We start from the raw sequence: 57,671 nt of genomic DNA, 5'->3' as shown, positions 1-57,671 counted from the left end.
TTATTCAAACTGATAACAGCTTGCGCAGCGGTAACAGCATCGGCCCAGGTACCTGCATTATATAAGGGGCTTGCAGCATATAATTTCAGCCTTGATTTTAAAGCCAACGCCGCGCCTTTAGTAGCACGGCCCAAAAGCCAGCTACCATCATTGTTTAGCGGCAATTTTGATGCGGCGTCGTCAAGCTGGGCACTCACGTAATCAATACACTCTTTGATAGAAGCACGTTTAGATAGTGACGGGTCCTGCAGGTTATCATTAAGGTTAGTTACTTTATCCCCCATCAACACAACTCCGCCATAATTGCGGATCAAGTCCTGATAACGGAAAGCCCTGATAAATTTAAGTTCGCCCTCTATGCGGGTTTTATGGGCGGCACTTAAAGCAACTGTCGGTAAAAGAGCAAGTGCTGAATTACATTCACGGATACTGCGATAGCTACGTGCCCAAAGCACACCTGCACCACCTAAATTTTCGGGAGCAAGCTGGCCCCTTTGAATCAGCCAGGTAGCATCATCATTATTATAAATAGACTCGTCAGTGAGTGAGCTCCACATGCTATATTCAAAACCACGGCCAAAACCAGGGTTTGAGCCATCACCCTCTTTATCCTGTAACCTGGCACCTATGTAACGATTCGTTACAAACGCTTCAAATACAGCTGTGTCTGAAGCAATCGCCGATGAAGCAATCCTATCGGTTGGTGTTACATCCAGTAAATTCTTTTTACATGCTGTAATACTCAGCATACCGCCCATCATCAAAAATAGTGGGGCTTTATATTGTAGTTTCATTATCGTTTGATTTAAAATTTCACGTTAGCACCTAAGTTTATAATTCGTTGCTGCGGATAAAACTGTCCGCTGCCACTGGTTCCCTCTGGGTCGTAATCCTTAACTTTGGTAATGGTAAACAAGTTGAATGCACTTGCATACACTCTTAAGCCACCGATTTTAAGTTTCGACAGGAACGGTGCGTTGAAATTGTAGCCTAACTGTACGTTTTTTAACCTCAGGAATGATGCGTCATTAAGCCAGAAATTATTGGGATATAATCCACCGCTAATGGCATTTGATGAACGGTCTGAAACCCTTGGATAAGTTCCATTGGTATTTGACGGACTAAAGCGGTTATCGGCCCAGCTACTGTAAAAATTACCTACGCTACCTGCTTCAGGCAACACATATTGACTAACCTGGGCCTGGCCTGCAAACAGAACTGACAGGTCAAACCCTTTATATGCTGCGTTTAAACTAAATCCGTAAGTGATTTGAGGGATGTTACCGTATTTTGTACGGGTTTGGTCGTCGGCTGTAATTTTGCCATCGTTGTTATAATCAAGGTATTTCAAGTCGCCAACTTTAGCACCCGGAACATGTGGATAAGCGTCGAGCTCGGCTTGGGTACGGAATATACCTATGGCATCGTAAAGTAACGATGTGCCTAATGGGCGTCCTGTTTGTCGCTGATAGGGCAAAGTCGCCACTGTGCTTGCTTCATCAATAAAAACAATTTTGCTTTTTGCATAAGTGAAGTTTCCGCTTACTCCCCATGTAAAGGCATGCCCTGTGCTATTGTAACCTAATGTTGCTTCAAAACCATCGCTGTTAACTTTGCCAATGTTTTCTAAAGGCACTAACGGGGTATAATTTGCCGAACCATCATTAAATGGGTTTACGATACCTGATGAGGCTGGCACAGAAGCATTCCTTGCAGCAAGGATATTATTTCTCCTTTGCTGGAAATAAATAGCCTCTACTGTAAAGTTATGCAGGAAAGTGGCATTAATGCCAATGTCAAGTTTTTTAGCGGTTTCCCAGGTGATGTTAGGATTTGCAAGTTTTGTAAGGGTAACATTTGGCTGGATAATGTTTGAACCGCTGCCCGGCGTACTGGCCACAAAGCCATTATTTACTAAAGTGTAGTTATTAAAATATTGGAAGGGTGTTATGTTATCATTACCTAACGAGCCATAAGAAACCCTTAGTTTCAGATCATCAAAAAAGCTCACGCTGTTTTTAAACCAGTCTTCTTTCGTGATTCTCCAACCAACTGAAGCCGAAGGGAAATAACCCCAACGGGTAGCCCCCGGGAACACAGAAGTTCCATCGGCACGTAACTGCCCTTCAAACAGATACTTTTCATCGTAGGCGTAAGTTAAGCGACTGATGTAGCTGGCGCGGTTGTAATTTGAACTTAAACCAGAGTTAAGATAATCGGTGGCAGCGCTTCCGCCTTGCGACAGGTCTGGTAGTTGTGAAGATAAGTAATTGTAACGCGTTGCATCAAAATATTCTTTATGGTTTTTACTTTGCTCATAACCTACAAACGCGCTTATATCATGCAAACCAAATTTGTGCGCATAGTTCAATTTGATGTTGGAAGTTAGCAAACTCTGATTTTCCTGCGACTCGAATAAAGTAGCAGCGTTATTATTACCGCCGACAGTAACTTTGTTATAAACCTGTGTGCTCGCAACATAGCTGTATAAAACGTACGGTTTGCTGAAATTTTTATCAAAATTGTATGATTTATCAACCGAGAAAAAACCGTCAACCGATAAACCTTCAATGCCAGGGATAGCATAGCTACCTTTTAAAATACCATTGAAAACCTGTTTGGGGTTATTATTGATACCGCCAATATCGGTTGCCTGTACAGCTGGGTTATTATTCTCAATACCTGTAGTTGGCAAACCATTTGGGTAATAAGCTGCAACAATAGGTTTGGCTCTGTAAACAGAACGGAAAAGATCGCCGGCACCTGTTACAGGGAACTGCCTGTCTTCCTCACGGCCAGATAACGATAAACCTACTTTTAAGCGTTTGGTAACGTTAGCATCAATATTTGAGCGGAAATTATATTGGTGATACTTAGTTGCTCCGTTTTTATAAATACCATCCTGATAAAGCGTACCCAATGAAACGAAGTATTTTATATCCTCGCCGCCGCCAGAAACCGAAAGGCTATGTTGGTTTTGCAATGCTGAACCTTTAAGCGTTTGCTTTTCCCAATCAGTGTTTGGATAATTTAACGGATCCGATCCGTCTTTAAATTTCTGAATCTGATCGGCTGTGTAAGATTGATTTAAGCCGCCCGCCGGGTTCGAGTCATAGTTGATCTCGTTCATGATTTGGGCATAAGTTGCCGCATCAGCCATTTTTGGTAAACGGGTTGGCGAACTAAAGCCCTGATTAAAGCTGTAATTGATGGTTGGCTTGCCTGATTTGCCACGTTTTGTAGTAATGAGGATAACACCGTTTGCGGCCCTGTTACCGTAAATAGCAGCAGACGCATCCTTTAATACCGACATGTTTTCGATATCGTTAGGATCGAGACGCTCTAAACCACCTATCTGGGCCGGCACCCCGTCAACAACGACGAGCACATCGTTATTGCCTGTAGTGGCCAAACCACGCACGGTAATACCTGAACCGTCATATCCTGGCTCACCACTGCGATTGTTAACAATTACACCTGAAAAACGACCGGCAATACCATTTGAAAGGTTGGGCTGCGGACTTTTTACCAGCTCGGAACCTTTTACCTGCGAAATGGAGCCTGTTAAGGTTGCCTTTTTCTGAGTACCGTAACCTACAACTACCACCTCATTCAATGATTTTGAGTCGGCTGTTAATTGTACATTGATTGTAGTTTGTCCGTTAAGAACAACCTCCTGAGATGTGTAGCCAATGTAGCTAAACACCAGTGTGCCCGATGAAGCGTTTGGAACATTAAGGCTAAAGTTACCTTTAATATCGGTCACCACGCCGGTTGAAGTCCCTTTTAAGGATACACTTACACCTGGTAATGTTTCACCTTTTTCGTCGGTTACTTTACCGCTAATTCTGGCATCAGGTAAGCGCTGCTCATTAATGGTACCCGCAAAAGCCATTACCGGCATTTGGACTGTAGCGAAACAAGCAACGGCCATGCTGGCCGCAACTACGAAAAAGCGGGGTGATCTTTTCCGATGGGGAGAATCCTTTTCGAGTAAATTTGGTTTCATATGGTTTTAAAAAATTGGTTTTTTAATCGGCTTAAACCTTGCAAAGCGAGGCGCATAAAAACAAGGAAGTGGATTCGGCATAGATAAATTACCGCCCCATTTTGACCTTATTATTTATACACAGTACAAAAGTTTGGTTTAAACCTTGGTTATTGGTAGGGCTAAATTGCGTTTTAAAGCAAAAATGAGTGAGGGGTAAATTCTGAATAAGACAGGGGGTATTTCATAAAAAAGCGCTTAAAAACAGCGTTTGGGGCACTTTTTAAAGAGGGGGTAAATCAATACTGGCAGGGGGACAAAAATAAGTTGTAGTATTTAGCTCCCAAACATTGCTGCGCTTGTCGTCACCTCGTTACTTTGTAAAGAAGGGCCACAAAAACCACTCTTAGCTATTTGCTGTGAAAATGAAGGCGAAGGGAAGTTGGTCCGACGAAGCATGAACCAGGTGAATCAACCAACCGATAAACAAGATTAATTCTCTTTAATCACATCCCGGTTCACGTTGTAATTGTTGTGAAATGGCTTACGATATTTCTTGATATAATCAGAAGGGTTTATCCCGAACAACTTATTAAACTGTTCCCTGAAGTATTTCAAATCATTCAAGCCCACCTTATAAGCTGTTTCGTACACGGTGCTATCGGTTGTAAGCAATATTTCGGCAGCCTTACGCAAGCGGATAAAACGGATAAAACTGTTTGCCGATTGCCCGGAAATAGATTTGATCCGCTTGTACAAATTAGAGTGACTCATGCCTATTTCGGCAGCCAGTGTTTTAATGCTGAAATCCGGGTCGGTTAAGTGCTGTTCAACTATCTGGAGGCATTTTTCCAAAAACTCCTTGTACTCCTGCGAGATCTTCAGATCGTTTGATTTGTTAAGGGTTATTTCATTATAGAAATACTTCTGCAGGTTGTTTCTGCTTTTCAGGATCCCGTTAACACGGGCCACCAGGATCTCTTTTTCAAAAGGCTTGCTAATATAATCATCCGCCCCTCCTTCAATACCTTTGAGCTTTATTTCGGGCGAGGAACTGGCGGTAAGCAATATCACAGGGATATGGTTCAGCACAGGATCTTCCTTAATACGGCTACATACCTCAATACCGCTTAACCCCTGCATCATTACGTCGCTTATCACAATATCGGGTACCAGGTGATAAACGAGGTCAAGCCCATCTGTACCATTATCAGCCTCAAAAATCTCAAACTCACCGCTAAAAATTTGTTTAAGGTAAGTACGGATCTGCTGGTTATCATCAATCAGCAGCATGGTTTTGGTGTCGGAGCTTAAAGCCTCAGAACTTTTGGCAGCGACGGCGTTTTCAGCTTCAACGGCGACTAATTCACCTTTATTCTCCATCAGCTCATCCAGGAACACCGAAGTTTCGGCAATGTCTTCAAACACAAATTGCTGCCCAAAATGCTCCCGGCCTTTTAACAGCGATACATGAAACGCCGTACCCTGCCCCTGCTGGCTGCTATAACCGATGCTGCCTTTATGATTTTCAATAAATGCTTTAACCAAATATAGCCCGATACCAAAACCGCCTGCCATTGGCGCCGAATTTTGCAACTGGTAAAACTTGCCGAATAACTGATCGCCGGTCCCCTCGGCTATTCCACAGCCGCTATCCTTGATCTCAATGGTAATTTTATCGTTAAAATCGGCTATTGTACAAGTTACTATGCCATACTCCGGTGTAAACTTCAACGCATTCGAGATGAGGTTAAACAGAGCTATTTCCATTTTTTCCCTGTCGGCATAAATCTCCATCGCATCCCTTTGACTTACAAAATCAAACTGAATATGCTTGGTACGTGCCTGGTGACTAAAACATAAAAACACCTCATGACAAAGGGATACGATATTGAGCCTTACTATTTTAAGCTTATCGGTGTCGCTTTCGGCTTTCCTGAACAGTAAAAGCTGATCAACCAAACTCAAAAGACGCCGTGCGTTGCGATAAATGATATGCAAATTGCCAGCGTCATCAGTAACCTCGCCCTTCCCGAACAACATATCCTTTACCGGGTTGATGATGAGTGTTAACGGGGTACGGAATTCATGCGAGATATTGGTAAAAAAGAAAGTTTACGCTCGTTAAGCTCCTTATCTTTTTCGGCCGAAAGCTGGGCTACTTTAACCTCGTATTTAAGCCTGGTTTGGCGGTTTCTGTAAAGTATATAGTAATAAGTTACAACCCCTGCTGCTGCTATATAAATTAAATAAGCCCACCATGTTTTATACCAGGGCGGCAGGATCTTAACCTGTAAGGTGGCATAATTATCAAACCACAAGCCATCCTGGTTGGATGCTTTTACCCTGAACGTATATTCTCCGGGTTCAAGGTAGCGGTAAGTTGCAAGCCGCTGATCGCCAACATAGTTCCAGGTTTTATCAAGGCCATCCAGTTTATAAGCAAACCCGCCTTTATCCGGATAGGTATAATTTAATGAGGCATACTGGATAGAAAATACCGACTGATCGGGCTGTAATGTGATCTGCCTTGCCTGGTTAATGGCTTCGGGCAATACTGTACGGTCCTTGTCAAGCCCGCCAACTTCAACCTGCTTACCAAAAATTTGTAATCCGGTTATAATAACTTTTGGTTTATAGTCGCTTTGATTTACTTTTCCCGGGTCAAAAAAGTTAAGCCCTTCTGTTCCCCCAAAATACATCAATCCATTAGCAGAATCAAACAAAACAGACCCCGCGTTAAACTGCCCGGCCTGTAACCCGTCCGACTGATCATAATTTAAGATCTTGTTATTCCGTACATCAAGATTTGATAAGCCTTTATTGGTACTTAGCCATAATGAACCATCAGATGATTCCTTAATGGCCGATACTGTATTGTTAGCGAGACCATTAGTTTCATTAAACTTTTTAAAAACCCGGTTTTGAAGATCGTATGAAATTAGTCCATCGCCTTCAGTTCCTATCCATAACCTGTGTTGTTTGTCGGGATGGAGTGAAAATATCACCTGACCTGGTAAATTGCTTTTTTCATCGGCGGGTTTAAAATACCTGCTGAATTTCTTTTGCCCGGCGTTATAAAAATCAAGTCCCCCGCCATAAGTACCAACCCATAAATTACCTTTATCGTCTTCGGCAATTGATCTTACATCGTATGAAGTAAGGCCGCTATTGGCAGGTGTATAGTTGGTGAAAGTTTTTGTAACGGCATTAAACAGGCACAAGCCACCGCCATTGGTGCCAATCCATAAATTTTTATACTTGTCCTGGTAGATAACCCGTACGTCGTTACCCCCCAGGCTTTTGTTATTTGCCTGGCTGTGTACGTAGTTGACAAACGAATCCGTTTTCTTGTTATACTGCAAAAGCCCCTTTGCATAAGTACCAAACCATAAATTACCATCTTGATCGGTATAGCCGAATAAAATGGCATTATCGGTAATACTGCCGGGTTGCCCATCTGCTTTGTATTGTTTTATCAGGGTGCCGTTGTGGCTGGTTTTGTAAATCCCCTCGCCATCAGTGCCCAGCCATAAAAAGCCGTCGCTATCCTGGCATAGGCCATAAAACCTTACCAAGCTTTCGCCACTGGCCCCATAACGCTTTTTAGCAATCTTTGAAAATTTCTCCTTGATGCTGCTTACCATATAAATGCCATCGCCATAGGTACCTACCCAAACATTTTTATCCTTATCTATATAAAGCGTTTGAACAGAGCGCTGTGTAAGGTAATATCCGTCATCGCCGGTTACCGGCTGAAGAAAAAGTTATTAATGTTGTAGTTGGGACTTGTGCCAATGTTAACTTTAAACAAACCGCCATCCTGCAGGCCTACAAGCAATTGCTTATCACTATCCTCAATAACTGATATGTATCGTTTACTTTTAATACCCTGCTGACTGGTTTGCAGTAAGGTAAATTTATTTGATTGCCTGTTGTAGTAGCCGAGCCCGCCTCCGGTTGCTATCCACATGTTGTGAAAATGATCTTCAAAAATGTCATTGATCCGGGTACCCGGCAGGTTGGCTATTGGAGGGCCTATGCCCGCAAGGTTGGCTATTACACCATCCTTATGACTAAAAACATTGATGCTGCCTTCCTGTGTACCCACCCATACCAGGCCCCTTGAATCTTCGTACAAACAGAGCACCCTGTTACTTGACAACCGGGATAAATTGGCTTGGGTGTAATTAACAACCTTTGCCGATTTGGTATTGAAATAAGAAAAGCCCTGCCCATAAGATGTGATCCATAAATTACCATCATGGCTTTGAATGATATTACTGATATCGTTTTTGACGGCCCTGTTAGAGGTGAATTTATAATGGATAAACTTTTCTGTACGGCTATCAAATTTGCTGAGGCCGTTTCTTGACGATACCCAGATGCTGCCATGAACATCGCACAAAACCTTTTGTACATAGTTACTGGCCAGCGCAGTTGAATCGCCCAGGCGCGACTTAAAAATCTTAAAAGTTGTACCGTCAAAACGATTGAGGCCATCATTGGTGGCAAACCACATAAAACCCTTATCATCCTGTGTAATGCTATTTACAATACCAAAAGAAAGACCATTTTTTAAAGAATAATTGAGGATCTTATTTTTGATGGGCGACTGGGCATAGGCCGAGGAAATGATCAAACAAAGAACAATGCAGCAGAAGGATCTCTTTTTCATTAACACGTTGCAGGCTGTGAATTACACAAATAATTGGAAGATTAAAGCTACCTAATTAATTGTAAAGTAAACAATAATATTGCAAAATGTAAAATACCCGTTACAATAAGAAGTAATGGCTCACCCCTATCATATAGAAAAATTGTAAGGACAGCATTATTTACAGCAACGATTACTGCATATCGGCGATCTGTAATTGCTGATAATGATCCATTACCTCGTCGAAACATATGGCGAGCCACCTGGTATAATCGCCCGGGTTTTCTTTCAGGTCGATTGCCAGCCGGGCCATGGTTATGTATTTAAATGAGGAGACCTCGCCATGGTCAGGGATCGGCAAAGCATCGGTGATGCCAAAAAACACATGATCGTATTCATTTTCAACCAGATCGTCCTGGATAGCTGCACAGTAAACAAAAGAAAATACAAAGTTAAGTTCGGCGGCCATTCCCATCTCCTCCTGTAACCTGCGATGGGCTGCTGTAAATGTGGGTTCGCCGGGCCTTGGATGGCTGCAGCAGGTGTTTGTCCATTTACCACCCGAGTGATATTTGCCTTCGGCGCGTCGCTGTAACAGGAGCTCTCCTTTTTTATTAAAAATAAAAACTGAAAACGCACGGTGTAGCTTCCCCTGAAGATGCGCCTCCATTTTTTCCATAGTGCCAATTTCCTGATCATCGCGATCAACCAAAATCACGGTTTCTTCTATCTTCACTCGCTATAATTTGTTGTAATCTTCCTGATGAGACACGCAGATCTCCGGAATTTCTTGTTATTTTTTGTTAATCCTAAAAACAGGGCCAAAGCCATACCGCAAATTTCAGCTTTATTTTCAAAAAAAACGGATTTCCTTTTGGAGAAACCCGTTTTATTTTACGAAGTGACACTTGTTTAGTTTACATCAAACCAAAGCTTGGTAGTAAGCGCATCGGCTCCCTGTGCTGCTACTGCCGACTGGTAATTAGTTTTGTTCAGCGATTGCTCTGTTCCCGGATATATAAACCTTACCGGTATTTTACCATTAAGTGTACCTGCAACTGCCGGCTGTAATTGCGGATAATCAAGCCTGCGCCATTCGGTCCAGCCTTCTAATCCCTGGCCAAACAGCGCTAACCACTTTTGCTCGCCAATTGATTTTTTATAATTAGAGGCATCATATTGCACTGCCGGCTGCGCTATATAAGTAGCGATATCAGCCGAAGCAATACTGTACTGAGCCAACGCAGCAGCAACCGCCTGACTGTATAATGAAGCGGCATCTTCGGTAGCAAAACTGCGAGCGGCAGCCTCTGCCCTGTCAAACAAGCTCTCTGCATAGCTTAATATTACAGCAGGGGCATGTGGTGCACGAAAATAAGTGCCTGGTTTAGAAGTTTTGGTGAAGCCGTAATTGCTGGCATCGCCCACCAACAAACCGTTTGGCAAGCCAACATAGGTTTGAGGCGTTACATCTTGTGTTTTAGCGGCATATATTGATAAGCGGGGATCATTAAGTGCAAACAGCTTATCCACTATAGTTTTGCTGATACGGTAATCGTCACGGGTATCAAACAGGTTGCTTACCGGATTTTGGTTAGGCGAATCTAAATAAACCAACTGCGCGGTTTCGACATTCGAACTGATGTATGAACCGCCTTCGGTCTTAATATCATCTAATACTTGCTTAGCTTTTGCAGGTTCCCTATCTGCAATGCGCAAGGCGATGCGAAGCCTTAACGAGTTGGCAAACTTTTTCCATGAAGCAATATTGTTGCTATAGATCACATCTCCTGCTATAGCTTTGCCTGATGGATCAAGCGCCGTTTGAGCTGCTTTAAGGTCATCCAGCAAAGCAAAATAAACATCCTTTTGGGTGTCATAAGCCGGGGTAAGGTACTGATCAATATTGGTGGCCTGCCTGTAAGGAATACCCCCATAAGCCTCTGTTAATAAGCTAAATACCCATGAACGAAGTACCAGTGCAACGCCTTTATAATTGGTATTACCCTGGGCATCGGCAAGTTTGATGATCTGGTTAAGGTTTACAATGCTTTTTGAATAGCCCGTGCTCCACAGCTCCTCAAACGCACTACTGGCGTAAATATACCTGTCGGGGTCGGTGTATTGAATTTTAGACCAATACTGCGCAAAAAGCAGACTGGCATCCATGTTATTGGCTACACCCCAATAGGTATCTGCCGTTGCTTTGGTGGCTGCAGTTAATAAATAGTCGGGCTGTGCTGTTTGTGAGCCGTTAGGGTTTTGATTGATCTTTAACAGATCCTTTTTGCACGATGTTACCGATAATAAAACCGCGGCAGATAATATGCTGATATATTTAAGTTTCATGATGTTTTAAAATTTAAGGTTTACGTTGAAACCGATGTTACGCACGGTAGGCAGGGTAAGATCTTCGAGGCCCTGTCCGTTTCCTGCATTAAAGGCTGTTTCCGGATCAATATTCGGTGCGTTTTTATGGATGATCCACAAGTTACGGCCAACTACCGAAAATGTAGCTCCCTGGAAACCAATCTTATTCACCCATTTAGCAGGTAAAGAGTATCCCAGTTTTACTTCGCGAAGCTTGATGTATGAGGCATCGTAAACAAATGCTTCGTCAATATTGGTAAAGCCTTTGTAATATGATTGCGCAGGGATAATAGTGGTATTTGGCGAACCATCGGCCTTAACGCCTTTAAATATCATACCATCATTATAAACGGTTACACCCGCAGGGGCGGCACCGGTAACCTGCACAGCAGCAGCCGAAGTATTGTTGCCCGGGTAATAGTAACTTAAGCCTCCGTTAGCAGCGCCACGGCCCGGTAAGGTAGAAGCCAACACGCCGGTATAAGTACCTGTACGGTTGGTGTTTGAATAAATGGATCCGCCAAAACGTGCATCAACCAAAAAGCTCAGGTTAATCCCTTTGTAGGAGAAGCTGTTATTGATGCTTCCCAACCAATTTGGAGTGAATTTACCTAAATAACGTTTGGTGGTATTAAATACAGGTGTACCATTAGCGTCGATAATAATCTGACCTGAAGCATTACGTGTGTATGCGGTACCATACAAAGCACCATAAGGCTGACCAAGCGATGCTAAAACCTGCACTGTACGATCAGTGCCTAATACCACACTCTGTAAGCGGCCATCGGCATCAAGCGAAGCTACCTTACTACGGTTTAACGAGTAATTTGTAGTTATGTCCCAGGTAAATCCATTTGATTTAATTGGCGTAACACCTAACTGAACCTCGATACCTTTGTTATTAAGACGGCCACCGTTTATTACTTTTTGGCTGAAACCGGTTGATGAACTTACCTGTACGGTTAGGATCTGGTTAATACTGTTGGTGTTATAAGCACTTACATCTAAATGTACGCGATCATGGAAAAAGCCTAATTCAAAACCGGCCTCTGCCGATGTAGTGGTTTCAGGCTTAAGATGATCGTTCAGATCAATATTGGATATACTCTGTTGCGGATTTGAGCCAAAGAGATTTGAAGATGTATAAACGTTAATTAATTGAAATGGATCTGTCGCCTTACCTACTTTTGACCATCCACCTCTTAATTTAGCATAACTAAGTACATCGCTTTTAATGCCTAATGCTTCAGATAATATTAAACTGCCATTTACGGAGGGATAGAAATATGACAAGGCATCTGCCGGTAAACTTGACGACCAATCATTACGGGTTGTGAAGTTGATGAACGCGTAATTTCTGAAACCAAGCTGTGCCGAACCAAAATAGCTATAGGTTTTAAGTTTCCCATAGTAATTTGTAGAGACCAATGGATCGCGGGAGTTGCTCAGCGTGTACAAGCCGGCAACTGCAAGTTTCGGAGCCAACTGATCATTATTTTCGGTTGTCCTCACAGCTATGTTACCACCACCAAATACATCAAGCGAAAAATCGTTATTCAGCTTTTTAGTGTATTGCAACCTGGCTTCGGTGTTATTTTCGTTTACGCTGTAAGCATCCTCTTCGTATGAGCCAAACGGTGTTCCATTGGTGCCGTAGGCTACTTTAATCTTACGCCGGTCATTATAATAATCGGTACCGGTACGGAAGTTTGCTGATAGACCGTCAATGATTTTGTAATTCAGCTCGATACTACCTATCAGGTGATTTTTGTGTTGGCCTACTGTGTTTTCATAAGCCAGCCAGTATGGGTTGCTATAGTAACTATTATTCCAGTTAAAGGTATTACCATTGGCATCCTTGTAATTTTTAAGCCTGTTGATATCAACCTGGCGGCCAAACCAGGTAAACTGCAGCATGGTGCTGGTTGCACGTTTTCCATATGCACCAGGCAGGTTATCAGCATCATCTTTACTGTAATCAACAATTGTATTAACGGTTAATTTATTGTTGACACGATAGCTTGAGTTTAAAGCAAAAGAGTTACGGCCTTGTGAGGTATTGGGTACAATACCGGTTTGGTGCAGGTTATTATAGGATAACCTGAAATCGCTTTTATCGCTACTGCTCGCAATAGCAATGCCATTATTGAGTGTTACACCGGTTTTAAAAAATCTTTTATGTTGTCGGGGTGTGCCACGAAAGGTACGGCCTGCCCATTTGAATAAAACTGTGGAATCAGTGAACCATCCAAAGCAGGGCCCCAGCTTTCGTCAACACCATCGTTAACGCCGCCGCCTTTACCATCTACATAGCTGAATTTCCCATTTGAGCCTTGACCATATTGATTTTGATATTCGGGCAATACCTGTACGTTTGAAAAGCTGGTATTGGAGTTTATAGTAACACCTAATCCTTTTGCCCCTTTGCCTGTTTTAGTGCGGATGAGGATAACGCCCGCGGCTGCACGTGAACCATAAAGCGCAGCTGCATTCGGGCCTTTCAATACACTTACCGATTCAATGTCTTCAGAATTTAAATCCGAAATAGCATTAGCAAAATCCCTTGAGCCGTTATTCCCTAAAAACTGGCTGTTATCAACTATAACACCATCAACCACAAATAAAGGTTGGTTATTGCCCGAGATAGAAGTTTCGCCACGGATAACGATCCGCGATGAACCCATATCGCCCTGGCTGTTGGTAACCTGCACACCGGCAATTTTACCCGCCAGCGCGTTTACAAAGTTGGTTTCTTTAGCTTCAGAGATATCTTTCGATTTAAGCCCTTGTACCGCGTAACCCAGCGATTTTTTATCCTTTGAGATATTGAGGGCCGTTATCACTACCTCATTCAGCGAATTTGGTGCTTCAACCAAAACTACGTTTAAGGTAGTTGTACCTTGCGTAACGGCGATTTCCTGGGTTGTAAAGCCAATGTAGCTAACCCTGATCACATCATTAACATTGGCGTTGATGATAAACTTACCATCAACATTGGTTTGTGCGCCCGTGGTTTTACCTTTAACAGATACGCTAACGCCCGGCAACGGTAGGCCGTCCGACTTGGCGGTTACCACTCCGCTAATTTTAACGGATTGCCCCGCAACCGTCTGGACGAGAATAAAAGGCAATATAATTGCCAGTAATAGCTTGTAAATTTTTAACATGATAATTAATAATTGAGATTAATTTTTGATGCTTTTACCGGTACAAAAGACATGGCTATCGCCCTAGCGGGCATAATTTGCCCGGCTCATAAGCCTATCGTAACTGTAAAGATTTGATTAGGGGATGGTAATTATTAAGCTAAGACAAGCTGCAGCAAGTCCGCATTTAAATACCATGCGTACTGTAAAGAACTAACAGCAGCAACGCATATTTTGCATACCTGAATAGATAGATTTACAGGTTAGCTGACGTATCGAAACGAAAGCATTTTTGTGTAAGAGGGTAGTTTTTGTTTTCATAAAAACGGGTATTAAATAAGTGCGGATAGATTCTTTGTTTATTGATGACAGCAAACAGGGCTGCCTTCAGTATTTTATTAATTGATAGATGCTGTTTTATTGTTAACCAAAGCGTCGACAGCTTTTACCATGGATGCAAATTCCTGTTTATCATATAAACGGGTGAGGTAAACCATTTTCCCATCACGGTCGATAACTACATTACGCGTTACGCCGCTCTTTTTGTTGGCAAACCGCCCGAAGATATCAGCCCCCGGATCAAGTGCCAGCGGATAATTAATGTTCATAACCTGGTGAAAGCCTTGTACTTTTTCAAGCGGTTCGTCACGGTCAACACCTATCAAAACCAGGCCTTTATCTTTGTAAGCCTGCCAGATCTCCTTTTCCAGATGCGGCATTTCCTCGCGGCAAACGCTGCACCAGCTTGCAGTAAACTGCAGGACAACTACTTTACCACGTAATTGCTTTAATGACGTTTTAGTACCGTCGTTTAATACAAGTTCAAAATCTGCAGGGGCGATATCGCCTGTTTTTACGATATAACCACGATCAATATTAGGATTAGCAACATTTGTTGTTTGCGCAGCGGCAAACAATGTTGTTATAGAAAGCAGGCTGGTAATAAGTAAATATTTAATATTCATTGCTATACACATTAAAATTGTGATATCAACCAGTGAAATTTATTAGCAAGAAAACAGACGAGAGAAAAGAAAGTATGTACTGCCTGCACTATGCAAGGCAATAGCTTATTACATTATCTTTTCCACCCTATTTGGGCAGACAGGAATTAGCACCTTTATAACAATGGGCTTACAGGTTGCTAAGACATCACAGGGCCTTTCCCTCAGTCTTTCTTGATAATAAAATATTCAAAGAACCTATTTGATGCCGCAAATATATACATATTCTATTAAAACTATAGACTTTGTATAATTATTGCAATAAAATGAATTAAGTTATTCAAATTGTGCAGGCTTGCTTCCAGCAATTTGTTTACTGATTGGATTAGCTGAAACTTTTTGAAGATAAATTCCATAACAACAAAAGTCCCTAACGTTCGCTGCCGGGACTTTAACCTAAACTTATTTTGCAGATTATTAAACTACCTTATAATAAGGTAAAACAAGGCAATTAGGTTTTTAATTATTTAGCACTTTTATTCGCCTGTTAACTGGCAGTCCCGTTAAAAAGGGCTGCAAAGCTATTTTCGGTTGTTATTTTTTCAATCAAATTTTCCAGTGACCGGTAGATGCTCATATTCAAAAATGGGCCTGCGCTAATCCTTTTAATGCCCGCATTTTGCAACGCTTTAAAATCCGGAAGGCCGGGCATACACATTACGCTAACCGGGAGGCGCGATAAGGCCGTTATTTTTTCAATATCTGCTATTTGGGTAATGCACGGAAAAAACAAACCATGCACACCTGCACCCTGGTAAAGTTTAGTACGGGTCAAAGCGTCTTCCAGTGCGTTTGGTAAACCAAGCAGAAAGGAATCGGTCCTTACATTTATAAATACCTCTACCCCTGTGGCGCTTAACAATGAAGTTATCTGTTTAAGTTTTGTGGCAAAGCCTACGGCATCAACAATACCTCGCTGGCCATTCACCACTATCGAATCCTCTATATTGATACCCACAACACCGATATTATATAGTTTGGTGATGTTACTGCAGATAGCCTCCGGTGTTTCGCCATAACCACCTTCAAGGTCGACTGTTAGCATGGCTGATGTTGTTGCAGCCATGCGTTTAACAACAAAAAGATAATCCTCAAAACTCATCTCTTCGCCATCTGCAAAGCCTAATGAGCTGGCAACAGCCGCGCTTGATGTGCCGATTGCTTTAAAATTTAATTTATCATAAACCAGGGCGCTTTGTGCATTCCATACATTGCCAATTTGCAAAGGTTCGGTTTGATGATGCAAGGCTAAAAATTCATTGAATCTATTTTTCATGTTCTTGTTTTTATTTTATGCTCAAAATTAGCTTGAGCTTTTTTCTAAAAATTGTATAAAACGGAAGAGATTAGTGAAAGGTGAAAGGTGAAAGGTGAAAGGTGAAAGGTGAAAGGTGAAAGGTGAAAGGTGAAAGGTGAAAGGTGAAAGGTGAAAGGTGAAAGGTGAAACAAAAAATGGCCGGATAAATCCGGCCATTTTTTGTTTCAGATAGAGAAAATCAGGCTACGAGATTAGCCTCAGCTCCGAATGCATGATCGATGACAATTTTCCAGCTGCCGTCGGATTGTTGTTTCATTAACTCTATCCCTTTTGCGGCAATCTGTGTTTTGCCATTGTCGGTAATGCTCCACTCCGATCGGCCGACCGCTACATCGCCTGATTGCAGACAGTAAACTGTTTTGATTTCCATTACTCCGGGCACAGCGCAAATGCTTTTAACAGCCTCTTCAAACTGGGCCCTGCCTGATACTTCTTTTCCCGGTTCCGGAAAAATAATACCGTTGGCATCATACACATTCATAACTACATTTACATCTTTGGTGTTAAAAGCGGCCGCAAGTACTGCGTGCACTTCCTGTGGTGTTTTTGCTGATTTCATTTTGTTGTTTTTTTTATATCAGCAAAACTATGTGGCTCGAATAGCCCAAAATTGTATAAAACGGAAGAGTATTAACTGCCCGCTAACGCCTGATTTATAGGCGAAGCCTGAGCGGCAAAGGAATTGGGCGTAAAACCCGTAAAAAGCTTAAACTCTTTTATAAAATGAGCCTGATCAAAATAACCGGCGCTGTAGGCTACGTTGGTCAGCTTTTCTTCATTAGCGCTAACCAGGTTAAGGCTATGCTGAAAGCGGTTTATTTTATAAAATAATTTTGGCGGTAAACCCGTATACTGCGAAAAAAGGGTGTTCAAGTGCCGTGAGGAAATGTTATAACGACTGGAAATGGACAGGATATTATCGTCGCTGTAATTCTTTTTAAGACTGCTGACAATATCCCCGATAAATTTGATCTTCGAATGCTTTTTTCGGTTGCCGATAAACGGCTCCGCAAATAATCTTCAATCATGGCTACCTTAGCGTTCAGGTCGGCAGTTTCCAATAACCTCAAATAAAGCGTTCTTAATTTAGGGCCGAATACATGCGTGGCATCAACAATTTCATTATTAAATTCTGATACCTTTTCATCAAAGAAATAAGCAGCCGAATGCGGATAAAACCGGAAACCCAGCATAATATTTCGCCCTACAGATTGTATTGCCAAAGGTTTTGTGATCTGTCCCCAAAGTTCAACCGGAGGAGTGGTGAAAAATGTATCGTCTTTTTTTGATTTCCAGTTTCCGGCACCGAGGTTAAAAATCACCTCCATGGTACCGCTCGGAAACACGATATCATCATAGCTTCTGTCCGAATCTGATTCATACAGATAGAAGCACTTAATGTAAGGCTGTAGCCTTGGCTCCGGAAGCAGCTCTTTGAAAACCATGATTACAAATATAGGATACAACGAAGTTCCCAAATTGTAAAAAACGGAACATATTTTTAGTAGCTTAAAGCGGAAGGCATAAAGCTTAAAGGCAATATCTGTTTAACTAATTTGCATAGATTTTATATAAAACAAAAGCTGCCATGTGAACCTTCAACTCGTTCACATGGCAGCCATATTATCATTCAATAACCCGCGTTTACTTTTTCACATGTACAGGTTTAATGCCTTCATGTGTAGGCGTAACCTGTTTAATCAACCCTTTATCGTCAAATTCCATTTTATCAATACAAACCTCGCGGTTGTAGCCTGCGGCATCGCCCATGGTAATGCCTTTAGGATAATTGAACCGGTGATAAACAATATACCATTCATCTGTACCCGGGATCTGGATAACTGAGTTATGGCCGGTTCCGTAAACGCCTTTAGCAGCATTTTTGGCAATAACCGTATTTTGCTGAGGAATCTCGATTGGCCCCAATGGAGATTTAGAAGTGCCATAATGCACGCTATAATTAGGGCTCCTGGTATCATTTTCAGACCACATGAAGTAGTACGTACCGTTGCGGTAAAACACATAGGTGCCTTCGTTATAATGAGCGTAAGGTGTAAGGATTTTGGTGGTGCCTGGCTTTAACGAAATCATATCATCGTTTAACTCGGCTACAGCCATATAACCATTTCCCCAGTACAAATAGTTTTTGCCTGTTTGCGGATCGGCAAAAACATCAGCATCAATCTGCTGTCCGCCTTTAACACCTTCAGGCAATTGTGCCACCAAAGGCTTGCCCGAATCGGTAAATGGCCCCGTCGGATCATTTGCTGTTGCCACCCCTATTTTTTGTGCAGCTGCGAAATAGTAGAAGTATTTATACTCGTTTCCCACCTTTTTTCGATGATACAAGGGGCCCAGGCATTCTTTTTAGCCCAGCTCACGTCCTGCGGTAAATCAAGAATCTTACCCTCGTCTTTCCAGCTAACCATATCATCCGAAGAAAAGGCCTTAAAATACTTGCCCGACCAACCATCAAAGCCGTCGCTGGTAGGATAAATATAGAATTTGCCTGTTTTTTCGGCGTAGAGGATCTCCGGATCGGCATAGTATCCAGCAATAGCCGGGTTATGGGTTTCCTGGGCAGTAACCTCAAAAACCTGCGTTTTTTTACCTGCAATGGTTACCGAATATTTAACCGGGCCTTTGGTAAAATCCTGCGGCCTTATAGGGCTGATAGTAACGCCGGGGAACAAGGTAAACCGGGGATCAAATGATTTTAAATTAGTACCCGGTATTACAGGCAGGTGAACTTTATGGTTCGCCGTATCTAAAACGATATTGATGGTTTTAATCTGCTTGTTTAACGGCGCAAGTATGACATCTTCAGGCGTTTCCCATTTCGCAGTTAATGCCGCCCCTTCCTTTGAAGTTATTGGCATCACTGTACCATGGCGCGGATGAAAATTCATGGATACCTCATCGTCAATCAGTTTAAAGTTTTCGAGATCGGTTGTCCTGGTAAACTGGTATTTACCCTGGGTATACATATCATACATCAAAATATAACCGCTACCATCGTTTAATTTAAAAGTACCTGCCCCTTCTACCGGGTCTTTGGTTTGCTGTACGTATTTATCACGCAATACATAGCCAGAAGTTAGCTCATCTGATACCGCTATTTTTATACCTGCACCCGATCCTTCTGTTTTGAAAAACAGGTAATATTTATTGTTCTTGTAAACAATATCGCCGTCTATGCAGGCACCGCCATCCGGCTTAAAGAAAAGCTGCTTAGGCTCGGTTTCAAGACCTGTAAAATCTTTATTGGCATAAGCATAATAGATCTTATCGGCCTCTTCGCCAAAACGCATCGACCAGTAGATCATATATTGTTTTTTCTGTGGATCATAAATGGTTTGCGGTGCCCATACCCTGTTCACGCCTGCAAACTTTTCATAAAGTTTGGTGATATCAATGGTTTTCGAGCTCCATTGTACCAGGTCGGTTGATTTGAGCAATACCATAGAATAATCCGGCCCCCAGCCGTATTTTTCGGTATTCATATCGGTTGCAACCATGTAAAATGTTTTACCGTCGGCAGCTCGCATAATATGCGGATCCCGAACACCGCCGGTAGCACTGATATCCGCTGAATTTAAAACGGGGTGATTGTTATTCAGCGCACGGAAATGATACCCATCGTTACTCAAAGCAAAACGAATTTCTTCGCCGCCTTTACTGCCTGTAAAATAAGTAAACAGGTAGGCGCTGAATTTTTGATGCGGCTGCGCTATAACCGCCGTATAAAAGCTAACTAAAACGCCCAGTAAAACTATTTTTTTCATGTATAATTGATTTGTTATTTTCGAATATTCGGGACAATTATTTGTGCTTTTCCATACTTCTGCTGCTAATTCTGACAACCGTCAATGAATAGGCAGGTACAGTGAAAGCCCACTTTTTTTGCAATTTTATTACTGATGATTGAGGGACGATAGCTTGCGGATTGTCGGTAGAATTCTTCACCTCCGGATTGCCTGTAATAACAGTAAGCGTTGCCGATTTGGGTAGTTGACCAATTTTTGACAGGTCTGCCTCTCCCGAAACGGGAACACTACCGGCATTAGCAATTTTCAGGATCAGATCCCCAGTCGCAGAGTCGCGCACGGTTGAAACACCTGCCGTGGTATCCAATACAGTTTTTTCGCCTTTCATTTTTATTACACCCGGCAAATACTCATTGCCCGAATTAACGGCAAACTGCTGCTGAACATAGTAGTTTACCGTTGGGAAAACCTGAGTGCCATTAAAATATATCAGGTTCGGGTTCCATGATGCATGGCCTATCCTGGCAATAAGCGGTGCGTATGACGCCATCCTAACCACGTCTCCATTGCGTTCTAAACTGATCATGTACACGGCTTCTGATAAGGCATTAAACAAGGTATTGCCCCACGAAGCATATTCTCCAATATAAACTTTTGACCTGAGCCTGTTGTATGCATCATAACGCTGGGTATTTTTTAAAAACCATTGCGGCTTTTCATAATAATGCTCATCAACAATACCAACCGAAAGCTGATCGGCCAACTTCCAGCCTTTATCAAAATCTTCGCCCTTCGGACTTGGCCCAACCGTACCAATAATTTTAATTTCGGGATGGGCCTTGTGTACGGCATCATAGATCATCCTAAACCGTTCCTCAAATACGCCAGTGATTTTATCCTCATTGCCGATGCCGAGGTACTCCAGGTTAAAAGGCGCAGGATGACCTGCAGCGGCACGCTTTGCGCCCCAGGTAGAAGTGACCGGCCCATTAGCATATTCTATCAAATCAAGTACATCCTGTACATAAGCTTTCATTTCTTCCACCGGGATACCCTTTTGTCCGGTGCCTCCTATTTTCCAGGTTCCACCCGAATTTTGACAACTTACGCCTGCCGCAAGCACCGGCACCGGTTTTGCCCCGATATCCTCACAAAACTGGAAATATTCAAAATATCCCAAACCTACCGACTGATGATAGTTCCAGATGTTACGTTGCTCTACCCTTTGCTCAACCGGGCCGATGGTATTTTTCCAGCGATAAATGTTGGCGACGCCATCCCCATGAGTAAGGCAGCCGCCGGGGAAACGCATAAACTTTGGTTTTATATCGGCAATAACCTGCGCCAAATCGGCACGCAATCCATTGTTATGATTTTTAAAAGTTTCCTCCGGGCACAATGACACCATATCTATCCCGATTTTCCCTTTCGCTTTAAACAGCAATACCAGTTTAGCACTATCGTTATCAAAATTCACATGAATCTGTTCGGCGTATTTTTTCCAGCCTTTATCAGATGTTGTAAATGAGGAAGAACCTAATTCTTTACCCTTCCGATCAACAAGAGCTACTTTTACAGGTAAAGACTGATCTGAAATTGCATTTAAAAAAACTGAAAAATTATAGTTTTTACCCGCCTTTACAGGGATCCCATCAAACCCTGAATTTTCAAGTCCCACTCCTTTTTGCCCTTCATCCTGGATATCAAGTAAAATATAATGCGGATTATTGGGATGTACCGGGGTAGCTGTTTCTACTGAAATGGTACCATAGCCAAAACCGTCCGTTTGATATTTCCAGGCGGTCATTGAATTCCAGTCGCGGTTATCGGCCGGGCTGTACTCAAATGAGCGGTTCTGGATAAGCTCGGCATAAAGGCCTCCATCTGCCGCATAACTTAAATCCTCAAAAAAATCCCGAAAAGGTCTGGACTGATCTTTCTTGGCTTTGCGGCATCGCCTTTTTGCTGTGCAGAGGCTCCAAGCCAGGTAAATGCCAGTGTTGATAACAGCGCTGTGCAGGCTATCTTTTTCATCATAACAGGTTATAAGGTTAATTGAACTTTTGTACTCCTTTAGTGCTTACCTTTTTAATATTGCCATCGGCATCAAAATTTAAACTGTCAAGGCACAGCTGCCGCAATACAAATGATTCCTTTTGCGGAAAAATGCGGTGATATAAAATATAACGCTGTCCTTTTTCAACAAAAGTGGTATTGTGGCCCGGGCCAATCACGGTACTATCCGCAGAAGTATTCAATATAACCCGGTGCTCATCCTCCTGAAAAGGCCCAAGCGGGCTATTTCCTTTCGCATACCCTACCTGGTAGGTTGCATCAATGGCTTTACCCTCCGAAAACATGAGGTAATAGGTTTGATTGCGTTTAACCATATGTGCGCCTTCAAAAAAATGCGGCGTGGTGATATTTTTTGGCGCTCCGTCAAACGAAACCATATCGTCCTTTAGCTTTACGGCCATACAATGCCCGTTGATCCATTTATACCCCGATCCCCAATACAAATAAGCGCTGCCGTCACTATCAATAAAGCAATCCGGATCGATATTATGCACCTGCGGATAATCTGTAGATTTTACCATAGGCGTATTGTCGCTCTTTAAATTTTTCCAGGGGCCAAGCGGTGTATTGCTTACGCCTCCCCAAACCTCACCGCCTACAGCTACATACATGTAAAATTTGTTGTCCTTTCCTTTTACTACAGATGGCGCCCAAACCATTTCGTTGAGCGAGGTTGGAGTGGTGCAGGCTTGTTTGGTAGGCCAGTTGATATGATGCCTCGTAAACTTAATAAAATCGGTAGTCTCCAATACGGCCAGCTCTTTATCGCCCCAGGGATCAATTGTGGCATAAATAAAATAGCGGCCTTTATCTTTCACAATAGTTGGATCGGCGAAGTATCCCCCGGTTATTGGATTTGGGATCATTTGCTTTTGTGCACGCGAAGCTGCGCCAATCAAAACAAGTGTAAAAAGAAAAGTATGCGCTTGGTCATAATAAAGGTAAAAACAATTCAATATTAAGTGTTATTTTAACAATTAACGAATTAAATACGATTTTATCTCAATTATTTTTTTCCAATCGCCTTACGATTAAAAGTGATTCCGAGTAACTGGATAATTTGGTTAAAATATTTTTATGTAGAGACGCATAATTGCGTCTCCCAAAGGACGGGCCACCTTGTAACGGAGTAAATCGCCCTAACTTGCATGCGGGAGACGCAATTATGCGTCTCTACATTCAAAAAACTACTTTATATTTATATTTTCAGGAAGATCTTATTACGATATAAAAAGTACAACAAAGCAAGCTGTACAACCACAATGAATATTGCTGCCCATACCGGTTGCCAGCTTTGTGCGAGATGGCTAACAATTCCCCCGAAGAAAAAATTGGCTGTATGCTGAAAATCAACCATCCCTTCTGATGCCAGATAGATCAGGATAGAGTTTACACCAATAAGCACAAAAGGAAATGCCCATTTTTTGTATCCGGCAACATCAATCACCAGGTAAAATACCGACAGGAAAACCAGGCTCCACCCACCTACAAACATCACGAATGAACTTGTCCATAAGCGTTTATTGATAGGGAAAGCAAGATTCCAAAGCATCCCTAAGCCAATAAATAAAACACCGACTGCAAATAAACAAATACCTTTTTTCCACATCGGCCATTTGGCAGATTCCAACTTCAGGAACTGGCCTGTAAAAATCCCCAGTATGGCGGTACCAATAGCCGGAATGGTAGATAATATACCCTCAGGGTCATGCACTTTATCATGCAGACGACCGGGAAGTAATAAACGATCAATATAAGATTCCAGGCTGCCATTCATGGTTAAAACCCCTGCCCCGTAACCCGGAACCGGAATTAGCTCCATTGCTGCCCAATAGCCAAACAGCAAAATACCAAACCATAAAATTTGTCCACGGGTACCGAAATTCAGATAAATTACACCCGCAAAAAACCATGCAAGACCGATCCGCCCCAGTACACTCGCAAAGCGGGTATTCTCCAACCCGTTAAACTTAAACAAGCCGTTAACAACCACCCCTAAAAACAGCAGGATAATGGTACGCCTTATCATGGAACGATAAATTTCGCCTTTGGACGAAGAGGGTAACAGATATGGGTAAGCTACCCCATGTTTGGCAACTTTATTGCCCATTGAATAAGGCATGGAAACCCCGGCAATAAACAAAAACAATGGAAAGATCATATCATAAAAGGTGATCCCATTCCATTCGGTATGATGCAATTGCCCCGACATCCACACCAGGAGCGGCCAGCCGGTGGCTTTCGCAAGGGCGTGCACTACCCCTTCCCCACTCATGATCCAAAACATATCAAACCCACGAAGGGCGTCCAACGATAATAACCTTGCCGGCTTTACAATGGTAGTTGCAGATTTAGCTGTTGATGTATCCATTACTTAAGATCGTTACCCATGTTTGTCCTGTATTTTTCATAAAGCTGTTTGGCAACAACAGCGCTGCTTCCGGCAGGAACAACGGGATAAGTTTTGGACGAATTAACCCATTGCCATTCCCAGTTGCTTATTGATTTATTAAATAGTTTAAAGTCAGGTTCTTTACCCGTTTTTATTGATCCTTTCAACAGATCGAAAAATTTTTGCCAACGCATCTTATAAAAATCATTAAGCAATCCACTCCATTGCCTGCATGAATATTCATGCAGCGGACTATCGGCATCGCCCCAAAGTGTTATCAGGTTACGGGCATTTTTTTCATAAAGCGCTTTTTCGTTCGAGTTAGTTCCCCAGCTACGGGCATCGGCTATCCATGGGCCCAGCATAAAATCCTTGCGGGTAGCAAGCAGCCTGTCCATATCGGTTATCAGGTTAAGGTATTCAGCAGTATATTTATCAAAAGCCTTTTCATCCTTATCTTGATATGCCTTGATCCATTTTAACTGGATCGGCCTGCCGTAATTAGCCAATACTTGCCGCGTAACATCAACCAGGTCGTAGTTAAAACCGCTGCTTTGTTTGCATGCAGGTATAGCTGCTATCATTTTATCCCAGGCCGGTAGCAGGTCTTTACGATTGTAGTTTAAACGTGTGCGTGTCCATATCGCGGCCGAATCAAGCGTTGGCCTGCCGGTAATGATCGATTCGGCCCCGTCACGGATATCCTTGCCATTAAAAACGGTACCCCGTAGCGTTTGCCAGGCATCAAGCGCATCCTTGCTTTTTACACCATAACGATTAAATAAGTACTCCGGCAGCCATTGATCGAGATCAACGGGTTTGTTTTGCCAGGTATGTTGCGTCATTAACTCATAAAGCACAGGAGTTTGTTCAATGGCTTCCATAGTTAAACCAATGCCCACCATTTTTCCCGATTTAGGGTCGTTAAGAGCCTGCGCGGGTTGGATTGCGACGGCCTCTATCCTGCCAAACAAGCTATTGTTACCGCCATAGTTATGCAGCATATTCCAGATCCAGGGTTTGCCGTAAAATGCTTCGGTGCGCTTCCATATCGGTTCATAATCGGTATTGAGGTCAAGCACTATCATATGATCATCGGGCACGGCATTCAGCAATGCCTTGATCTGCTCATTTTGCCAGAACTTGCGGTCGCTGAAAAATAACCAGCCCTGCATCACCCAAACAGCTTTTGGATCCGCCCCTTTCATGCCGTCATAAACCCTTGCGCTTAGTTCCGAAAGGAATTTAGGATCGTTTGATGGAGGCTCATTCTCATTAAAAGTATCGGCAGAGTATAAATGATCTGTGCCATAAACCTTGGTTTGTTCCTGTATAAATTTTTTACCGATCTCCGCAAATAGCGGGTCTTCCGAATCAAGGATATATGTATCGGCAAAGCCGTTGTTCCAGTTGGTTTGCTTTAGCTTAGCATTCGGGAAATGTTTTTTAAACGATGCCGGCACGTGACCTGTAAATGCCGGAAGTACTGGTTTTATCCCCAGTTCGCGTTCGCGCTGCAATATTTTGATCTGCAAATCCCGGTGACTGGTTATCCAGCTTGCGGGCAGCGGGCCGTCCCATTTATCTATATTGCCCATATAAAACCAGCCAAAATATGCGGGGCCGGTAAAAAAGTCCTGCATATCTTTATTGTTAAAGCCCACGCCTTTATAAACTTTATCCCATACGTATTCCTGCCCGGTTATGGCCAGCGGCATATTGATGCCGTGCAAGGCCATCCAGTCAATTTCCTTTTCCCACCGTTTCCAGTCCCACCAGCTCATACTGTAGCTATAGGTACAATAGTTAAGATAGTACCGGTATTGGTAAGGTGTAGTTTTATGAACCCTTTGAGCTGGTATAGGTAACTTTACGGGAAGGTTCAAATTTGTACCATTCCAGGTGATTTGGCAATGTGCATATTCGGTGAGATAATAGTATAAGGCCGACGCCACTGCGATACCATTATTGCCCCTGAGTACAATTTTGCCTTTAGCACCTTCTACTTCAAAAACATCTTTGGCTTCATTTTCAGAAAGCGGTTGAACAACAAAATTTTGTGCATAACCGGGCACCACCCGTTTAATTAAAGCATAAGAAGCCGGCACTTGCAATTGTGCCTGAGCGCTGATCACCCCACCACATATGCCACACAGCAGCATACAAATGAAAACCTTTGTTTTATATATCATTTACTTTAGATATTTTTATGATTATTGAGTTTTAGGCACATCGCCCGATAAATTTTGAAATCATTATCGCACACTTTCACGTCCCCTTAGGGTCTCTCGCAGAGGACCCTGAGGTTCAGCCGCGTTCTATACTTCTTCGAGAGCATTCAGAACGGCGAATTTGCCCGGTGTATACATCAGGGTCCTCTGCGAGAGACCCTGATGGCACGTTATTATCGCACGCTTACATGATGTGCAGAAACTTAAGGCAATAAAAACAAAAAAAGCCATATTTCATTAAAAATAAATCAAAAAGGAAAAACAGCTTTAAAACTGATATTTCGCCCGATATTATAAATACCCAGGTGCCTGTTCGGCGACGACTGGTAATATTCAAAATACTTTAAACGGTTAAGGTTGGATTGATAGGCTTTATCAAACAAATTATCCACCTGTAAAAAAAGCTCGCAAACAGGCTTGTTCGATTTATTTTTGATAGTAGTGCCTGCTCCGATATTAAAGAGGGCGTAACAGGGCGTAGCTGTCTCCGTGTTATCCAAAGCATAAAAGCGATTTTGGGTAGTATAAGCATCCATCTCGGCCTTAAAGTAAATCTTAGAAAAAGCACCATACGCTTTCTGAAAACTCGCCTTAAATTCCGACCGGATATGCAGTGGCGGGATAAATGGCAGATATTTAGCTGCGCCGTTAGATTCATCAATAAGCTGTTTATTGCCGTTGATTCCCGTTACATAAGCCAGGCTGTTGTTAAAAGCCAGCCATTTAACATTTTGGGGATGCACATTTAGCGTAAACTCGGCCCCATACAACCTGGCGCTGCTTTGCTGGTATTGGTAGGTACTATTACCCGGCACAATCACTACAGGGTTGCCATTGGCATCGGTTAGCTTGGCCTGGTAAATGTAATTATTGATGTGATTATTAAACAGCTCGGCAATTAGGTCAACATCTTTCAGGTAGGCGATGAAGCCCAAGTCCTCCTGCAAACTAAATTCGGGATTGAAGCTACGGTTGCCTAAATATACGATATGTGCACCTGGGTCGAGCCCGTTCGAGCCTATTTCAGTGATATTTGGCGCACGATACCCCCGGGCAATATTAGTCTTAAACAATAAGCGTTCGCTAATATTATAAGTTATCCCCAAACTCCCTGAAACACCCTGGTAAACATGCTTAAAAGCCGGAAACTGTAAATGCGCACCTGCCGTATCCGGCAATTTCACATGCTGCTCAAACCCGTTTTTGGAGTTTGGCCCCACATAAAAATCATTCCAGCGGATGTGCCTGTTATCATACCTCAAGCCGCCCGAAATATCAACTTTTCCGATTTTTTTTGCGAAGAAAAAGTCCCCGCATCAAACAGGTTATAATCCGGGATGGGGAAGTCAGTTGCCGTTTTACTGCGATTAGTTTGGTACATGCCGTTTACACCAAGGGTGCTTTCAATACCTGCAATAGTTGGCAAATTGTATTTCAGATCATAATTAAGTGTATTAAGCACTACGTACAATCCCGGCTGATCTACCTGTGTGGGATGATTATATTCTCTGCGGACGCTTTGCTGCAGCCCGAACGAAGCATTGATACTGCTTCCTTCGCCCAACTTAAATTCATTATGCGAGTAAATTCGATAATGCTGAATGCGCTGATGTAGTGGCGTTATGCTGTATGATCTTAACTCATCGTTACTAACAATTGGCCGGTTCCTGATATTGTCTGTACTACTTTCGGCTATTTGTTTGGTAAACTGCCTCGTAAGCGAATCCCTGCTACCGTCAGGAATTTCCTGCCGATTATCATAAACTGTAGCGGCAATTTGCGAGTACCCCCAGTTTTTATCAACCCTCGCCATGCCCGATAGATTAAACTCGCGGAAACCTGTATTATATACATAACCATCAACGCTGTTATGATAATCATGTGCGGCTTTTGCGGTAGCCCGAAAGGCGTACCGCCAGTCGTTCTTCTTATAAGATAAACCCAATGAGGTACCGATCATTCCATTGTTGGTATGGTAATCGGCAGTATAGTCACCTTTCAAAACATTGTTTTCGCCAGCCGGCAGATAAGGGATTATGTTGATCACTCCCGCCAGTGCATCCGAGCCATAGGTTAAACTTGCCGGTCCTTTCACTACTTCTGCGCGACCAATACCGTACTGGTCTATCTCAATACCGTGTTCATCGCCCCATTGCTGTCCTTCCTGTCGCACACCATCATACAAAGTTAAAACTCGATTGTAGCCCAATCCCCTGATAAATGGCTTGGAGATATTAGGTCCGGTAGTAACCGCGTTAACCCCCGGCACCCCTTTTACTATAGCATCAATAATGTTGTTATTTACATTCTGATCCATCTCTTTCCGGGTCATTACCGCGATAGGTATGGGATTACTTCTTAATTCTGTTTTCCGGGATACTCCAGTCACAGTTACTTCATTCAATTTAGAACTGCTTTCCTGGAGATTACCATTCAATACGGTAGCTTCCTCCGGTTTTACGCTTACATTGTAACGCCCGGTTACATACCCGACATTAGAAAACACAACCGTGTATGTACCTGCCGGAACGTTTTTCAAATGGTAATAACCCTTATCATTTGTTGTACCCCCAATAGAAGTTCCGAAAAGGGCAACGGTAGCAAAAGAAAGCGGTTCGCTACCCGCGGTTAGCCTCCCCATGAGGGAACCATGCTGGGCAAAAACCGCTACCGGCATTAACAAAAGAGACAGTAAAAACAATATCTTCATTCGCTTTGACATATCGTAAACAATATACAAAACAAATAAAAAAATTAGTCTTACCTAATTTTTATATTAAAGCGAATAAAATAACTTCATTTATCAGCCCGATAATAACCAAACTGTAAACAGAAGCCCTTTGCTAACTAAATAACCTGTTTATGTTGGGTTATGGCTGACTGTTGCGAAGAAAAGGCCAGCATAAAATCTTCGGCCCGCTTAACCATATTTTCTGAACCGATAAAAATAGCCGAGCGCTGGTGAAGTTCATTAACATCCAAATCAAGGATCCGCTCATAACCTGTAGACGCTAAACCACCCGCCTGCTCAATAATAAAAGCCATTGGGTTGCATTCATAAACCAGTCTTAGTTTGCCATTTGGATATTGCGCGGTAGTTGGATATAAAAAGATTCCGCCTTTAATCAGGTTGCGATGGATATCCGCAATCATTGAACCTGTGTACCTTGAAGTGTACGGACGGTTGGTAGCGATATCTTCAACCTGGCAATATTTAATATATTTTTTTACGCCTAAAGGGAAATGGGTATAATACCCCTCATTAATAGAATAAATATAGCCATCCTTAGGCATTTTAATATCAGCGTGCGACAGGCAAAACTCGCCTATTGATGGATCAAGGGTAAAGCCGTTAACTCCTTTGCCAGTTGTATAAACCAGCATTGTTGATGAGCCGTAAATTACATAACCGGCCGCTACCTGCTCAGTACCTTTTTGCAATACATCTTCCAGTTTAGCTGCACCTTCGGTTGATTTACGGCGATAGATAGAAAATATGGTGCCCACACTTACATTCACATCAATATTTGATGAGCCATCAAGCGGGTCAATCGCCACAATATATTTGGCATGTTTTGAGATCTCTGATTCTATCAGGATATGTTCATCATTCTCTTCAGAAGCCACAACGCAGCATTCACCACCACTGCGCAATGCCGAAATGAATTGTTCATTGGCATAAACATCCATCTTTTTCTGACGTTCACCATGGGAGTTCACAGAATCGGTTTCGCCTATGATATCGATAAGTCCTGCTTTACTAATCTCGCGGTTAACAATTTTAGCGGCAATGCCTATATCCCGCAAAAGCCTTGACAGTTCGCCTTTGGCAAAAGGGAAATCTGCTTGTTTCTCTATAATAAATTGTCCTAACGTTTTTACTACTTTCATGGAGATATGTATTTAATTGGTTAACAGAAATATTAAAAAATACCGGAGTTTAGCCGGATGATTTATAATTAGGAGATGGCGGTTTGACCACCGATGAATAAAAGCATTAAAAGATAAACGACCTTTATAAACTTGGCCCTTTATCCTTATATTCAACTTTTTGCTAAGTTACCGGCCTTTAGTTGCCGAACTGTCATGCCCCGTCTCCTTATATTTTAGCGATTATTTACTACTCCAACTACCTGTTAAAGCAAATTACAGGCAGATCATATCATAATAACTTACCGGCAGATATTCCTTTTGATAATATCGTATAATAATTGGATAACGGTTGGATAAAAATGGGAGGCGGCATTATCCATCTTTGTTTTATATCAAAACCAATTAACCAGGGCCAGCTATTATTAATATATAAGTATATGCCGCAAACTGTACATCCTTATCGCGACATCACTATCCGGTTTCCGGGCCAGGTAATTGTTGGCAAAAACTCGCTTTTTAAATTAACCGGTGATGTTATCAGCGGCGGGTATAAATCAGCTTTAATTATTACCATCAGTCCGCTATTAAATAAACTTGAACCACTTTTGGCTCAATTTAAAGAAGCAGGGATTAACGCTCGTGTTGATACCTCCATAGTACGGGAGCCTTCGTTCAAGGATTTTGGAGATTTGCTTGCATCTGTAAAACATACTGAAGCCGATGTGATCATAGGTATTGGTGGTGGCAGTGTGCTTGATGTGGCTAAACTCATAGCTGCGCAGATTGATAATGACCAAACCCTGGCAGATATCACGGGAATTGGTTTGCTTAAAAAGCGATCTAAAAAACTGATCTGTGTGCCCACAACAGCAGGTACAGGCAGCGAAGCATCACCCAACGCTATATTGATAGATGATGCGGATAACCAGAAGAAAGGCATTATCAGCCCTTACCTGGTTCCGGATGTAGTGATCATTGATCCGACTTTGATGACCAGCCTGCCGGCAGAAGTTACTGCAGCTACAGGTCTTGATGCTTTAACTCATTGCCTTGAAGCATATACCAATCTATACGCACATCCTTTTATAGATATGTATGCACTTGAAGGGATCAGGCTTATAGCTGATAACCTGGTTAAAGCAGTAAATGACGGCACTGATGAAGATGCCCGTACACAATTGGCTATTGGCAGTTTAATGGGTGGTTTTTGTTTAGGCCCGGTTAACACTGCGGGCGTACATGCACTCTCCTATCCGTTGGGCAGCCTGTATCATATTGCCCACGGCTTATCCAATGCCTTATTGCTGCCGTTTGTAATGGAGTATAATATCCCTGCCGCACCTGAGCGATATGCTGCCGTTGCCCGTGCATTGGGTTGTAACAGTAGTATCAATGATTTTGAAACAGCTTATGCAGGAGTAGAAAAGATCAGGCAACTGATTAAGGATTGCGGGATCCCTGCAAGCTTAAAAGAAATAGACATAGATAAAAATACCATACCGCAAATGGCCGCCGATGCCATGAAAATTACGCGCTTGCTTAAAAACAACCCGCGACCGATAAACATAGATGATGCCGTTAACATTTACGAGGCTGCTTATTAAAACATACTAATGAAACTAAAAAAGAAATATAATGGCCTGGTAGTGCCATCAATTACGCCACTTACCGACAACTACAAACTTGACCACGAAGCAGTTGAAAAAATATTCGACAGCATCTTTAACTACGGAGGCGTACCTTTCATATTGGGAACTACCGGCGAGTCAGCGTCGCTATCAAACGAGCTCAAGCTCGATTTCATTAAATGTGCTGTTTCTATAAGGCAACCTGGCCGCTTGCTTTATGCAGGCATTTCATCCAATTGCCTGGCCGATTCAATTGACCTCGCCAAACGCTGTGCCGACGAAGGTATTGACGTTGCAGTAGCACACTTACCTGCCTATTTCACTTTAACTGAATACGAAATTAAAACATACTTTGAAACGCTGGCCAATGAGGTACCTATCCCCCTGATAGTTTACAACATCCCGGCCACAACAAACGTATCGATCAACCTAAACCTTCTCGACGAATTAAGTCACCATGAAAATATTGTTGGGACTAAAGATTCGGAGCGGAATCACGAGCGTTTAAAGGATTCGCTTAAATTATGGGCCGACAGGGCCGATTTCAGCCACTTTTTGGGTTGGGGCGCGCAATCTGCTCACGCGCTTTTTACCGGCAGCGACGGCCTGGTGCCAAGTACAGGAAACCTGTTCCCGGATATTTATTACAAAATGATAGTTGCTGCCGACAATAACGACGAAGCTGCCGCGCTGCAACTGCAAAGGCATTCCAATCTGATCGGGGACATTTATCAAGGCAAACGCCTGCTGGGCGAATCATTGGCAGCATTAAAATCACTAATGCAAAGCGCCGGGTTATGCCGTACTTACATGATGCCGCCTTTATTGCAGGTTAGTGAAGCCGAAGCAGCTGATTTACAAAAGAAATTACAGCGCATGCTTAATGTTGAAAACCTTAGCTTACCGATATACCAATGATAGCCGAGAGACCGATCATAGCCATAACGATGGGCGATCCGGCCAGTATTGGCCCTGAAATAGCCGTTAAAGCATTATTGACAGAAAGGCTGTATGAGATCTGTCGTCCCGTAATCATTGGTGATACCGGTGTTTTTTTGACATCGTAAAGCGGTTGGGCTTCGATGCACGCATCAATTCGATAAAAGATATCCGCAACGCAAACTTTGAGTTTGGCAAGCCTGATGTATTTGATCTGCAAAATGTGGATATGGAACAGTTGCGGTTTGGTGAGATATCGGCAATGGCAGGCAATGCCTCATTTGAAGCAGTAAAAAAAGCGATTGAACTGGCTCTTGACGGAGAGGTTGACGCAACGGTAACCGGGCCTATCAACAAAAAATCAATTAACGAAGCCGGGCATCATTTTGCCGGACATACCGAAATTTATGCCCATTATACCGGTACAAAAAAATATGCCATGCTACTAGTTGAGCATAACATGAAGGTGATCCATGTATCCACCCACGTATCACTAAGGCAGGCCTGTGACCTGGTTAAGAAAGACCGCATTATTGAAGTAATCGAACTTTTACAGGATGGCCTTATTTCCCTTGGAGAAAAAAACCTGAAGATTGGTGTAGCCGGGCTTAACCCGCATGCAGGTGACTCAGGTTTGTTTGGTACCGAAGATGATTTTGAGATCCTTCCCGCTGTACAGGAAGCTATAAAATTAGGTTACGATGTGGAAGGCCCTGTACCTGCCGACACCTTATTTTCAAAAGCATCAACTGGATATTATGGTGGTGTGGTAGCTATGTACCACGACCAGGGCCACATCCCCTTTAAGCTTACCGGTTTTAAATGGAATGCCGAAAAGCACCAAATGGATAGCGTAAAGGGCGTTAACATCACTATGGGACTGCCTATTATCCGCACCTCGGTTGACCATGGGACTGCCTTTGAAATTGCAGGCAAAGGCGTTGCCAGCAGCGATGCCATGTTACTGGCCATCGAATCGGCGGTGCAGTTGAGCAAAAACCGGATAAAAGTATAAGCTATGATCGCTGTAATTGCAGATGATTTAACAGGAGCCGCCGAATTGGCGGGTATAGGTCTCAATCACGGATTGAGAACCGAGGTGAGTACCTCTGTTGATGAACACTGCGATGCAGATCTGCTAATTATTGCTACCGACACCCGCTCACTCGCTGTAAATAAAGCGACGAATATAGTTTATAATCTTACCGTCCAATTACAGCGGTTAAAGCCCCGCTTTCTTTTCAAAAAGATAGATTCAGTTTTAAGAGGGCACATTATTGAGGAACTGCAAAGCCAATTGGCAGCATCAGGATTGAAAAGAGCGCTGATTGTACCCGGTAATCCTCACCATTCAAAAAAGCTCATAGGCGATACATTTCACTACAATGGCCAACCTATTCACCTGAGTGATTTCGCCAACGACCCAACCTTCCCCGCCTTAAGCTCAAATATTGTTGAATTATTGAGAGCTGATGAAAGTATCTCATTAATAAAAAAAGAAGACAAATTTCCATCTACGGGAATTATTATAGGAGCAGCCGAAAATGAGGACGATCTTAAATACTGGATCAGCCAAACAGATAACAACACGCTATTAGCGGGCTCAGCAAATTTATTTACTACGCTGCTTGAATCTTTAACAACTCCTCAAAAGGTTAAAACCACCGACCCGGAAACAACGGGCAGACGGTTATTTGTATTTGGCAGTACTTTTTACCAGGGCAAACTAAATCTTAACGATGGCAGGCACAACAATATCCCTGTGCATTATGTACCTGCGGCAACCATTTGTGCCGAAACCAGTGGCGATAATGTGCATGCCCTTTTTGCAAGTCATGTAGCATCAAGCATTGTAGCAGGCAACAATGCCATCATCGCCATAAACCCCGATTTTATCAAGGATATAAAGGTTGACCCTGTATTGCTAACCTACAAAATGGCGGCTATTGTAAAACAGGTTATTGACCACACCGATCTTCACGAATTGCTGATTGAAGGCGGCGCAACAGCCTGGGCTATACTTGAGCGTTTAAACATCGAAAAATTATATCCCTCAAAACTAATAGCTCCCGGAGTTATTCATATGCGCATAGCGGGCAATAACCAATTATGTTTAACTTTAAAACCCGGCAGCTACCCCTGGCCTGCCCCCGTTTGGGGAACCAATAACTATACCTGCATATGAAACATGAAACCCTGCACCTGGCAGATTATATTATCATAGCCCTGGCACTGGCCATTTCATTAACCATCGGTCTCAAGTTTTCAAAAGGACAAAATTCAACCAAAAAATATTTCGTATCACGCGGTTCTATCCCGGCATGGGCAATAGGCATGTCGTTAATGGCAACGCTCATTAGCAGCGTAACTTTTTTGGCCTACCCAGGCGAAGGATTTGCCTCTAACTGGATCTTGCTGGTTCAGGGCTTAATGGTACCTATCGTATTATTATTAATGGTTTGGTTCATAGTGCCCTTGTACCGCGAGGTGATAGGCGTAAGCACCTATGAATACTTTGAAAAGCGTTTTGGCCTGTTTGCCCGCTTTTACAGCTCTATCAGTTTCGTATTAACCCATTTTTCAAAAATGGGTACTGTGTTTTTCCTGTTGGCGCTGGCACTCTCCAACATGACCAATACCAACACATTCGCCATTATTTGGGTGATAGGCTTTGTGATTATCGTCATTACGCTTATCGGCGGTATTGAAGCCGTAATTTGGGCCGATGTTGTACAGGGCTTTTTGCTGATTGGCGGCGGCATAGCATCGTTCATTATCCTCATTTGTTCCATAAAAGGCGGCTTCCCTGAACTTTGGCATATTGCCAGCGTGAACCATAAAAACAATTTCGGGCCTTATTCCTGGAATTTCAAGAAACTCACTTTTATAGTAATGGCCATAAACGGCCTGTTTTATGCCATCCAGAAATACGGTACCGACCAAACCATGGTGCAACGTTACCTTACTGCCAAAACCGATAAAGCGGCTATCAGGGCATCTATATTGGGTGTAGCACTAACAGTTCCGCTATGGGCTTTGTTCATGTTTATCGGCACAGCGTTATTTGCTTACTATCAGCAAAACCCATTACCTGCGGGTATCAAGGCCGATGCTGTTTTCCCTTATTTTATTATGAGCAAACTCCCAACCGGCGTTGTGGGGTTGATATTGGCCGCACTAATCTCGGCGGCTATCTCCAGCTTGGGCGCTGACCTCAATTGCCTTTCGGCTATTGGCGTGGAAGACTATTATAAAAAATTCAAACCCAATAAATCGGACAAAGAATATTTAAAAGCAGGACGATGGATAGTAGTACTGGCCGGATTTGGAGCGATGGGCATAGCCACCCTCTACCTGCTTGCCGGCGACGAAGGTGCGCTGGGCATTGTTTTTACCCTTTACGCGATATTTTCAGGCGGTATTGCCGGGATATTTTTATTGGGCTTGTTCAGCAGCCGCGCCAATCGCCAAGGGGTGAACATTGGTATTATTGCCTGTATCCTGTTTACGGGCTATGCTTTTTTAACATCAACTAAAATTGGTTTGGGTACGGACAAACACATCTTGCTTGATTTAGGCAGGTACAATTTCAATCAGCATAAATACATGCTTGGGGTGTATAGTCACCTGGTGGTAATCATAGTAGGCTATGTTGCCAGCTTGTTTTTCCCTAAACCCGAGTTGAATAAAAACCTGCTTTTCAGCGGATGGCTTGAGGCCAAACGCGCCGGAAAGCTTACCAAATAATTTACAGCAATGAAAAGATTACTGGCATCAGGCCTGTGTTTGTTCCTGTTTATATCGTCGCAAGCGCAGGTAAAACTGGCATCCATTTTTACCGATAACGTTGTATTGCAGCAACAAAGCGAGGCACCAATCTGGGGCTGGGATAAGGCTGGTTCAACGGTTATGATCAACACCTCATGGAACAAAAAAAGCTATAAAGCCAAAGTAAATGCAAACGGTAAATGGCAGGTTAAAGTAAGCACCCCGGTTTACGGCGGGCCATACACCGTAACCATTAGCGATGGCAATGCCATCAAATTAAACAATGTGATGATTGGGGAGGTTTGGCTTTGCACCGGTCAATCAAACATGGAGATCCCGATGAAGGGTTATAAAAGTCAGCCCATAAGCGGTTCTGTTGATGCTATACTTAAATCATCTAACGCCAACATCCATATTTACACCGTTCCCCACTCATCAGTAACCGAAGTACAGGACAATAGCAAACCATCAGAATGGCATGTCGCCTCCCCCGAATTTGTCTCCAACTTTAGTGCTACAGGTTATTATTTCGGCAGATTATTAAATGAGGTACTTCATGTACCTATCGGTTTAATCAGCGATTGTTACGCGGGCTCGAACGCGGAAGCCTGGATGGATCCCGATGGGTTGAAAGATTTTCCGGAGATCAAAATCCCGGCCAAAACAGACTCCGTCAAAGCTGTATCACGCACGCCTACTACCCTGTTCAATGGCATGTTAAACCCGGTGATTGGTTACGGCATTAAAGGCTGCATCTGGTACCAGGGTGAATCGAACTACGACCGGCCTGATCAATACGAAAAACTTTTCCCCGCCCTCATAAAACGCTGGCGTGAGCTATGGCAGCAGGGTGATTTCCCTTTTTATTATGTGCAGATAGCCCCGTATGATTATGCACAGCTCCCGCCTTATAATAGCGGAGGCAAATACAATTCGGCCTATCTGCGCGATGCTCAACGAAAATCGCTCAAAACAATACCTAACAGCGATATGGCCGTTTCGCTTGACGTTGGCGAGCAGGCACTCATCCACCCTCCGCGCAAAGAACCTATCGGCACGCGGTTAGCCTACCTGGCCTTGGCGCAAACTTATGGTATTAAAGGTTTCGATTATGCGAGTCCGTTATATAAAGAAATGACCATTGATGGCAACCGGGCCACCATCAGGTTTGAGCACGCCGAAAACGGATTGACCTCGTTTAATAAACCCATCCAAAACTTTGAAATAGCCGGTAAAGACAAAATGTTTTACCCTGCGCAAGCAATGATATCGGGCAGCGTAATAATTGTATCTTCACCCTTGGTAAAAGAGCCTGTGGCCGTGCGTTACGCCTTCAAAGATTTTGTTGTGGGCGACCTGTTCGGCACAAACGGGCTCCCCGTTTCCTCATTCAGAACCGACGATTGGTAATATGAAAAAACTTCTGCTGCTCTGCTTCCTATATTGCAATATCGCGTTAGCTCAAAATAAAGGCATCGAACAATACAACGAAGTGTGGATCAGCCAGAGTCAAAACTCTGGCCAGTCCATGCCCTGCGGAGGCGGTGATATCGGCTTAAACGTATGGGTTGAAAAAGGCGAACTGCTTTTTTACATAGCCCGCAGCGGCACTTTTGACGAAAACAATGCCATGCTTAAACCGGGTCGGGTAAGGGTCAAATTATCGCCTAATCCATTTGAAGGCAATGATTTTAAACAGGAGCTCAAGCTTCAAGACGGCTCGGTACTCATCAACGGAAAAAACGGCGATTTAAAAGCCGAAATAAAGCTTTGGGTTGATGTTTATCGCCCGGTGATCCACCTTAAAATCAGCAGCAATAAAGCAATTAAAACCGAAGCCTCTTTTGAAAGCTGGCGTTATCGGGACAGGGAAGTGAAAGGCCTCGAAAAAAATGAAGGCTCATGGAAATTTGCCCCACGCAATGATGTAAAAACGTTAAAGGATAACATCAGCTTTAAAGGCAATGCTATCCAGTTCTATCATCATAATCTCGATTCAACCATATTTGATGTTACGGTAAAGCAACAGGGTATGGATGCGGTTAAGGACCAAATGTACAATCCACTTAAAAACTTAACCTTTGGCGGGCTGATGCAGGGTAAAAATCTAAAACCTGTAGGCAACACTAAAGGCCAATACCTCAACACCGATTTTGAAGGATTGAAATTGGAGAGCATTAAACCAGCCACCAATCAGGATCTTGAAATCTCTCTTTATACTCAACAAACCACCTCGGTAAATGAATGGCAGCAAGGCCTCAACAAAGTACTTAAAGAAGCTGAAAGCAACGCCAAAACCGCATGGCAAAAAACAGCCGACTGGTGGAAACAATATTGGAACAGGAGTTTCATCTACATCAATAATAAAAAGCCTGGCAATGATACCGCTGCCTGGCAAACAAGTAAAAACTATCAGCTTTTCAGGTATATGCTGGGCTGCAATGCTTATGGACAAGCGCCCACTAAATTTAACGGCGGCCTGTTTACCTACGATCCCGTTTTCGTCAATCCTCAATACGCTTTTACGCCTGATTTCCGCAACTGGGGCGGAGGCTTGATGACTGCCCAAAACCAGCGTTTGGTTTATTTCCCGATGCTCAAAAGCGGCGATATTGATATGATGAAGCCGGAGTTTGAGTTTTATCTGCGCTCGTTGAAAAACGCCGAATTACGCAGCAAGGTTTACTGGGGCCACAATGGCGCCTACTTTACTGAGCAAATAGAAAATTTCGGTCTACCGAATAGTGCCGAGTACACCTGGAAGCGCCCTGCCGATTTTGACAAAGGGTTAGAGTACAACGCCTGGTTGGAATATACCTGGGATACCGTTTTTGAGTTTTGCCTCATGATGATGGAAACAGAACGGTACAAAGGCGACGACATCCATCAATACATCCCCTTTATTGAAAGCTGCCTCACTTTTTTTGATGAACATTATCAATACCTTTCCCGCAAGCGTAGCACCAAAGCATTGGACGGCAACGGGCATCTTGTGCTCTATCCCGGCTCATCTGCCGAGACTTTCAAAATGGCCTATAACTCCAACTCAACCATAGCGGCCCTGCAAACTATCACCAAACGGATGCTGGCACTGCCTGATAGTTACCTGAGCAAAGAAGAGCGCGGCAAACTGGAAGGCTTTTTAAAACGCATTCCTCCTATTTCGTTTGGCGAAATTGACGGTCATAAAACCCTTACGCCTGCAAAATCATGGGAGCGGGTTAACAATGAAGAGAACACTCAATTTTACCCGGTATTTCCATGGGGCATTTATGGCTTAGGTAAACCGGAATTAGAGACAGCTTTAAATACATGGAGGCTGGATACCCTTGTAGCCAGATTCAGAAGCGGCATTGGCTGGAAACAGGATAATATTTTTGCGGCCCGCTTAGGTCTGACAGATGAGGCTGCCAAACTAACCACCTTCAAACTCAAAAACTCGGGCAGGCGTTTCCCGGCATTTTGGGGGCCGGGTTTCGACTGGACACCCGACCATAACTGGGGTGGCTCAGGCATGATCGGTCTGCAGGAAATGCTGATGCAGGTAGACGATAAAAAGATCCTGCTGTTCCCCGCCTGGCCAAAGGATTGGGATGTGCATTTTAAACTTCATGCGCCTTATAATACCACTGTTGAGGCCACACTAAAGGATGGAAAGATGGTTGATTTAAAAGTTCTCCCCGAAGATAGAAGGAAGGATATTACAATGATGTTAGCCCAATAATTCCCTCGTTCATTTGTAACAAAAAGGGTGTCCCAATTTTTTGATTCTCAAAAAAAAATTGAAAAAACTCCCGCTGCTCTTTTTTGTAAAAAGAGACTGTTCCATTTTTTGAGAGTGAAAACGCGGAACACCTTAAAAATAAAACACACTGACAATCAAATAGATAACAATTCACCCGAAACACCATTAAATACCTGATTACCAATGACTAAAACTTTAAAGAGTAAACTTTCCTTATTTCAAAGACAGGTAAAAAACCCTTTTTTATTTCTTGTTTTTTTAAAGGTTTTTAGGCTTTTTGGAATTGATCACCTCATTTATAAATAGCACTGACAAAATAATGCCACCAAAATTGCGGGGGTGAGTATCGATATTTCATGCCATCCGGCTGAAGCTCAGCTAACACATATTGGGACAAAAAACAACCGCCACCAATTACCGGCCGAAGTTTTAAGTGTAAGAACAAAAGGCTGCTTTAGTCCCGGCGGCCAGAGGCCGCCCTGATAGTTGCCACCCGGCTGGGAACCGAGCGGCGGCGTGGAGCTTTTTTACCTTTTGCCTTTCACCTTTAACCTTTGGCCTTTACCCTTTAACCTCAAATCACCTATCCAACGGCATCCACGTTTCCATATCCACATGTCCCCGGTTACCCCAGGCATAATACGGGATCAGCCTGATATCAACAGCGTTTTGTTTGGGTGCCGATATTTCTTTATAAAGCTGGTTACTCCAATTATTTTCATCGCGAAGATCAGCTTTACCTATTAGGCTCATGATCTCGCTGTTATCTATCCGGATCATTTCAGGTTTGAGTTGACTATTGGCAGATAAAGCCACATTGAAAACCTTTTGCCCTTTAGCCAAATCTGCCGATTCGAGGCAATAAACCACCGGGCCGCGTTTTACCGCTACCTGGTTGCGGGTTTCCTCAACCAGCGGGTTTGCTTCCATCATAGTAACCGGCATTGGCAGGTCGAGATCAATCGTCATTCCTTTGCGCCAAACAGCGTTAACTTGCATATAAGTTCCTGGCGTAGTATCTAACTGCGGCACCGGCTGACCTTCGAGTTTGATACTCGCTCCCTTACACCAGCCAGGAATCCTTAAAAATACCGAAAATGCTTTATTGCCAGGTACTTCGTCAAACTTAATGCTGATCTTGCCATCCCAGGGGTAATTAGTAGTTTGCGTTAGCTTTACAGGCGTACCATCTTTCAGTTTAGCGCTGATAGTATTGCTGCCATACAGATTAAACCACAAGCCTTTATCAGATGTACTGTACGCATAATCGCTTACCTCGGCAATGGTACGCACCACATTGGGCGGACAACAGTTAGAAAGTTTGATATACCCTATCCTATCCTTAGACCAACGTTGCTTAAACGGCAAACTATCCGAATAAGCCAACGGATTGGTATATAAAAAGTTACGACCGTTAAGACTAATCCCCGAAAGTACGCTATTGTACAACGCCAGTTCCATCACGTCGGCATATTTGGCATCGCCGGTTACCTGCAGCATGCGCCAGTTCCAGAGTACATTGCCTATGTTTGCGCAGGTTTCATTGTGGGCGGTGAAACTTGGCAATTGATAATCGCGCCCGTAAGCCTGATGTACCTTTTGCACTTCGTTGGGGTTGTAAGACGTGCCGTCGGGAGAAACACCATCATAAAGCGAGCCGCAGCCACCGGTGATATACATTTTGCGGTTCACCACATCGTTCCACATCAGGTTTAAGGTGTGCATGAGCGTGGTATCGCCGGTTTCGGCATAAACATCGGCAGCACCGGCAAAAAGATAATTGGCCCTCACCGCGTGCCCCATCGCCTGTGTTTGCTGCCGGAAAGGTGTCCTGTCCTGGTTGTCGTCTGTACCATCCTTCATCAAGCCACGGATGTCTATCAGGTTTTTAGCCAGTTCCAGGTATTTGGGGTCGCGGGTAGTGCGGTACATCTCCACTACGCCCATATAATGCGAAGGACAAATGGCATTTCGCGCCAGCTCGGGCGAGGCCGTTTTATAAAACTTATAGAGATAGTCGGTTGCCTTGACAGCTACTTTTAGTAAAGTTGTTTTACCTGTAACACGGTAGTGCACGCAGGCGGCAGTCATGAGGTGACCAAGGTTATAGGTTTCAAAATTAAGGCGATCATTAAAAGCCTTTTCCTTACCACTATTCTTACGCTCTTCAATAAGGGTTGGTGTGTGGATGTAGCCATCGGCCCGTTGGGCTTTAGCGATAACGGCTATGGTTTTATCCATCAATACATCCAATTTAGGATCATGAGTAGCCGCGTACATGCTGGCTACAGCTTCAAAAAGCTTATAAAAATCACCGTCATGAAATGGCGGACCTTCGTGCGATCCGGTGTCAATTCCCGCAGCTATCTCAAAATTGCGATAAGCGTGACTGATCTTTGGATCGGTATAAACACGCCACAGGTTGGGGATCATGGTATCACGACAAACCTTAAACCTGTCGGCCCAAAAGCCGCCTGTCCACTGTACTGCGCCCATATCAAGGCTGCTTAGTTTGGCGTAACTGCTTTTACTGGTGTTTACCAGGGCTTTGTTTTGTGCAGATAGTTTTAATGTGCAGCTTAACAACAATGCTATTCCAATATATTTACAAATCCATTTCATATCATTAAGGGATATAAGTAAGCAACTTCACGGGGCTTAACAAGCCGGCCGGCAACAATGAGCGCCCTTCCAAACGGTAAGGCGCGTTTGTCCATGTAATACGTTTATTTTCGGGCAGTGCATGATCACCCATCAGGCGGTTAGCCCAAGTGTTGGTTACTTTGATTACCAGTTTATTCTCGCCAAGTTTGATGGCCTTGCTAATATCTACCCGGTACGGAAATGTCCAGGCTGTACCGCAATTGATGCCGTTTAGATATACTTCGGCGAGATTGGATACATTGCCCAGATGTAGATAGGTTTTGGCTCCTGTTTTTGCGGTAAACTGAAATGTATGGTTGTAAACCGCAGTGCCCGAATAATACTTAATACTATCATTAGCATTCTGCGACCAGTCTTCAGGTTGATTAAACATAACCGGCTTTACAGGGCCTCCATATTGAGGATCGAACTGTACCCGCCAGTTTGTGAAAGTTTGTACCGTTTTAAAATGAGATGGCTTATTATCCTCGCTTTTGGCAGTAGAAGAACCATTTCTGAAAACGATAAAAGCAGAGCCATTGGCCGCCAACTCAAGCTTGATATTTGTACGGGATGATTTACCCGTATTATGCAATTGCCTGATCTCACCGGTTAGAGGATCCCATAGTTCAGGGGCACGCCCTGCTGTCCTCAATGATAAATTAATGGTGCGATTTAAAGCCTGCTGATTAGAAATGAAATAGATATCAAGATTAGCTGAACTACGATGTGCCCAGGCAAGATCCTTTGCCGGCTGATCAACCGAGTCTGTCGCTATCAGATCGCGGGTTACCCCTACTTCATCAAAGGTTCCTTTTTGATAAGGGCCAATGAGTAATTTGCCCGCAGGGCCTTTAGATAAAGTAGTTTTCATCCGCTGAACGTCCAACAAAACAGTAGCGCCTTCATTTACCAGTTGCTGAAGTTTTTTTACGACCTCTGCCGATAACTGCCATGGCTGCTGCGACATCTGGCTTACGCCGGGTATTACCAACATGGCATAACTTGCACCTCCGGGTAGAATGATACTGCCGTTTTTTACTGTAGCCAAACGTAGTAACGCGTCTTTGTTAAAAGAATCATAGGCATAGCCCCTCAGCGGGTCTATCCAGTTTTCGGGCAGCGCCATATTAGCCGAATGGCTCGCATCCTCAATCGAATTAATGATGGGTACGCCCTTATTTGCTAAACGTTCCTCTTCCAGTTTTACCCGTTCCGTGCCGAAAATTCCCGGTAGAGTACTAACCAACCTATCTGGCAAAATAGCGCGACGCGGCGTTTCCTCGCCGGTAAAAACAGCGATATCTGCAACCGGATGTCCCTGTTGCAACATGACCTGGCAGCGACTGATATAATCAAACCAAGCCTTACCAGACTGCCACCAGGTTTGGTCGCGCTGAAAAAACAGACCGATACCATCCAGCGTCATACCCGGCTTACGGTCAAGCCAGGGATTATGCACATTTACATGGAAAACATAACGATTGATGCCAAGGGCAAAGTTGCGGTCGGCAGCAGTTTTAAGCATACCGGGGTGTCTCGTCCCATAATAACCGTAATTCGGTAAAAGCCTCGGCCTGGATAATATTTTCACCGTAGATGTGCCCGCCCGAAATGGCATCCAGCATATCATTGGGCTTATCATGCGTAGGGCTCCTGAACCAAAATTCCCCCATCGGGATATCTGCCTTTTGGTAATGCAGCATGCCATCGCTCATCATGGTTGGGGCCACGCTTTCAGCTGTAAATGTGCAGCCTTTTTCGTGTGCCAGCTTAGCCATCGTACCGTAGAAATTATCTACCAATAATTCGGCTATCGTTTGCCTTACGTCGGCCAGTACTTTTTCAGATTTTTCAGCACTTTCCATTGGTATACCGGCCATTAATGGAAGATATGGTAGCAGGTCATATCCCCTCCGCTTCTGAAATTCAGCAGCAAAAACCGGCGACCAGTTCTGACTTCCGCACTCCCAACTATCCACATGAAAAATCTTTAAAACCCGTTTAGCCAGGTCCGGGCCAACCTGTTTTATCGCTTCGCCAAACCAGTTATCAAATTGTAGTTTAGCCGCTTCGGGATTGAACTTATCGCACTCCAAACCGATGCCGCCACCGCCTGTAGCATTAGTATGCCCGGTTGAAGTGTGACCGATCCGAATGATAGTCCATTTACCGGCAGGTGCCTGCCAGTTCAGTTTACCATCTACTCCTAATTTATCAGTAAGGTTGATAACCTTGCTTTTATCTACGCAAAGATCAGCCGGTAATTGAACATCTGTAGTTTGCTTGCTTAAACGCCAAACCTCGCCAGTTTTACTTTCATATTGATGGATGCGGGGCTCACCCAACAACTCAATGCGCGATAGTTTTAGCGTTGGCTTCCATTTTGCAAAATCAAGGTCTTCGGCTCCCGGTTCAGAACCTTCTTTATCATAAGTAAACCTGAAATATTTTGCTGTTGTAGGTGCGATGGCGTGGGTGATCTCCGCATCGCCATCCTGCCAGCCGTGGCGTGGAGATTCCAACCTACCTAATGAGCGAAAACTTTTACCATCATCGCTCACTTCAAGCAACAGCCGTTGCGACTGATAATTACTTGCCGAAGTATGTATAACAAGCGAGCGGCAGGTAAAGGGCTTTTCAAATTCAAGCTGCAGCCAGCACTGTTCGTTGCTTGTAAAGCTTTTGGGATTTCCTTTTTCAGCAAGATATTGTACGTCGGTATTAGGCAAGCTGGCAGTTACCTTCGGATGCTCGTCGTAACTGCTTATCCCTTCGCCCGGAAGCGATGGATAGGCCAATATTTCGATATCCTTATAATAGTTTTTATAGTGTTTGGGGATAGGCAAAGTATCATGGTAAACTTTGCCATCTTCAACCTCAATTTTTGACCATACCACCTTTTGCATGGAAAGCTCCGGTGTTATCCACGGCCCACCAGCCAGCGCAAAACCATCGCTGTCGTGCATAGCCAGTTTTAGGCCTATCCTGTCGGCTTCCTGCATGGTAAATTTTACCATTGCCCACCACTCCGGGCTTAACTGATTAATTGAGGGAGTGATAAACGGCGGATTAGCCGGGCCTTTAATGGGCATTAAATAAGCCCCTGCTATTCCGGCCTGCTTCATAGCCTGCAGATCAGCAGTGATGCCCTCTCGGCTTACTGCACCCTGCATCCAGTACCAAAAAACCCAGGGCTTTGCAGATTCGGGCGGATGCAGGAAGGCCTCCTTCAAATCATCATTTTTAAGAGATAGTTTACGCTGTTGGGCTATCCCCGGTAACAACAGGCAGCAAAAGCAAATTATAAAAACGTATTTCCTCATGGCTTCCTGTTAAATTTAATCTGGTATGCCGTATTACCTGCAGCGTCGGGTTTACCTTCGTAAGGTTTCAGGTAAAAACTATATTGATATTTTTTGGCCGGAATACGGTATTGTTCCAAAGGCTCAGCCACTTCCGACCAGCTATCGTTGCCGCCTACGCCCATCTGTATCAGGTCGATATTCAGCGTAATAAAACCTGCATCCTTTAGCTTGTTGGTATGCTTCGCCTTTTGAATATTCTCTTCGGTATAAGGCCAGGCACTCATGCTCAGCAGGCTATCGGCGGTGATCAGCAAACCACCTGTTGTATGGTGCAGCAGCATCCAGCGTACATCGGTACGGTTGCCGTTTTCCTGGGGAACTACGTAAGGTTCCATGAATTGGTTAATGCTTCGCGAATATACGCCCGCTTCCGAGCCTGTACGCCTGTCGATATAGTTTTCATAAGGACCGCGGCCATAATAACTGACATTGCTATCGGCCTGCGCAATACCCATTTGCATACCAACCTTTGGCAGGTTTGGCAAACCCGGTTTAGCATCAAACACATACGCAACTTTTAGCAAGCCATCGCCGCAAATGGTGTAGTTCACCTGTACCGAAGCACTATCATTAAGCATGGAATAAATACTTGTTATTACAACCGCACCATCTTCAGTTTTTTGGCTCGAGAGTTTTTTCAAAACAGGTGACGCTTTAAACCAGGCCGCCAGTTTCTTTTCCATCTTCCAGCCGCGATGATCATTATCGGTAACCGGTCGGGTGAAATGTGGCAATAAAGGCGCAAATATCTGCTGATTACCTTTGTACAGGTATGAGCTTAAAGCACCGTTACTTTTACTGATGCCAATCTCAAAATCTTTCCCGCTGATATGATAAGCTTTATCATCTTCAACCAGTTTTGTTTCCGGATAGTGCTTACGTTCAGCGTTTGCAGTGGATGTTTTAAGCGCCGTTAGTTGAAACTGATCACTTGCTATTCCGTAACCTTTGCTTGCCCAAGGCTTATCTTCGGCAAGGGTAAAGTGAATATCGGCAAGATATTCATGGTTGGGTTTTAAACCGGGCAGACATTGTTTAATGCTGATTGTGGTATCATGCCCGGCTGCAAGGCTGATACGGGGAATTTGTTTTTTAAGGATGATATTGCCGTCTTCCCTCAACTGCAGGCTAACATTATAATCGGCCAGTGAAGCTACACTATGCCAGTTTTTGATGTGGATAGTTGCTTTATCGGCATCAACCAATTCACAAACCGCCGGCTGAAAAACATGCTTGCATTCGTAAATAGCAGGTTTAGGGCGACCATCAGATGCTACAATGCCTTTGATGGTGAAATTGTCAAAATAACGTTCACCATAATCACCGCCATAGGCATAGTATGCCTTACCTGTCGAATCATGTTTTAATAGTCCCTGGTCTTTAAACTCCCAGATGGCACCGCCAATAACCCGTTTGGTTGAACGCCATTGATCCCAAAACTCCTTTAAGTTTCCATTGGAGTTACCCATCGCGTGCGAATACTCTACAAAAAATATCGGGCGGTTATCGCCATTCTGCTGATTGGCCAGCAAGGGCGCAGTATAAATGCCGGGATACATCCGGCTTACAATATCTACATAAGGCTGATCTATAGGGTTCTGTAATCTGTGCGAATGATCATTGGTTTTAGGATAGCGCGGATCGGTCGGGTCGATATATCCTTCGGCTTGTGGCGTACCTTGTGCAGGCTCATAATGTACCGGACGGGTAATATCAAAATCATGGATCCAGCCGGCCATTGCCGCATGGTTTGGCCCTCTGCCGGCCTCATTCCCCAAACTCCAAATAATAATGCTCGGATGATTTTTATCGCGCATTACCATACGGGTAGCCCTGTCGAGGTAAGCGCCGGTCCACATGGGGTCATTGCTTAGCTTTGAACCAAGACCATGGGTTTCCAGGTTGGCTTCGTCTATGACCAGTATCCCATACTCATCGCACAGATCATACAGGTACGGATCCATCGGGTAATGGCTGGTGCGGATACAGTTAAAATTGAAACGTTTGATGGTACGCACATCATTCAGGATATCTTCGCGGGATAGCGCCTTTCCTTTTACCGGGTCATGATCGGGACGATTTACGCCGTACAAATAGGTTACTTTGCCGTTGATGAGCAGCTTACTATCTTCCTTACTAAACTCAATGCTCCTGATGCCCACCTTGCAGCTTTTAACTTCCAGCGTTTGGCCAGTGCTGTCAACTAAAGATAAAGTGAGCGTATAGAGGTTTGGTTTTTCATCGCTCCATTTTTCGGGGTTTTTCAGTGTAGTTTCCAGTAAGCCGAATTTCACGTTATCCAACCTTGGATAAATCTCGTTGATGATACTTTCAACGCTTCTTTCCAAAGGCTTTTGCAATACCTCTTTATTATTGCTGTCGAAAAGCCTTGCTTCAATTTTATATCCGGGTACAGCCTTACCTGTCAGGTTTTCGATCCGTGGACGAGATACTGAAAATGGCGTCTTTATATTGCTTATCCAGTTTGGCCTGCCATTGAAAATCAGCAATCCGTAATTTCGGCTCGGCCAAAAGCATTACTTCGCGATGGATGCCACTCATGCGCCACTGATCCTGGTCTTCCAAAAAATAACCATCGCTCCATCGGATCAATTGCACCGATATCACGTTCTCGCCCGCTTGCAGGTATGGGGTAATATTAAACTCTGACGGCAAAAAACTATCCTCGCCATAACCTAAAAACTTACCATTGAGCCAAACCTTAAAGCCCGAACTTACCCCGCCGAAATGCAGGGTAATGTTCATATCTTTCCAACCGGCGGGCAATGTAAACGTACGCTGATAACTGCCAACGCCGTTATAATCCTTCGGCACATGAGGCGGGTTAACCGGGCGAAACGGGTAAACCGCACTTTTATAAATGGGTTTATCATAACCCTGCATTTCAATACTTGAGGGAACGATGATCTTTTTCCAACCGCTTACCCGGCTTTTATAAAAATCTTTCGGCGCATCGGCAGGTTTGGCGGCATAGCTAAAATCCCAGTAACCATTCAGGGATAACATCCTGCCTGATTTTTCCCTATCGCCAGCCAATGCATCTTTGATACTGCTGTATGAATATGCTGTAGCGCGTGCCGCATCCCGGTTTATGCCATCAACCAAAGGATTTTCCCAAGGTTCGGCATCATAAACCGTAGGCACGTTAGGGATGGGCGCGGGCGTTTTATCAACCAGTTGCGCGTAAAGCCCTGTTGATGAAAATGCTGTTAAAAGCAGGATAGATAAGAGCCGTTTCATCATTTTTTTGCGCTATAGTTTATGGTGTACTGTTTTTGTTTTTGGATGGTAAGTTCATAGGTTCCGTTTCCTTTAGCGGTTATTTCACCCTCCTTACAAACCGGTTTGGAGGTGCTGGTAAATCGCAACAGGCCAGTTCCGGTATTGCTGCTCACTTTAATTTGTTTGGTACTGCATGATACCTTGATATCCCCATCAACAGTTGGCACGCTGCCTTCCATCCATTGCAGACCACCCAATTTAGGTTCGATGACATATTGCTGATAACCCGGCGCAGTTGGTTTTACGCCGAGATAATATTTACCCAACAGGTATATCGGGCTGGCGCCCCAGGCATGGCAAAGGCTTTTACCAAATGGTCGCCCGTACATGGCGTAGCGGTCGGTGCCTGTTTTAGCCGGATTGTATTCTTCCCAAAAAGAGGTTGCGCCTAAATTGAGCATCCCGCCCCAATAATCCTTCATCTCTTTGAGTACATAGCTTTGCTCGCCCATGGCGCAAAGGGCTTCCAGTTCATAAAAGCGCATGTATGGGGTGGTTATCTTCTGTATATTATCGTTCAGCAGCACGTACTTTTTTATTTCCTGCTGCTGACCTGGGTTGAGGTAGTTGAAAAATATCGAGAACATATTGGTATAGCGGGTCACGTTATCGCTTTGCTTACCATCAACGAGGCTGTGCACAAAGGCATGTTTATCGCTATTCCAGTACAGGGAAAAGATCTTGGATTTCAGATCGGCGGACAGTTTTTGATATTGATCGTTGCCCTTTTTATCATCCATAATATTGGCGCATAAAGCCATGGTTTCCAGGCTGCGGCAGAGCAGTAACTGTTCAAAGCTTACTTCACCTTTTTTGCTGAGTTTATCGGCCCAGTCAATAAATACCCAGTCACCTGGCAAGCCTTCCATGAGGCCATTTTTATCACGGCGTTGCAGGCAATAGCTCATCAGGCTTTGCATGCGCGGGTACATTTGTTTAATGAAACTTTTATCGCCGGTATATTGGTAGTAATCATAAATACCCATAAACCAGTAAAAAGTATAATCCATAATGGTATTGATATGGCTGGTTACAGGGTCTTTACCGCGAAGGGCGTACAGGGTGCGGGTTACTGTTGGCGAATCAAAGTACAGGTAATAATTCATGAGGTAGCTTTGATAAGCATCGCCCGACCAGATCCACCTGTCCCTCTTAATGCCATCGATAAAAAATTCGCGGGTATTCAGGTGCAGGGTATAGGCCGAAACATCCCAGATCTTGTTGATCAACTCATCCGAACATTTGAAACTCCCCCGCTGCTCAACCGGCGAATATTCGTAAAGCATGGACACATCATCGGCACTCACATGATCATCAAACAATACATTAATGTATCGGAAAGCACGCGAACCATCCATAGTATAATCGGCTTTCTGAAGCTGATCGATATAAACACTATCCAACAGTTCGCAATTGGTTAGAGATAAAGCTTCTTCTTTTGATTCTCCGTAACAGAATTTAATATTGCCCTTGCCTTTTAGGCCGATAAGCTTGGCGTAGCCAAATGTTTCCTTGCCAAAATCAACCAAAATGGAATGTTCTTTTCGTTCGGCTTTTGCTGGCTTATGCTCCTCCGTAGGCAAACGAAATGCAGAAGGCAACTTATCCGCCGAATCAAAGTTCCAGTTACCGGCGTTCACATATTTGGTGGCCGATACATCCGAAGTTTTACCCGACTCATCAATCCATTCTTTGTCCTCATAAGTTACCAGCCACGAGGTATCTGACACCAGTTGCTGCCCCTTCACAAAAATGGCCGGAGCAGCAGCCTGGTTATAAACTTTGAGACTAAGCCTGTGCCTGCCAGCCGGCACATGTATATTTTTTGGATAACCTGCCAATGCCTTACCATCAAGCTTTACGTTGTATTGCCCCTCAACCGCCAGTTCAACGGTTTCGGAATTGGCAAGCGTAAAATCCTTGTGAAAATCAACCAATACGTAATGACTGTCCAGTTTCCAGAATGGCGGAAAGAATGCCCCGCGCTCGGTACGGCGGTTTTGCATCCGGTTACTTAACCATACCTCGTAATCGCCGGGGTACCAGATCCAGGTTGCTTGCTGTGCTTTGGCCATATCAGCACAAAACATAAAGCTTAGCAGCGCGATAAATACACGAGCCTTATTGAATCTTATATGAGTAGTGATTTTATTCATTTTTAATGTCCGTTGAAAATGAGGTATAAAGCAATCATGACTATCGAGAGCAGCAGCCAGGCTATTTTTACACGCCGGGTAGGTTTTGCAGTATTTTCTGTTTCCGATTCTTCGGCCACGTAAACAGCCGGTGTTTTATCAAGCAGCGAGATCAAAACAGCAGATACCGCCAGGAAAACAAATATGAAAAACGACAGCATCAGGTAATGCGGCCAAAAGCTATACTTATCGGGCGGTAATACCCACAGGTATACCACACCGGTACCCAAACTAAAAGCAGAACCCGCCGAAAGAATAATATTTACCGCTTTTCGGGTAGTACGTTTCCAATAAACAGTAAGCAAAAAAACTACGGCCAATGGCGGCGCAATAAAACCCAATACCGATTGAAATACATCGAACAAATTAAGGCCTTTGATACTATCGATAGCCAGGGCCATACCTATTGCAAACAGACAACCGCCAATTACGGTGTAACGCCCTACCCTGATGAGATCTTTATTAGTGGCGTTAGGGTTGATCTTTTCGGCATAGATATCCATGGTGAACACTGTGCTCAGCGAGTTTAAGGACGAGCCGACGGTACCTATCAAAACCGCTATCAATACCACAATAATTAACCCATTCATTCCCGGAGGGAAAAGATTGGTAACCATAGTCATGTAAGCTAATGCAGGATCACTCAGATGCGGGAACAGGATGAAACACAAAATACCCGTGAGGATAAATAAGGGCAGCGATAATATTTTAAGCCAGCCAATAAAGTTAACACCAAGCTGTCCCTGCTCCAGGTTTTTAGCACCTAATACCGATTGTACCATAGCCTGATCTGTACAGAAAAAGGCCACAGCCGATACCGGGTAGCCCAATAATATAGCATACCATGGGTATTTAACATCGCTTGCCGGATGGATGAGGTTCCAGTAATTTGCAGGCGTTTGATGGAATACCGCTGATAACCCGCCGACCCTGCTTACACCTAAAACGGTTAATGTGAGCGATACGCCGATGAGCAGCAACATCTGGAAAACATTTACTTTGGCGATAGCCTTTAAGCCACCTGTAAATGCGAATAAGCCAGCAAATGACACCAGCACAATAACAGATTGCCACATGGGGATGCCAAGGATCTGTCTTACTAAAAATCCACCGGCAAACAAACCTAACGACAACCACGAGATGAGCATTTTGATAAGCGCGTACCAGGCCAAAATATTACGGGTTGAATCGCCGTAACGGTTACCCATAAACTCGGGCATGGTTGATACCTTGGCCGCTATGTATTTAGGCGCAAAAACCATGGCAAGCAGCATCAGGAAAACAAAGGCATACCAGTCAAAATTGACCGCCACTATACCCGTACTATAGCCTATACTGGCAAAGGCCAGCAACATGGAAGGCCCCACATTGGTGCCCCACATATTGAAGCCAATACTGGCCCATCCTAAAGATTTATTGGCGAGGAAAAGGGTTTCGTCTGTTTTGTTTTTATTACTAAAGCTGGCCCGGAACCCAATTATCATTAAAATAACAAGGTACACGGCAACCACCGAGTAATCCAACAGTGTGAGGCGTGATACGATATTGCTCATGCTCAATATCATGCGCTTAACTCATTTACGGTTAAATTAAACTCGGTCAGGATCTCATCAACTTTTACGGGTTTACCGCTTTGTAATGACCGATCCATAGCCTGAAGCAAGGCGATAGTTCCAATACCTTCTTTAATATCGGGATAAGCGGTATAGCCTTCGGTGATGCTATCGGCAAAGTATTCGAGGTAATTTTGATACTCCCCGGCATGATGGCTTTTGCCCTCAAACCTGAAATAGTGTTTCAGTTTATGTTCCCAGGTAATGATGCGTTCTTCGCCGGTATTATCGGTAATTGCATAACGCAGGTCCATGTAATCGCCCTGGCTGCATCCTTCAGTACCGCGTAAAATACAGCTCATTTCGCTGTCGCGGGTAGCGGGTTGCACCGGACCAGTGTAACAACCACTTACCCGGGCAATGCGGCCGTCCTTAGCTTTGAAAATAAAGTGCATGGTATCCGGGTTCTTCAAACCGCCTTTGGCACCGTTAGCACTTAGCATGCCATAGCCCATCACCTCCTCGATCTCCGGCAAATACCAGCGAATAAAATCAACCGGGTGACTTAAGCCGCCGTATAGCCACTTAAAGGCTTGTTGTAGCGACCATGGTTTCTCTAAAAACCAGCGATGATCGGCATGGTAATAGGCCTCCACAGTAATCAAATCCCCTATTAAACCAGCCTCGTAATCTTTACGCTGCTTTTTCATCGGCTCAAAAAAGCGCGAGCTTTGACCTACAAATACTTTCTTACCGCTTTGCTCAACCAGTTCGAGCAGTTCGGCAGCTTTACTCAAATCATCGATAAAAGGCTTGGTACATACCACATGTTTGCCGTGCAATAAAGCCAGCTTAACGTGTTCAGCATGCAAGTGATCGGGCGTATAAATGGCAATGATATCTATTTCGGCATCATTGAGCATATCCTGGTAGCTGGTGGTATAGTTATGAAAGTTAAACTCCTCCGCGCGGTGTTTGCACATTTCAATATTCATATCGCATACCATTTTTAGTTCAAGCATATCGCTTTTCAATACTGCCGACATGGTGCTGCGCCCTTCGCCTAATCCTAATATTCCTATTTTCATTTTATAATGATCTTTTAATGTCGCTATTGTCCGTTACCTGTTTAAAAAATACCCATACCTCACCTTTCCGGGTACCGGGAACACCTTCCTGGTATTTCTTCATCAGCCTGTTCCAATCGTTTACCCGCGGATTATTTTCGATAGTTTTAGGATTGAGTTCCTCAAGCTTTTTCCTTTCGGGATACTGATCACCAGCATCAGGCGGCGCCCGTTTCTGAACACCAGTAATTGCTGAAAGCCGGCATTGCAGAAACCTTTAGAAACTTCGGGCCAGTTTTTAAACTGCGTGGCGTGATAATCGATATATTCCTGTTGCAGGTGCTCATCGGCAACAAGGTTTGCTGTTAGTATAATGTTGTCCCATTGTTTGGCAATGCTCTTACCACCACAACGAAGCCTGCGGTCGAAATCATAAAATGGATTACTATAAACCGTAATCTGGCACGAAGGGTATGCTGCCCGAGCGCTTTTTTGGATAGATGCTGAATTTAAATGCTTGCCATAAACAATGAGATGGTTACCCCAACCGTAAACCGCCGAAGCCGGTAATCCCTGCTTGCGGGCAATATGCAACAACGGGGCGTAGTCGAGTTGCTTACCCTGCGGACCAGTCACTTCAACAATAGTATAAGGATTTGAAGCTGCCTTTACATGAAATGCAGGCAATAATAAAATCACCGTAAACCAAACTATATATGCTTTATATATTTTCATTCTGTTTTATGATTGATGGGCCAGTTACCCCGGTTTACATGACGATATTGAAACAGATACTGATAAGGCCGTTCTATACCTGCTGATTGCTTTACGGCTGCATCAACCTGCGGACCGTTATTTTCCCAAACATTACCGGGACCGTTGGCATTTTTCAGGAATTTATCTGCCGGGCACCAGTTATTTTTGATGGTTATGTATGACGATCCCTCATCGGTATACAGGTAAAACCAATGCTGTGGGTCATGTGCGTAAGGTGCTTTGTAAATGCTATCCACGTAATTATTGCTGATAACCGAGCCGGGCTGTGCCGATAGCGTGTAGATGGCCGCCACATCATACATATTGCGGGCGTAATGGTGGATTTTATTGGCTATGATGCGGTTATCGCTCATGGCGTTAATAGTCTTAGTCCATCCCCAGCCCATACTGATGCCGGAGTAGTTTACTTCGCAAACCTCATTATGTGTTATGCTGATACCTTTAACATAGCCCGCGCCTATGCCAACACAACCCCAGTCTTCATTGGTTGCATCGGTAATTAAATTATTGGTGATGGTATCGTTGGTACAGATCTCCCGTTTATCAGTTGGATTGTAGGGCAGATGAACTTCCTGTGCCTCGTCGGAATAAACGCCGTCAAGTACAGCAGTCCCCCCAATGTCTTTAAAGAGGCTGCCTTTAACCACATCATGGTGTGTACTGCGCTGAAAATCCAAGCCAGTCGAAGCCATATGTTCAAAACCGCAACCATCGAAGGTAATATGCGACGCGTAAGCCACCTCAACCGCTGCCTTTGGTCTACCTACCCATGCCTGGTTTTCCAATCCCTTTTTATCCGGTGTGCCGGGAGTTTTCAATTTGTAGGCATCCACCATGTACATCCCGGCCTGATGCGGCACCAAACCTTCTTTTGACGGGTGAAGCCAGCTGCTGTGTTCAAAGCTGATATTTTTAAAGCTGAAGTAGCTAACCGTTGCATCGATAGAGCCCTGCATTTTAACCAGGGTTTCCAATTGCGGAACGGTTACCGTAGCTGTTTGCAGATCTTCGCCTTTGCGAGAGATGTAATAAATTTTATTAGCCTTCCGGTCGTGAAACCACTCGCCGGGCTTGTTCAAAAAGCTGATAGCATTGCTGAGATAAAACGCTGAGTTACCCTTTTTTTGGAGATCCAGGGCGCTGGCCAGGGGTGCTCTGACTGGATGCGGCTTTCGGGTTGATAAAATGATAAGCTCGCGCTGTCCCCCATTACCTTAACTGCTTTAACCCTCAAAATGGCTATAGCCCACCACTGGTGAATAAACATCTCCAAACCCTTAAGGTGAGCGGTATCGGCTGAAGCAGACCATGGGATTACACAGGTTTGGGTTTTATGATCCCAGGAAAGGATGCGGTTCATGAGCGGAGCTTCGGTATCCCGGGTGCGAACAGCCTTTTCATCATTCACCCATAGTTGTCTGAATTGTAATGGCTCATCGCCTATAATGGGCCCGTCGGCAACCCAAACATTGCCTTTAGCTTCTGCCGGCAAACCGGGGATGGCATAATTTACTTTACGCCATCCACTTACCTTAATGCCACCACTTAAAACAGTTTTACCAATGCCCTCACCCTCTATAATGGTTGGACTATCAGCAGTACCTGAATCTTCCGGGCGGATAAATAATGGTTCATCTAACCTGTAAAGTCCGGCCGCGACTTTGATATGAATACCGCTTTTTATTGATGGATCGTTTAACCGCCTCAGTTCACGGGCTTTCCTGATGGCCATCGCTAAGGTTGCCAGCGGTTGCTCGCGGGTGCCCGTGTTGGTATCGGAGCCTTTAGGTGCTACCCAGATTTCGGCCGCAAAGAGGCTACCTGTCAAAATAACATTTAACAGCAATATCAAAACAACTATGC

The 57,671-nt window shown here is 43.9% G+C and carries 41 protein-coding genes, 2 pseudogenes and 1 riboswitch (1 of these 44 running past the window's edge); of the genes and pseudogenes, 8 read left to right on the top strand and 35 right to left on the bottom strand.

What is annotated here, in order from left to right; genetic code table 11:
• The 25 genes and pseudogenes from ACRQ5D_RS16630 to fbp all read right to left on the bottom strand — a co-directional run.
• Nucleotides 1-794, bottom strand: partial view of a RagB/SusD family nutrient uptake outer membrane protein gene (locus tag ACRQ5D_RS16630; protein ID WP_091162983.1) — the 5' portion only. It extends 907 nt beyond the left edge of the window; the window shows 794 of its 1,701 coding nt (coding positions 1-794); the start codon lies at nucleotides 792-794; its stop codon lies off the left edge, out of view.
• A gap of 11 nt (nucleotides 795-805) precedes the next feature.
• Nucleotides 806-4,009 (bottom strand): SusC/RagA family TonB-linked outer membrane protein, encoded by a 3,204-nt coding sequence (locus tag ACRQ5D_RS16625; RefSeq protein WP_218134347.1) that lies wholly within the window; start codon nucleotides 4,007-4,009, stop codon nucleotides 806-808.
• A 471-nt stretch (nucleotides 4,010-4,480) separates the two neighbouring features.
• The gene (locus ACRQ5D_RS16620) at nucleotides 4,481-6,049 is read right to left on the bottom strand and encodes a hybrid sensor histidine kinase/response regulator transcription factor (RefSeq protein WP_431200805.1); all 1,569 of its coding nucleotides are present in this window, start codon (nucleotides 6,047-6,049) and stop codon (nucleotides 4,481-4,483) included.
• A gap of 8 nt (nucleotides 6,050-6,057) precedes the next feature.
• Nucleotides 6,058-7,635, bottom strand: coding sequence for a ligand-binding sensor domain-containing protein (locus ACRQ5D_RS16615; RefSeq protein ID WP_432329605.1), 1,578 nt, complete (start codon nucleotides 7,633-7,635; stop codon nucleotides 6,058-6,060).
• Nucleotides 7,636-7,653: 18 nt separating this feature from the next.
• A pseudogene (locus tag ACRQ5D_RS16610) lies at nucleotides 7,654-7,710 on the bottom strand (two-component regulator propeller domain-containing protein); the annotation flags it as partial.
• A gap of 26 nt (nucleotides 7,711-7,736) precedes the next feature.
• Nucleotides 7,737-8,666 carry a ligand-binding sensor domain-containing protein gene (locus ACRQ5D_RS16605; protein WP_432329603.1) on the bottom strand — a complete coding sequence of 310 codons (930 nt, stop codon included), beginning with the start codon at nucleotides 8,664-8,666 and terminating at the stop codon, nucleotides 7,737-7,739.
• A gap of 172 nt (nucleotides 8,667-8,838) precedes the next feature.
• Nucleotides 8,839-9,381, bottom strand: a complete 543-nt coding sequence (gene idi, locus ACRQ5D_RS16600) for an isopentenyl-diphosphate Delta-isomerase (RefSeq protein WP_256337339.1) — start codon at nucleotides 9,379-9,381, stop codon at nucleotides 8,839-8,841.
• 176 nt (nucleotides 9,382-9,557) lie between these two features.
• Complete coding sequence (locus tag ACRQ5D_RS16595; protein ID WP_091162981.1) at nucleotides 9,558-10,994, bottom strand: SusD/RagB family nutrient-binding outer membrane lipoprotein; 1,437 nt, start codon at nucleotides 10,992-10,994, stop codon at nucleotides 9,558-9,560.
• Between the two features lie 6 nt (nucleotides 10,995-11,000).
• The gene (locus ACRQ5D_RS16590) at nucleotides 11,001-12,932 is read right to left on the bottom strand and encodes a TonB-dependent receptor domain-containing protein (RefSeq protein WP_432329601.1); all 1,932 of its coding nucleotides are present in this window, start codon (nucleotides 12,930-12,932) and stop codon (nucleotides 11,001-11,003) included.
• A 236-nt stretch (nucleotides 12,933-13,168) separates the two neighbouring features.
• Nucleotides 13,169-14,182 (bottom strand): TonB-dependent receptor plug domain-containing protein, encoded by a 1,014-nt coding sequence (locus ACRQ5D_RS16585; protein WP_432329600.1) that lies wholly within the window; start codon nucleotides 14,180-14,182, stop codon nucleotides 13,169-13,171.
• A 377-nt stretch (nucleotides 14,183-14,559) separates the two neighbouring features.
• Complete coding sequence (locus ACRQ5D_RS16580) at nucleotides 14,560-15,126, bottom strand: TlpA family protein disulfide reductase (RefSeq protein WP_091162979.1); 567 nt, start codon at nucleotides 15,124-15,126, stop codon at nucleotides 14,560-14,562.
• A 110-nt stretch (nucleotides 15,127-15,236) separates the two neighbouring features.
• A riboswitch (SAM riboswitch) is annotated at nucleotides 15,237-15,349 on the bottom strand.
• A gap of 303 nt (nucleotides 15,350-15,652) precedes the next feature.
• A complete protein-coding gene (locus tag ACRQ5D_RS16575) occupies nucleotides 15,653-16,441 on the bottom strand; it encodes an isocitrate lyase/PEP mutase family protein (RefSeq protein WP_091162978.1) in 789 nt (262 codons plus the stop codon).
• A gap of 220 nt (nucleotides 16,442-16,661) precedes the next feature.
• Nucleotides 16,662-17,042 (bottom strand): YybH family protein, encoded by a 381-nt coding sequence (locus ACRQ5D_RS16570; protein ID WP_091162977.1) that lies wholly within the window; start codon nucleotides 17,040-17,042, stop codon nucleotides 16,662-16,664.
• 71 nt (nucleotides 17,043-17,113) lie between these two features.
• Complete coding sequence (locus ACRQ5D_RS16565) at nucleotides 17,114-17,356, bottom strand: helix-turn-helix domain-containing protein (protein ID WP_432329597.1); 243 nt, start codon at nucleotides 17,354-17,356, stop codon at nucleotides 17,114-17,116.
• On the bottom strand, nucleotides 17,353-17,928 hold the full coding sequence (locus ACRQ5D_RS16560) for a DUF6597 domain-containing transcriptional factor (protein ID WP_432329595.1): 576 nt from the start codon (nucleotides 17,926-17,928) through the stop codon (nucleotides 17,353-17,355). The genes ACRQ5D_RS16565 and ACRQ5D_RS16560 overlap by 4 nt, the downstream gene beginning before the upstream one ends.
• Before the next feature lie 199 nt (nucleotides 17,929-18,127).
• Nucleotides 18,128-18,814 (bottom strand): family 43 glycosylhydrolase, encoded by a 687-nt coding sequence (locus ACRQ5D_RS16555; protein WP_432329593.1) that lies wholly within the window; start codon nucleotides 18,812-18,814, stop codon nucleotides 18,128-18,130.
• Nucleotides 18,763-20,268, bottom strand: a complete 1,506-nt coding sequence (locus ACRQ5D_RS16550; RefSeq protein WP_431200023.1) for a family 43 glycosylhydrolase — start codon at nucleotides 20,266-20,268, stop codon at nucleotides 18,763-18,765. Before ACRQ5D_RS16550 ends, ACRQ5D_RS16555 begins: the two co-directional genes overlap by 52 nt.
• Before the next feature lie 37 nt (nucleotides 20,269-20,305).
• On the bottom strand, nucleotides 20,306-22,057 hold the full coding sequence (locus tag ACRQ5D_RS16545; RefSeq protein WP_432329590.1) for an alpha-L-arabinofuranosidase C-terminal domain-containing protein: 1,752 nt from the start codon (nucleotides 22,055-22,057) through the stop codon (nucleotides 20,306-20,308).
• Between the two features lie 89 nt (nucleotides 22,058-22,146).
• Nucleotides 22,147-22,287 (bottom strand): hypothetical protein, encoded by a 141-nt coding sequence (locus ACRQ5D_RS16540; protein ID WP_431200021.1) that lies wholly within the window; start codon nucleotides 22,285-22,287, stop codon nucleotides 22,147-22,149.
• A gap of 14 nt (nucleotides 22,288-22,301) precedes the next feature.
• Nucleotides 22,302-23,192 (bottom strand): family 43 glycosylhydrolase, encoded by an 891-nt coding sequence (locus ACRQ5D_RS16535; protein ID WP_432329588.1) that lies wholly within the window; start codon nucleotides 23,190-23,192, stop codon nucleotides 22,302-22,304.
• A gap of 332 nt (nucleotides 23,193-23,524) precedes the next feature.
• The gene (locus ACRQ5D_RS16530; RefSeq protein WP_432329586.1) at nucleotides 23,525-24,697 is read right to left on the bottom strand and encodes an acyltransferase family protein; all 1,173 of its coding nucleotides are present in this window, start codon (nucleotides 24,695-24,697) and stop codon (nucleotides 23,525-23,527) included.
• Entirely contained in the window at nucleotides 24,697-26,910 is a 2,214-nt protein-coding gene (locus tag ACRQ5D_RS16525; RefSeq protein WP_432329583.1) for an alpha-N-acetylglucosaminidase, read from the bottom strand. Before ACRQ5D_RS16525 ends, ACRQ5D_RS16530 begins: the two co-directional genes overlap by 1 nt.
• A gap of 287 nt (nucleotides 26,911-27,197) precedes the next feature.
• Complete coding sequence (locus tag ACRQ5D_RS16520) at nucleotides 27,198-28,211, bottom strand: TonB-dependent receptor domain-containing protein (RefSeq protein WP_432329580.1); 1,014 nt, start codon at nucleotides 28,209-28,211, stop codon at nucleotides 27,198-27,200.
• Nucleotides 28,208-29,659: a TonB-dependent receptor gene (locus ACRQ5D_RS16515; protein ID WP_432329578.1), complete on the bottom strand. Its 1,452-nt coding sequence runs from the start codon at nucleotides 29,657-29,659 to the stop codon at nucleotides 28,208-28,210. The genes ACRQ5D_RS16520 and ACRQ5D_RS16515 overlap by 4 nt, the downstream gene beginning before the upstream one ends.
• A 137-nt stretch (nucleotides 29,660-29,796) precedes the next feature.
• On the bottom strand, nucleotides 29,797-30,840 hold the full coding sequence (fbp, locus tag ACRQ5D_RS16510) for a class 1 fructose-bisphosphatase (protein ID WP_188832977.1): 1,044 nt from the start codon (nucleotides 30,838-30,840) through the stop codon (nucleotides 29,797-29,799).
• 419 nt (nucleotides 30,841-31,259) lie between these two features.
• Here fbp and ACRQ5D_RS16505 point away from each other — a divergent pair, with 419 nt between their 5' ends.
• Genes ACRQ5D_RS16505 through ACRQ5D_RS16470 form a run of 8 tightly spaced genes read left to right on the top strand, consistent with a single transcriptional unit; the run spans nucleotide 31,260 to nucleotide 40,881 of the window.
• Nucleotides 31,260-32,426 carry an iron-containing alcohol dehydrogenase gene (locus ACRQ5D_RS16505; protein WP_432329577.1) on the top strand — a complete coding sequence of 389 codons (1,167 nt, stop codon included), beginning with the start codon at nucleotides 31,260-31,262 and terminating at the stop codon, nucleotides 32,424-32,426.
• A gap of 9 nt (nucleotides 32,427-32,435) precedes the next feature.
• Nucleotides 32,436-33,368: a dihydrodipicolinate synthase family protein gene (locus ACRQ5D_RS16500; protein WP_432329575.1), complete on the top strand. Its 933-nt coding sequence runs from the start codon at nucleotides 32,436-32,438 to the stop codon at nucleotides 33,366-33,368.
• Nucleotides 33,365-33,517: a hypothetical protein gene (locus ACRQ5D_RS16495; protein ID WP_432329573.1), complete on the top strand. Its 153-nt coding sequence runs from the start codon at nucleotides 33,365-33,367 to the stop codon at nucleotides 33,515-33,517. Before ACRQ5D_RS16500 ends, ACRQ5D_RS16495 begins: the two co-directional genes overlap by 4 nt.
• Nucleotides 33,518-33,522: 5 nt before the next feature.
• Complete coding sequence (gene pdxA / locus ACRQ5D_RS16490; protein ID WP_432329571.1) at nucleotides 33,523-34,404, top strand: 4-hydroxythreonine-4-phosphate dehydrogenase PdxA; 882 nt, start codon at nucleotides 33,523-33,525, stop codon at nucleotides 34,402-34,404.
• A 3-nt stretch (nucleotides 34,405-34,407) separates the two neighbouring features.
• A complete protein-coding gene (locus ACRQ5D_RS16485) occupies nucleotides 34,408-35,574 on the top strand; it encodes a four-carbon acid sugar kinase family protein (RefSeq protein ID WP_432329569.1) in 1,167 nt (388 codons plus the stop codon).
• Nucleotides 35,571-37,136, top strand: coding sequence for a sodium:solute symporter (locus ACRQ5D_RS16480; protein WP_432329567.1), 1,566 nt, complete (start codon nucleotides 35,571-35,573; stop codon nucleotides 37,134-37,136). Before ACRQ5D_RS16485 ends, ACRQ5D_RS16480 begins: the two co-directional genes overlap by 4 nt.
• Before the next feature lie 9 nt (nucleotides 37,137-37,145).
• Nucleotides 37,146-38,567, top strand: a complete 1,422-nt coding sequence (locus tag ACRQ5D_RS16475; RefSeq protein ID WP_432329565.1) for a sialate O-acetylesterase — start codon at nucleotides 37,146-37,148, stop codon at nucleotides 38,565-38,567.
• A gap of 1 nt (nucleotide 38,568) precedes the next feature.
• Nucleotides 38,569-40,881, top strand: a complete 2,313-nt coding sequence (locus ACRQ5D_RS16470; protein WP_432329563.1) for a DUF5703 domain-containing protein — start codon at nucleotides 38,569-38,571, stop codon at nucleotides 40,879-40,881.
• A gap of 600 nt (nucleotides 40,882-41,481) precedes the next feature.
• On the opposite strand, the gene ACRQ5D_RS16465 is transcribed toward ACRQ5D_RS16470, so the two are convergent.
• The 10 genes and pseudogenes from ACRQ5D_RS16465 to ACRQ5D_RS16420 form a co-directional block, all read right to left on the bottom strand.
• Entirely contained in the window at nucleotides 41,482-43,524 is a 2,043-nt protein-coding gene (locus ACRQ5D_RS16465) for an aceric acid hydrolase (RefSeq protein WP_091162961.1), read from the bottom strand.
• A 4-nt stretch (nucleotides 43,525-43,528) separates the two neighbouring features.
• Nucleotides 43,529-45,073, bottom strand: a complete 1,545-nt coding sequence (locus ACRQ5D_RS16460) for a glycosyl hydrolase (protein WP_432329561.1) — start codon at nucleotides 45,071-45,073, stop codon at nucleotides 43,529-43,531.
• Nucleotides 45,066-46,871 (bottom strand): glycosyl hydrolase, encoded by a 1,806-nt coding sequence (locus ACRQ5D_RS16455; protein ID WP_432329559.1) that lies wholly within the window; start codon nucleotides 46,869-46,871, stop codon nucleotides 45,066-45,068. The genes ACRQ5D_RS16460 and ACRQ5D_RS16455 overlap by 8 nt, the downstream gene beginning before the upstream one ends.
• On the bottom strand, nucleotides 46,868-49,423 hold the full coding sequence (locus ACRQ5D_RS16450) for a glycoside hydrolase family 2 TIM barrel-domain containing protein (protein ID WP_431200013.1): 2,556 nt from the start codon (nucleotides 49,421-49,423) through the stop codon (nucleotides 46,868-46,870). The genes ACRQ5D_RS16455 and ACRQ5D_RS16450 overlap by 4 nt, the downstream gene beginning before the upstream one ends.
• Nucleotides 49,332-50,177: a sugar-binding domain-containing protein gene (locus ACRQ5D_RS16445; RefSeq protein ID WP_432329557.1), complete on the bottom strand. Its 846-nt coding sequence runs from the start codon at nucleotides 50,175-50,177 to the stop codon at nucleotides 49,332-49,334. Before ACRQ5D_RS16445 ends, ACRQ5D_RS16450 begins: the two co-directional genes overlap by 92 nt.
• Nucleotides 50,174-52,372, bottom strand: coding sequence for an alpha-L-rhamnosidase C-terminal domain-containing protein (locus ACRQ5D_RS16440; RefSeq protein WP_091162958.1), 2,199 nt, complete (start codon nucleotides 52,370-52,372; stop codon nucleotides 50,174-50,176). Before ACRQ5D_RS16440 ends, ACRQ5D_RS16445 begins: the two co-directional genes overlap by 4 nt.
• Before the next feature lie 2 nt (nucleotides 52,373-52,374).
• On the bottom strand, nucleotides 52,375-53,964 hold the full coding sequence (locus tag ACRQ5D_RS16435) for a sodium:solute symporter family transporter (protein ID WP_091163464.1): 1,590 nt from the start codon (nucleotides 53,962-53,964) through the stop codon (nucleotides 52,375-52,377).
• 8 nt (nucleotides 53,965-53,972) lie between these two features.
• Nucleotides 53,973-55,052: a Gfo/Idh/MocA family protein gene (locus ACRQ5D_RS16430; protein WP_091162957.1), complete on the bottom strand. Its 1,080-nt coding sequence runs from the start codon at nucleotides 55,050-55,052 to the stop codon at nucleotides 53,973-53,975.
• 120 nt (nucleotides 55,053-55,172) lie between these two features.
• Nucleotides 55,173-55,766 carry an L-rhamnose mutarotase gene (locus ACRQ5D_RS16425; RefSeq protein ID WP_431200010.1) on the bottom strand — a complete coding sequence of 198 codons (594 nt, stop codon included), beginning with the start codon at nucleotides 55,764-55,766 and terminating at the stop codon, nucleotides 55,173-55,175.
• A pseudogene (locus ACRQ5D_RS16420) lies at nucleotides 55,763-57,540 on the bottom strand (hypothetical protein). The gene ACRQ5D_RS16425 and the pseudogene ACRQ5D_RS16420 overlap by 4 nt, the downstream one beginning before the upstream one ends.
• Nucleotides 57,541-57,671: the final 131 nt, after the last annotated feature.

The organism is Mucilaginibacter sp. P25 (genome assembly GCF_050859465.1).
Lineage (GTDB): Bacteria > Bacteroidota > Bacteroidia > Sphingobacteriales > Sphingobacteriaceae > Mucilaginibacter > Mucilaginibacter gossypii.
The sequence above is the reverse complement of the archived record's forward strand: the minus strand, read 5'-3'. Positions and strand labels throughout refer to the sequence as shown.

Excerpts from the sequence above, each read along its gene's own strand:
- ACRQ5D_RS16625 (WP_218134347.1), bottom strand. The coding sequence starts at position 4,009 with ATGAAACCAAATTTACTCGAAAAGGATTCTCCCCATCGGAAAAGATCA.
- ACRQ5D_RS16615 (WP_432329605.1), bottom strand. The coding sequence starts at position 7,635 with ATGGTAAGCAGCATCAAGGAGAAATTTTCAAAGATTGCTAAAAAGCGT.
- ACRQ5D_RS16605 (WP_432329603.1), bottom strand. The coding sequence starts at position 8,666 with ATGAAAAAGAGATCCTTCTGCTGCATTGTTCTTTGTTTGATCATTTCC.
- ACRQ5D_RS16595 (WP_091162981.1), bottom strand. The coding sequence starts at position 10,994 with ATGAAACTTAAATATATCAGCATATTATCTGCCGCGGTTTTATTATCG.
- ACRQ5D_RS16590 (WP_432329601.1), bottom strand. The coding sequence starts at position 12,932 with ATGCTGCAGTTTACCTGGTTTGGCCGCCAGGTTGATATCAACAGGCTT.
- ACRQ5D_RS16585 (WP_432329600.1), bottom strand. The coding sequence starts at position 14,182 with ATGTTAAAAATTTACAAGCTATTACTGGCAATTATATTGCCTTTTATT.
- ACRQ5D_RS16580 (WP_091162979.1), bottom strand. The coding sequence starts at position 15,126 with ATGAATATTAAATATTTACTTATTACCAGCCTGCTTTCTATAACAACA.
- ACRQ5D_RS16575 (WP_091162978.1), bottom strand. The coding sequence starts at position 16,441 with ATGAAAAATAGATTCAATGAATTTTTAGCCTTGCATCATCAAACCGAA.
- ACRQ5D_RS16570 (WP_091162977.1), bottom strand. The coding sequence starts at position 17,042 with ATGAAATCAGCAAAAACACCACAGGAAGTGCACGCAGTACTTGCGGCC.
- ACRQ5D_RS16560 (WP_432329595.1), bottom strand. The coding sequence starts at position 17,928 with ATGGTTTTCAAAGAGCTGCTTCCGGAGCCAAGGCTACAGCCTTACATT.
- ACRQ5D_RS16550 (WP_431200023.1), bottom strand. The coding sequence starts at position 20,268 with ATGAAAAAAATAGTTTTACTGGGCGTTTTAGTTAGCTTTTATACGGCG.
- ACRQ5D_RS16545 (WP_432329590.1), bottom strand. The coding sequence starts at position 22,057 with ATGACCGCCTGGAAATATCAAACGGACGGTTTTGGCTATGGTACCATT.
- ACRQ5D_RS16540 (WP_431200021.1), bottom strand. The coding sequence starts at position 22,287 with ATGATGAAAAAGATAGCCTGCACAGCGCTGTTATCAACACTGGCATTT.
- ACRQ5D_RS16535 (WP_432329588.1), bottom strand. The coding sequence starts at position 23,192 with ATGATCCCAAATCCAATAACCGGGGGATACTTCGCCGATCCAACTATT.
- ACRQ5D_RS16530 (WP_432329586.1), bottom strand. The coding sequence starts at position 24,697 with ATGGATACATCAACAGCTAAATCTGCAACTACCATTGTAAAGCCGGCA.
- ACRQ5D_RS16525 (WP_432329583.1), bottom strand. The coding sequence starts at position 26,910 with ATGATATATAAAACAAAGGTTTTCATTTGTATGCTGCTGTGTGGCATA.
- ACRQ5D_RS16515 (WP_432329578.1), bottom strand. The coding sequence starts at position 29,659 with ATGAAGATATTGTTTTTACTGTCTCTTTTGTTAATGCCGGTAGCGGTT.
- fbp (WP_188832977.1), bottom strand. The coding sequence starts at position 30,840 with ATGAAAGTAGTAAAAACGTTAGGACAATTTATTATAGAGAAACAAGCA.
- ACRQ5D_RS16505 (WP_432329577.1), top strand. The coding sequence starts at position 31,260 with ATGCCGCAAACTGTACATCCTTATCGCGACATCACTATCCGGTTTCCG.
- ACRQ5D_RS16500 (WP_432329575.1), top strand. The coding sequence starts at position 32,436 with ATGAAACTAAAAAAGAAATATAATGGCCTGGTAGTGCCATCAATTACG.
- ACRQ5D_RS16495 (WP_432329573.1), top strand. The coding sequence starts at position 33,365 with ATGATAGCCGAGAGACCGATCATAGCCATAACGATGGGCGATCCGGCC.
- ACRQ5D_RS16485 (WP_432329569.1), top strand. The coding sequence starts at position 34,408 with ATGATCGCTGTAATTGCAGATGATTTAACAGGAGCCGCCGAATTGGCG.
- ACRQ5D_RS16480 (WP_432329567.1), top strand. The coding sequence starts at position 35,571 with ATGAAACATGAAACCCTGCACCTGGCAGATTATATTATCATAGCCCTG.
- ACRQ5D_RS16475 (WP_432329565.1), top strand. The coding sequence starts at position 37,146 with ATGAAAAGATTACTGGCATCAGGCCTGTGTTTGTTCCTGTTTATATCG.
- ACRQ5D_RS16470 (WP_432329563.1), top strand. The coding sequence starts at position 38,569 with ATGAAAAAACTTCTGCTGCTCTGCTTCCTATATTGCAATATCGCGTTA.
- ACRQ5D_RS16465 (WP_091162961.1), bottom strand. The coding sequence starts at position 43,524 with ATGAAATGGATTTGTAAATATATTGGAATAGCATTGTTGTTAAGCTGC.
- ACRQ5D_RS16460 (WP_432329561.1), bottom strand. The coding sequence starts at position 45,073 with ATGCTTAAAACTGCTGCCGACCGCAACTTTGCCCTTGGCATCAATCGT.
- ACRQ5D_RS16455 (WP_432329559.1), bottom strand. The coding sequence starts at position 46,871 with ATGAGGAAATACGTTTTTATAATTTGCTTTTGCTGCCTGTTGTTACCG.
- ACRQ5D_RS16445 (WP_432329557.1), bottom strand. The coding sequence starts at position 50,177 with ATGATGAAACGGCTCTTATCTATCCTGCTTTTAACAGCATTTTCATCA.
- ACRQ5D_RS16440 (WP_091162958.1), bottom strand. The coding sequence starts at position 52,372 with ATGAATAAAATCACTACTCATATAAGATTCAATAAGGCTCGTGTATTT.
- ACRQ5D_RS16435 (WP_091163464.1), bottom strand. The coding sequence starts at position 53,964 with ATGAGCAATATCGTATCACGCCTCACACTGTTGGATTACTCGGTGGTT.
- ACRQ5D_RS16430 (WP_091162957.1), bottom strand. The coding sequence starts at position 55,052 with ATGAAAATAGGAATATTAGGATTAGGCGAAGGGCGCAGCACCATGTCG.
- ACRQ5D_RS16425 (WP_431200010.1), bottom strand. The coding sequence starts at position 55,766 with ATGAAAATATATAAAGCATATATAGTTTGGTTTACGGTGATTTTATTA.